The following is a 56,258-nucleotide window of genomic DNA, read 5'->3' on the forward strand; positions in this document are numbered from 1 at the left end:
ATAACGCGGTGTACCTGATACACCGCGTCGTCTGCATCGCCAGCAAGCCGGCTCCTACAGTGATTTGTGGTGTTGCAAAGATATATTCCACCGCGACAAATTGACCCGATAGACAAAAGGCTGACCTGCAACCGTGCCTTTTGCGTCGCGCTCTGAGAAAATGCCCGCACTTTTTTTCCGGATGCCGACATGACTGCCCTGAAGAACGACCGTTTCCTTCGCGCCCTGCTCAAGCAACCCGTAGACGTCACCCCCGTGTGGATGATGCGTCAGGCCGGTCGCTACCTGCCTGAATACCGCGCCAGCCGTGCCAAGGCCGGCGATTTCATGAGCCTGTGCATGAACCCGGCGTTCGCTTGCGAAGTCACGATGCAGCCGCTCGACCGCTACCCCCAACTGGACGCGGCGATCCTCTTCTCCGACATCCTGACCATCCCCGATGCCATGGGTCAGGGCCTGTATTTCGAAACCGGCGAAGGCCCGCGCTTCAAGAAAGTCGTCAGCACCCTGGCCGACATCGAAGCCCTGCCGATCCCTGATCCGCACAAAGACCTGGGCTACGTGATGGACGCGGTCAGTACCATTCGCCGTGAACTGAACGGCCGTGTGCCGTTGATCGGCTTTGCCGGCAGCCCATGGACGCTGGCCACCTACATGGTCGAAGGCGGCTCGTCGAAAGACTACCGCAAGACCAAAACCATGCTCTACGACAACCCGCAAGCCTTGCACCTGTTGCTGGACAAGCTCGCGCAGACGGTCACCAGCTACCTCAACGGCCAGATCATGGCCGGTGCGCAAGCGGTACAGATTTTCGACAGCTGGGGCGGCAGCCTGTCGGCAGCGGCTTACCAGGAATTCTCCCTGGCCTACATGAAGAAAATCGTCAGCGGCCTGATCCGCGAACACGAAGGTCGCAAGGTGCCGGTGATCCTGTTCACCAAGAACGGTGGCCTGTGGCTGGAAAGCATCGCCGATGCCGGCGCTGATGCGCTGGGCCTGGACTGGACTTGCGACATCGGCAGTGCCCGTTCCCGCGTTGGCGACAAGGTCGCGCTGCAAGGCAACATGGATCCAACCGTGCTCTACGCCAAACCGGATGCTATTCGCACTGAAGTCGGGCGCATCCTGGCCAGCTACGGCAAAGGCAGCGGCCACGTGTTCAACCTCGGTCACGGCATCACGCCGGAAGTCGACCCGGAACACGCCGGCGCGTTCCTGCGCGCGGTGCATGAGTTGTCGGCGCAATACCACGAATAACGGTCAAAACCGCTGTCCAGAAGCCTGTCCCGCCTCGTGCCGCACAGGCTTTTTTATGCACTGCAGAAACACTATCGGATAAAGCGTTTCTGTCTGTATGAGTATTTTCCCTTCGTGTCAGATATTTGAATTAGCAGACTATTCCTGCCCGACTCAACGATTCCTCCTACATAGAAATTTTCCTCATCCACGTAAGGTTCCAGACCCCTGTTCGGTATGACGCGGAACAGCCACGAAGCAAACATCGCTGCCCACAAGGCGCCCTGTTTTCGATAAGCAGTCTGGAACACATCATGAAAATAACCTTTGATAAAAGAAGTGCGCTCACCGCCTGCACCTCGTCGATGATCCTGTTATCGGCCATGCTGGCCTCGCAAATCGTTTCCGCCCATGGCTTTCTGGAAGTGCCGCCTTCGCGCGCGTTGGCTTGCCAGAAAGGCTTGAACACCCACTGCGGTGGCGCGCAGTACGAGCCGCAAAGTGTCGGTGAAACCTTCAAGGGCTTCCCGGCCGGTGTCGGCGGTGCTCCTTTGCAGGGGCCGGTCGACGGCAAGATTGCCAGCGGCGGCCACTCGCTGTTCTCCGCTATGGACGCACAGTCCGCCACCCGTTGGCACCTGACGGAAATCAAGGATCGCAACATCGATTTCCAATGGCGATACACCGCAGTCCACCCGGCCACCAAGCACGAATATTTCATTAGCCGCAACGGCTGGAACCCGAACGAGGCGCTCAAGCGCGCGACCTTCGAAAGCACACCGTTCTGCACCATCGACGGCGGCAACCAGAAGCCGGAGTCGGGTGCCAAGCACAACTGCACAATCCCGGCTGACAAGTCCGGTCACCACGTAATCCTGGCCATCTGGACCGTCGGTGATACCGACGCTGCGTTCTACAACGCGGCTGATGTCAACATCCTCGCCGAACCTGAATTGCCAGGCGGCTGGTCCTCGGTGGGCAGCATTGCACCCGCGACCGCATTGCTGGCAGGGGACAAGGTCAAGGCCCGCGCCTTCACGGCCAACGGCGAAAACCCGGACTACAGCGCAGAAATCAGCATCGCCAATGCTGAACAAGGCTCGCCGCCAAACTGGTCCTTCAATCTCGCCGAAAAAATCAACCAGACCCACACCCTCGTTCGCGCCGGTATCCGTGACGAGAGCGGCAACGTTGTCCCGGTCAAAGGCACCAACAGCCTCTATGCCCAGAAAGAAAGCGGCATCGTGCGTTACGAAGTGCAATTGGACATGAAGGAAGACGCCGCGGCGCGCATGTCGGTGGCCGCTCAGCAAGCCGAGTACGTGCTGGACAAAGGCCAAGCCAAGGTCGAGTTCAGCATGATTTCCAACCGGGCGATGAACGTCGAGGCGACCTTGTTCGACCAGAACAACAAACCGGTCGGCACCACCTCGGCACAGGTCACCAGTGGTTCCACGTGGTTGTCCCTGGATGTGCGCAGCAACCCGGGCGCCCATACCCTGACGCTGGTTGGTACGACGCTGGATGGCCGCACCACTCGCCAGGACACCCAGACGACCCAACTGACCGGTGACGGCGCGGGCGTCGACTACGACTTCGTATTCCCTGAAGGGCTGGGCGACTACACCGCGGGTACCAAAGTACTGCAACCGAAGACCAACGAAGTCTTCGAGTGCAAGCCTTTCCCGGAGTCCGGCTACTGCAAGCAGTACAGCCCGACTGCCAACGGTTTCGAGCCGGGTGTCGGTGCTCACTGGCACATGGCGTGGGACAAGTTGTAAGTCCCCTTCGTAGCACTTCAGGTGATCGCTGTCCGGTCGCCTGAAGCTCTATTCCTCTGATGTTGATCGAGTTGAAAATGACGGTTTCGGGTTATTCCAGACAGCGCGTGCTGCTGCATTGGTTGTCGGCGGCGGTGATCCTGTGGACCTTGCTGTCGGGATTTTATGTGGCCGGTTTCAAGGTGTCTGCGCACATCAAGGAGACGGTTGCCTTCTTCAATGTTTCGCTAACGACTGTGTTCATGCCCTTTTATGTATGGCGGTTGTTTCTGTTTTTCACTCATACCCGTTTTTCGGGGATGAGATCGTTGTCTCTATTTGAAGTGCTCGCGCTGTTCGTGCACACATCGATTTACCTCACCGTCGGTGCCGTTCTGGTGACCGGCGTGCTGATGATGGATCGCCCAATCAATGTATTCGGGGTTGTCGAGATCGCTCAACCGTTGAGCAATCCCCGACTGATCGAGTTGTTCGTCACGGTCCACACAGGGGCGTGTGTGGTGTTGTCGCTGCTGCTGGCGGCGCACGTCGGCGCCGTCGTCGTGCATGAGGCTTGCAACCACCGGGTGCTGCGACGGATGTCTTTGCGGTGCGGCAAGCCTGCTTCCGGGCGGTTTGAGTGAGCTCATGGTGAGGTTTTCGCGCCAACGTCTGACCGGACTTGCCTTGCTTCTGAGCAAGGCGAGCCTGCTGGTTGTGCCGTTGGTCTACGGAGCATTCCTGGGCTGGCAGGAGTGGCGTTATCGCGAGCAGCTGGTGTTACCCACACCGCTCGAAACGGCGCGAACCGCTCCCGTGCCCCGTCAAGCGCTCGACGCAACGGCGGTCGCAACGGTGCTTGGTTTGACGACGGGTACCCCATTGCGGCCGAGCGAGGAACCATTGACCTTGCAGGCAAGCTTCGTCGTCACCCACGGTTTGTCCCGGGTGCTACTGGCGGACTCGCAAGGCGCGCGCATCTACCAGGTCGGCGAGCGCTTGCCGGGCGGCAGCGTCTTGCGTCGCATCGAGGCCGATCATGCGGTGTTGTGGAGCAAGGGCCGGGAAGAACTATTGACGCTGCAGCCTCCCGATTCGGGTTTTCTGCAACGGCTCGACCCTCACGGCAAGCCCCGAGTGCCCAGCGTCTCTCAGCGTTTTTTTAGCCCGCATGCCGGGTCGACAGAGTGATCACGTACATGAATAGCTTTCTCGGTGCACAAGTACTGCGATCGGTGATTCTTTTCGTCGCCATGGCGGTAACGCTTTCCCACGGCACGCTTCAGGCCGAGCAAGAAAAATGGCAACTGGCAATGAACAACGCCGAGTTGCGTGACATCGTCGAAGAGATCTCCAACATTCTCGGAACCACTGTGGTGCTCGACCCAAAAGTCTCCGGTCGAGTCACGGTCATGTCCCGGCAGGCCCTCGATCGCGAAGGGGTGCGCCGGTTGTTCTATTCGGTGCTCGACGCCCATCACTTTACGGTGATCGACGAGGGCGACCGCATCCTCATCACGCCCGTTGCCGAGGCCAGGACCCGGGCCGGCCAGGGCACGCTGAAAACCACCACGGCGTCGCAGTTCGTCACTGAAGTCATCGGCTTGAACACCAGCAGCGCCTCGGATATTGCCGGGCTGGTGCGGCCGTTGGTGTCAGCCAATGGCTATGTCGGCCCCTCGGTGTCGGCCAATGCATTGGTGCTGACTGACACGGCCGCCAATGTGAAACGCATTGCGCGGGTGATCCGCGAACTGGACGCGGGGCAAAACAACCGGCATGCGGTGGTTCAGCTCCAGCATGCCCACGCCGGCGATGTCGCACCGGTGATCGAAGCGTCGATGGGCAAGCGCAATGCCGAATCAGCGATACAGGTACTGGCCGATACCCGGACCAATCGCCTGATCTTCATTGGCCCGCCCGTCGTACGCCAACGCTTGATCGAGTTGGCCCGAGGGCTGGATACACCGGCCACCACGACCCTCGACAATGCCCGAGTGATTCGCCTGCGTCACAGCGATGCCAGGCAGTTGGCCGAGATCCTCGAGTCGATGGGGCAGGGCAGAAGACCGACGCCTGCCGTGGGTGGCAACAAGGACACCTCTGGCAGTGCGTCCTTCATGATCAAGGCTGACGAAAGCCAGAACGCACTGGTGCTTATCGCCGAACCGGCGCAGGTGCGCACCATCGAAAACATCGTGCGCCAACTGGACCAGCCGCGGGCCCAGGTGCTGATCCATGCCGCCATCGTCGAAATCTCCGGCGACATCGCCGAGGCGGTCGGTGTGCAGTGGAACCTCAACACGGGCGACGCCAAGGGCTTTATCAACTTTCCCGGAACCGACATCCCGATTGTCGGCGGGCTGAAGTTCGACGAACAACGCTCGGCACCGGAAGGGGCGATCCTGCAACTGGGCAGCGACCGCTTCGGGGCGCTGGTTTCGGCGCTGGCCAGCAACACCCACAGCAACCTGTTGTCCACGCCGAGCCTGTTGACCCTGGACAATCAGGAGGCGGAAATCATCGTTGGCCAGAACGTGCCGTTCAAGACCGGTTCCTACGCGACCAACAGCAACGGCGCGGAAAACCCGTTCACCACCGTCGAGCGCAGGGACGTCGGCATCAGCCTGAAGATCAAACCGTACATCAACGAAGGCTCGACGCTGCGCCTGGAGGTCGAGCAGGAAGTGTCGGACATCGCGCCGTCGGTGTCTGGCATTGATTCCTCCGACCTGATCACCAACAAGCGTGCGCTGAAAAGCACCATCCTCGCCGATGACGGCGAAATCATCGTGATCGGCGGCTTGATCCGCGACAGTGTGCGCACGCAGAAAAGCGGTGTGCCGCTGCTGCGTGACATTCCCTACCTCGGCGCGATGTTTCGCTGGAGCCGCGACACCCAGACCAAAAGCAACCTGATGGTGTTCTTGCGCCCGACCATCGTGCGCAGCAAGGAAGACCTGTCCCAGGTCAGCCAGCAGCGTTACAACGCGCTGCGTGACCTGAGCAAATCAGGGGCGGGGGAAAACAACTCGCTGTTGCTGCCATCCGAGGCACGCGGTTTGTTCGAGCCGACCAGCGACGCGCCCGTGTTCGATTTGCGCGGCAAGGCGCAGTGAAGCCATGAGCGGTCAGTGCGAGCAGTTGCCCTTCGGTTTCGCCCGGCGCTTTGGTGTGTTGCTGGCGCGTGAAGGCGACACTCTGCGCCTTGTCATGCGTGCCGATGCGCCGTTCAGCGCGTTGGCCGAGGCACGCCGGGTGTGCGGCCCTGCACTGCCATTGGTGATCGTCGACGCCGATGAGTACGCCGCACGCCTGGCCACGGCTTATCGCGAAGGGCAAAGCGCAGTCGAGCAGGTTGCCCAAGGGCTGGACGAAGAACTGGACTTGCTCAGCCTGGTCAATCAGGTGCCGCAAACCGCCGACCTGCTGGAGCAACAGGGCGACGCACCGATCATCCGCCTGATCAACGCGCTGCTTGGCGAAGCGGTGCGCGAGCACGCCTCCGACGTGCATCTGGAAACCTTCGAGCAGTACCTGTCGGTGCGGATGCGGGTCGATGGCCAACTGCGTGAAATGCTCAGGCCCAAACGCGAGCTGGCGACGTTGCTGGTGTCGCGGATCAAGGTCATGGCGCGCCTGGACATTGCGGAAAAGCGTGTGCCCCAGGATGGCCGGATGGCCCTGCGCCTGGCCGGCCATGAGGTGGATGTACGGGTCTCGACGTTGCCGTCGGCTCACGGTGAACGGGTGGTGCTGCGCTTGCTTGATAAACAGGCTGGACGTTTGGACTTGCAGCGGTTGGGCATGCCGGACGATACCCTCGCGGACCTGCGCCAGTTGCTCGGCAAACCCCACGGCATCCTGCTGGTCACCGGGCCGACCGGCTCCGGTAAAACCACCAGCCTGTACGCCGCACTCAGCAGCCTGAATGACCAGACCCGCAATATCCTGACCGTCGAAGACCCGATTGAATATCACCTGCCCGGTGTGGGCCAGATGCCGGTCAATCCGAAAGTCGACATGACCTTCGCCCGCGGCCTTCGGGCCATTTTGCGCCAGGACCCGGACGTGGTGATGGTCGGCGAGATCCGCGATCGCGAAACCGCCGAGATCGCCGTCCAGGCTTCATTGACCGGGCATCTGGTGCTCTCGACCTTGCACACCAACAGCGCGGCCGGTGCGGTCACGCGGCTGGTCGACATGGGTGTCGATGCCTACCTGCTGGCGTCCTCGCTGGTGGGCATTCTGGCGCAGCGTCTGCTGCGCACCTTGTGTTCGCATTGCAAGGTTTCGTACGTGGCCGACGCGGTCACCTGTCAGCGCCTGAGGCTCGACACCGCTACGCCGTACACGCTGTTCAAGGCCTCGGGCTGTGCGCAGTGCCAGCACGGTTTTCGCGGGCGCATCGGCATCTACGAACTCATCGGCGTGACACCCGCCATCGCCGCATTGATTCATCAGGGCGCCAGTGAGCGAGCCCTCGTCGACGAAGCACGCAAGGTCTCGCGCAGCTTGTTTCAGGACGGTCGCCAGCGGGTGCTCGACGGGCTGACCAGCCTCGACGAATTGCTCCGTGTGACCCAGGAGGACTGACCGGTGCCGACCTTCGATTATCGCGCCCACGATGCCCAAGGCAGCGCCTGCAAGGGGCGACTGGAAGCCGACGGTCCTCGTCATGCGCGGCAACTGTTGCGTGAGCGCGGCTTGTGGCCGCGAGCACTGAACGAAGTGAACGTCCGTCATCGCCGGGGCAAGCCACCCCGTGGCGGGCGTTTGAGTGCGGCGGATCTGGCCCTGCTGACGTTGCAACTGTCAACGCTGGTCCAGGCCGGTTTACCGCTGGAAGAAGCGCTGGAAGCGGTGACCAGACAAAGCGCCAAACGCAAGGTCGCAGGCTTGTTGTCGGCGGTCAGGAGCCGTGTCATGGAAGGCCACGCACTGGCCTCGGCACTTGGGCAATTTCCCAGGGCCTTCCCCGAACTGTTCCGCGCCACCGTGGCGGCCGGCGAGCGCTCGGGGCATCTGGGGCATGTGCTCGAACAACTGGCGGCATACACCCAGGCCCGCCAGGCGTCCCGGCAAAAGATCCAGATGGCCCTGGTGTACCCGGTGATCCTGATGGCGGCCAGCGTGGCCATCGTCGGTTTTCTGCTCGGATATGTGGTGCCCGACGTGGTGAAGATTTTCGTCGACAGTGGCCAACCGTTGCCCTGGCTGACTCAGGCGCTGATCGCGGTGAGCGACGGCCTGCGCCAGCATTTTCTGCTGTTGATGTGCACGCTGGCAATGGTGTTCGGCCTGTGGCGCTGGAGTTGGCACCAGCCGACGTGGCGGCTGCGCTGGCACCGGTGGCTGCTGAAGGCGCCGGTCATCGGTGAAGTGCTGCGCGCCATGGAGGCCGCACGGTTTGCCAGCACCTTGGCGATCCTTGGCAAAAGCGCGGTGCCGCTGGTGGATGCGCTGGAAATTGCAGCAGCGGTCATCGGCAACCTGGCTATTCGCGCGCGGATGGCCGATGTCGCCCGTTCCGTGCGTGAAGGCGGGACCCTGACCCGTGGCCTGGAATTGAGTGGCGACATCCCGCCGATGATGCTGCACATGATCGCCAGCGGTGAACGGGCAGGCGAACTCGACCGCATGCTCGGCCGCGCTGCCGAACAACAGGAAAGCAGCCTCGCCGCGCGCATTGCGCTGGTGGTGAGCCTGTTCGAACCCGCGATGCTGGTGCTGATGGGTGGCGTCGTGCTGCTGATCGTCATGGCCATCCTGCTCCCGATTCTCAGCCTCAACCAATTGGTGAATTGATCCATGCAACCTGCCTCTGAAAAAACCTTGCGCCGGCAACGCGGCTTCACGCTGATCGAAATCATGGTGGTGGTGGTCATCATCGGCGTGCTGGGGGCCATCGTGGTGCCGCAGTTCATGAGCCGTCCCGATCAGGCGAAGGTCACCGCCGCCAGAATCGATTTGCAGGCCGTCGCCACTGCACTGGAAATGTATCGCCTCGACAACGCCCATTACCCGTCGACCCAGCAAGGCCTGGAAGCGCTGGTCAAGCGTCCTTCCGGGTTGCCGGCGGCGCGTAACTGGAACCCTCAGGGTTACCTCAAGAGCATGCCGGTCGACCCGTGGAGCACGCCCTATCAGTACCTCAATCCGGGGGTGAAAGCGCCCAGCGTTGGTTATGACCTGTACTCGCTGGGCGCCGATGGCGTGGTGGGCGGCGAGGGCTTTGCCGCCGACATCGGCAACTGGGGCGACTGAGTGAAGAGGCGGGACTGCCGAGGGTTTACCTTGCTGGAGTTGATGGTCGTGATAGTCCTGGTCGGCGTGCTGCTCGGCATGGTGAGCCTTGCATCAGGCGCCAACCCGGCGCGACAGGTTCGGCAGGACGCTGACGCCATGGTGCAGGTGATTGATCAATTGCGGCAGCATGCGGTGTTCGAAGGCCAGGAGTATGGGCTGCGGCTGAGCGCCGAAGGCTACCGCGTCATGCGCCTGGGTATTCGCGGCTGGGAGTCGGTGGCGGCACTGTCGCGTTGGCCGCAGGGTGTGCGTCCGCGCTTGCGGGAGCAGGGCTATGCGATCAGCCTGGGGGCCGACGAAGGCCCACCGCAGTTGCTGATGCTCAGCAACGATGAAACCAGTGCCTTCACCCTGACCTTCGAGTCCAGCAACAGGATTTGGCTGAGTCTGTCCGGCGATGGCATCGGTGCGGTGGTGATTGATGGCTAGCCGACGATCCCGATCGGCCATGGGCGGCTTCACGCTCCTGGAAATCATGGTGGCCCTGGCGGTCTTCGCGACCCTGGCCGCTGCCGTGCTGTCGGCCAGTCAATTCGTGATCAAGCAGCGCGGCGCCGTTGAGGCACGGCTGTTCGCCGCGTGGCTGGCGGACAACCGCCTGAACGAATTGCGCCTGCAATCGGGGTTGCAGGCAGGCCAGCAACAACAAGTGGTGTCGATGGATCAACGCGATTGGGTGCTGCATCAACAGATCAGTGTCACCGGCGATCCGCGGTTGCTTCAGGTCGACATCCAGGTCAGCCCGGTGAACAGTGCCCATGCCTTGCATCGGGCCAGTGGTTGGATACCTGCCGATCATGAATAGGCAGTGCGGTTTCACCTTGCTGGAGCTGGTCATTGCTTTGGCGATTTTCGCGGTATTGGGGCTGGCCAGTTGGAGTCTGTTCGATAGCGTGCTGCGGGTGCAGCAAGGCGCGACGGCGCATGAGCGCGAATTGAGGATCCTGCAACGGGCCATGGCGGTGATCGAGCGCGACCTGCTGCACATCACCACACAGCCGATCATGCTTGCACCGCCGCTGTTGCAGTTCCAGCGCAGTCATTGGCGCAACCCTTTGGACCAGCCGCGCAGTGAGCACCAGGCGCTGACCTATCGACTTGACGATGGCGTGCTGTGGCGTGAAAGCCATGGCGAAGACACGCAGCTCGTGCAACGGCAAAAACTGCTCGAAGGTGTTCATGAGTTGAGTTGGCGCCTGTACGACCGACAGTCTGGTTGGGTGGCCGATTGGGCATCCGGGCAGGACACCAAGGCACCCATGGCGCTGTCGCTGCAAATCTCGGTCGGACGTTTCGAATCGATTCGTCGAGTGTTGCCGTTGCCGGGGGCATGGCCGTGAGTGGTCGTCAACGCGGCATCGCCTTGATCAGTGTGTTGCTGGTCATGAGCCTGGCGCTGCTGATCACCGCAGGGCTGTTGCGCAGCCATCACCTGTCGTTGCAAAGCAGTGGGCAACAACTGCAGCAGATTCAGTTGCGCCAACTCGCCTCAGGCGGGGAAACCTGGGCGTTGTGGTTGTTACGGGACGCGCTACAGGACTCGAAGAAACCCGTCGAGCGAATGCAAGGCTGGACGGCCATGGCGCCGAGCTTGGAGATTGACGATGCGCAGATCCGTGTCGACATCGACGACCTCGCGGGGCGCTTCAATCTCAATGTCTTGTTGCGTCAGGGGCAGGTCGATCAAGTCACGCTCAACCGATGGGCGCGGTTTCTGCAGCTGCTGGATCTTCCTCCCGTGCAATTGAGTCAGGTCGGAGCGCTTCGCGAGTTGAGCCAACTGCGCTTGCTGCCAGGTGTTGACGCTCACCTGTTGCAGCGGCTGGAACCCTGGGTGGCGATGCTGCCGACCGATACAGCCTTGAACATCAACACCGCACCGGCCCTGCTGCTGCGCACGCTAGGTGAAGTGGACGCCACGACCGCCGACGCTTTGGCACGTCAGGCGATCACGACACCTTGGACGAGCGTCCAGGCGTTTACGCAGGACCCATTGCTCGCCGGACGGGGTTTGAGCAGTCATGGGCTCGGCACCCAAAGCCGCTGGTATCGGATCACTGTTCGGGTCAGCCGGGACGGGCGCGAACTGCGCCTTTCCACGGATGTCGGGCATGACCCCGAGACTCAAAAAATGACGGTCCTGCAACGACGTTTTCTTCCCATGACCCGCCCCGAGAGCTCGCAATGAATACCTGGCTTTACCTGACCGCGGAAGGTCAGGACGCGCCTTCGACCCTCTGGCCGTGCGTGCTGTGGTCCGCTACCGGTGAACGCCAGCCGATGCCGTTGAATGAAGCGGCTGCGGCAGTGCAGGGGCGGGCGGTCGATGTGCTGCTGCCCATTGAAACGTGCAGTTGGGTGCGCAGCGCGCCCTGGCCGACCCGGCGCAAACCCGAGGCCCAGGCCCTGGCGTTTGCCGTGGAAGAGCAATTGAGTGAAGCGCTGGAGGGTGTGCATCTGAGCGTTGGCGCACGTGACCGGGATGGCTGCTATCCGGTCTTGGTCATCGGCCGCGAACGATTGGCCGCCGTGCTCGATGTGCTACGCGAGGCAAACGTCGAGATACGTGCCGTGCTCGTCGATGCCGATGTCTTGTTTGGCGATCAGCCGGGCGGTGCCTGGTGGTTCGGTCGCTGGTTGCTCGGCGGTGGTCAGTCTGCACGGCTGGCGTTGTCGCCAGACGATCTGATGCTGCTTGCCCCGCGATTGCCCAAGGACCTGCCATGCCTGGACGACCGTGAGGATCGGGCCACCCTCGATCAACGCCTGACCCAGCGTCGGACCCAGGCTATCAACCTGCTGCAAGGCACGTTCGCCCCGCGTGGCAAGCGCCTGCCCTGGCGTGGCGGCGCACTGGCGATGTTGATGTTGGCACTACTGGCGTGGGGCGCCAGCGAGACGCGAATCCGCTTCCTCGATAGCGAGGTGGTAAATCTCACCCGCAAAAACGAACAGCAGTTCAAAACGCTTTACCCCGATCAGGGCCGCATCGTCGATATGGCTGCACAACTCAAGGCCCTGCAAAACCAACCCGTCGAGGCGCAAAACACGCGGATTGCGGGGTTGGTTCAATTGGTTGAACAGGTGATCGGCGCCAGCCCGGTCGAGGTCCAGCGCATCGAGTATCGGGCCGGCGAAGGCTGGAAAATCCAGCTGACGGCCAGCAGCTTCGCCGAGCTTGAGCAATTGCGTGAACGTGGGCGGCAACAAGGCATGCCCGTGCGGCTTGATAGTGCAAACAAAGTCGCTGACCGGGTGCACGCCACCCTCAGCGTGGAGGACGAGGCATGAAACAGGCATGGCGGCGCCTTTCCGGGCGCGAACAACGACTGTTGCAGATGTTGGGATTTTTTCTGTTGGCCGTTGTGGCGTTCAGTCTGATCTGGCAACCGGCCCGACAGCGGCTGGAAACCGTCGAGCGGCAGTATCAACAGCAGGTCGCGCTCGCCGTGCAATTGCAGCGGGCTTCACCGCGCAGCCATGTCACCGTCGACACCCATCAACCGCTGTCACTGCGCATCAGCGACAGCGCCGCGACGGCGGGGCTGGACATTCGTCAGATGGAAAGCGACAGCGAGTGGCTGCGCGTGACCGTCAATGGCAACGCGCAACCGTTGATGCAGTGGCTCGACGGTATTGAGCGCAGCGGTGTCGCGCTGCAAAGCCTTACACTGGAAAAGCGCGACGACGCCCTGGAGGCGCGGTTGGTGCTCAGGTAGTCGAAGCGTGCTGTGGCAGCAGCGGCAACTTTGCCAGTTTCAACGCCGCCAGCAGTGCCACGACCAGCAACGCGCCGATGAACGCGCCAATCCCATTCCACCCGCCCATGTGCCAGAAAACGCCGCCCACCGTACCGGCGATGCTGCCGCCGGCGTAGTAGCTGAACAGGTACAGCGACGACGCTTGCCCCTTGGCTTTGGTGGCGCGACGGCCGATCCAGCTGCTGGCCACCGAATGGGCGCCGAAGAAGCCGAAGGTGAACACCAGCATGCCGATGATCACCAGCGCCAGCGGTGTAAACATCGTCAGGGCCAGGCCGCCAATCATCAGTGCAATGGTGCCCCAGAGCATTTTGCGACGACCGAGCTTGTCCGCCAGGGCGCCGATTTTCGCCGAACTGTAGATGCCCGACAGGTACACCACCGAGAGCATCCCGACGAAGGCCTGTTCCAGGTGATAAGGCTCGGCCAGCAAGCGATAGCCGATGTAGTTGAACAGCGTGACGAACGCGCCCATCAGCACAAAGGCTTCGAGAAACAACAGCGGCAGGCCGGCATCGCGAAAGTGCATGGTGAAGCCGTCGAGCAGGCTGCGCGGGTGCAGCGAGCGGGAGCGAAAGTTGCGCGATTCCGGCAGGATTTTCCAGAACACCGCGGCCGCGATCAGGGCCAGTCCACCGATCACCAGCATCGCCGTGTGCCAGCTGACGAAGTCGATCAACACCCCGGTAATCAACCGCCCGCTCATCCCGCCAATCGCGTTGCCACCGATGTACAGGCCCATCGCCAGGCCAATGTGCTGCGGGTGAATTTCTTCGCTCAGGTAGGTCATGGCAACCGCCGCCAAGCCACTCAATGACAACCCGACCAACGCGCGCATTGCCAGTACCGCGTGCCAGCTCGGCAGCATGGCGCTGGCGAGGGTGCACAGGGCGGCAGCGAAGAGCGCGGCGACCATCACCGGCTTGCGCCCGATGCGGTCAGAGATCGGGCCGGTGATCAGTAAACCGAGGGCGAGCATGCCGGTGGCCACAGACAGGACCAGGCTGCTTTGCGCGGCGTTGATCGCGTATTCGTGGGACAGCATCGGCATCATCGGTTGCACGCAGTAGAGCAGGGCGAAGGTCGCGAAGCCGCCGCAGAACAACGCCAACACCGTGCGCATGAACGCCGGCGTGCCTTTTTCAATGTAGATCTGCGCCAGCTCAGTGGCGATATCGGGCTGCGTGGCAGGGGCGATTTCGTGGGCGAGTGGAGCGACAGCAGTTTTCACGTTGGACCTCGGAGGACGCGGCCGGTCAGGCAATGAAAAAAGCATATAGCTGGCTAATGATTCAATCCAATATATTGTTCGACCTGTTTGATAGCTTTGACGACCTAATGGGGTTTTTATGGAATTGCGTCATCTGCGCTACTTCATTGCCGTCGCCGAAGAACTGCACTTCGGCCGCGCCGCACAGGTGTTGGGCATCTCCCAGCCACCGCTGAGCCAGCAAATCCAGGCGCTGGAACAGGAAGTCGGCGCCCGGCTGTTCGAACGTACCAATCGTCGGGTCGAGCTGAGTGAGGCCGGTCGGCTGTTCCTCGAAGAGGCGCGATTGGTGTTGGCGCAGGTCGACAAAGCCGCGGATGTCGCACGGCGGGCGCAACTGGGCGAGTTGGGCGAACTGAAAATCGGCTTCACTTCATCGGCGCCATTCAACTCGACCATTCCCCAGGCGATTTTCTCGTTTCGCCAGCGCTTCCCGGCGGTGCATTTGAACCTGCGGGAAATGAGCAGTACCCAGGTGGCCGATGCATTGGTGGACGAGTCGATCGAGGTCGGGATCATGCGCCCGCTCGGGTTGCCGGATTGTCTCAGCGTGGTCGAGCTAATGCGCGAGCCGCTGGTCGCGGTGCTCAGTTCCAAGCATCCCTTGGTGAACGGCAGTGAAGAGGGCTTGTTTCTGTCAGCCCTGGCCCTCGAACCGTTCGTGTTTTTCCCACGCAGCTACGGCAGCGGGCTGTACGCCCAGTTGCTCAGCCTGGCCCGCGACGCCGGTTTCAGCCCTCACTTCGCCCAGGAGGCTGGCGAGGCCATGACCATCATCGGGTTGGTGGCGGCGGGGCTTGGCGTTTCGGTGATGCCAGCGTCTTATCAGCGGATGCGCATTGACGGCGTGGTGTATCGACCGTTGCTCGACCCGGCGGCGGTGTCGGCGGTGTGGCTGGTGCAGCGCAAGGACCAGAAGTCGGCGATGGCGAAGGCGTTTGTTGAACTGCTGACGCGCAAGGTTGAGCCGTTGAAGGCGTGACTGTCTGCGATGGTTTGCTCTGACTACCGAACATCGAATGGTCAGAACTCGGTATTGAGCAGGTGTAGCTCAAGCGCTACACTTTGCGCATGACGGAGATCCTTCGAAGTTCTACATTTTCAGGCTGGCTAACAAAGCTGGCCGATAGCCGCGCCAGGATGCGTATTCAGGTGCGGATTGACCGCATGGCTGACGGGCATTTTGGAGATGTCAAAGCCATCGGAGAAGGATTGAGTGAAGCACGAATCGACTATGGTCCTGGGTATCGGATCTACTTCATGCAACAAGGCCGTCAGTTGATCGTTCTCCTGTGTGGTGGAGACAAAAGCAGCCAACCTCGCGACATCAAACAAGCCAGACTTATTGCGAAATCCTGGCAGGAGCAAAACCCATGACTGAACAATTCACTCGCTGGGACTCTGCCGAGTACCTCAAGACCGAAGAGGACATGGCTAACTATCTGGACGCTTGCATGGAGGAAGCGGGAGATGATCCAGCATTCATCGCCAAGGCTCTCGGGACTATTGCACGAGCTCGCGGCATGTCTCAGGTCGCCCGTGATGCGGGACTTTCTCGAGAAAACCTCTACCGCGCATTATCGGGTGAGGGGAATCCGGAGTTCGGCACCATTCTGAAAGTCATCAAGGCGTTGGGACTCAAGTTGCACGCCAGTACGTGAGGGATTGAATCAAGTACCAAGGCAATCAATTTGCGAATGGGTGCCCATAAGGCGCCTTTTTCATTTCAGTTGGCCACACAATTGGCATTGGTGAGCGTTTTTTTGAGTGGTTTTTGATTGATGGCATTTAGCCTTATCCGGCTCGGCCGATAACTGTTTCTGCATTCATAAAACTACGGAGAAACAGGATGTTCAAACAGTTAACCTTCACCACTTTGCTGGCACTGACCGCTCTGACTGGTGGTTGTGCTTCGGTAAAAATGGCGGACGAAAGCCAGGACGCTCAGGCCAAAACATTCCAGGTTGCCCGGGATAAAGCCCACATCTACGTGTATCGCAACGAAAGCATGGGCGCTGGCGTGAAAATGCCAGTGGCGCTGAACGGCAAGCCTGTAGGCCAGACCGTCGCCAAATCTTATCTGATGCTTTCGGTTCCAGCCGGTCAGCAGACCTTGGTTTCTTCGGCAGAAAACGATTCGGAACTGAAACTCACCGCAGAAGCGGGCAAAAATTACTTTGTCTGGCAGGAAGTGAAAGTGGGATTCATCAAGGCGCGTAACAGCCTGCAAGTCGTCGACGAGCAGACCGGTCGCGCCGGCGTCGCTGAAAGCAAACTGATTCAAGCATCCCTTGGTGAACGGCAGTGAAGAGGGCTTGTTCCTGTCAGCCCTCGCCCTCGAACCGTTCGTGTTTTTCCCACGCAGCTACGGCAGCGGGCTGTACGCCCAGTTGCTCAGCCTGGCCCGCGACGTCGGTTTCAGCCCTCACTTCGCCCAGGAGGCTGGCGAGGCCATGACCATCATCGGGTTGGTGGCGGCGGGGCTTGGCGTTTCGGTGATGCCAGCGTCTTATCAGCGGATGCGCATCGACGGCGTGGTGTATCGACCGTTGCTCGACCCGGCGGCCGTTTCGGCGGTGTGGCTGGTGCAGCGCAAGGACCAGAAGTCGGCGATGGCGAAGGCGTTTGTTGAACTGCTGACGCGCAAGGTCGAGCCGTTGACGCCGTGACGGCTACGCCGTCAATCGCGAGCAGGCTCACTCCCAAAGGACCTGCGGTGTGAACCCCTGTAGGAGCTGGCTTGCCAGCGAAGGCGCCCTCCCAAACACCGCCCAAACATCAGGCCAACTACGGCACCCGCACCAAATCCCCGCGCAACGCCACCCTCGCCACAAACACCCCGGCCCGGCACTCATAGGTGTTCAGGTCCTTGCGCGCATGCTGATCGTAGTAACTCACAATGTTGGTCACCGCATTCGCCCCGACCCGTTTGGCCTCTTCCTGCAACTCGATCAGCGTCGATTGCACTGCCCACTCACAGGCATCGAAATCGCTCTTGTTGGAAACATTGGTGGGCCAGTCACTGACCACGTTTGTGCGCAGCATCTGCTGGTTCGTGATCGGACCGTTGCCCGCCAGATAGAACTTCACGCTGCCATCCAGCCGCCCGGCAAGCAGGGCCTTGGACAGCACGGTTTCGAACGGCATGAACATCAGGTTGGTCGCCTGGCTGGCTGTGGGCAGCAGGCAACACAGAAGGGCGGCGGTCAGGGCTTTCACTTGCATGGTCGGGTCCTTGACGTGAAAGAACTGGGTAGCGGGAGTCCATTGCGAGTGTAGTCGGCGAAACGGTGCGCTGCGCTGAGGTCAACGTCCCTGTGGCGAGGGAGTCGAGTTGAAGTGATGTGGGCGACCTCATTGAGGCCGCCCGTTTTTTACTTAAGCCGGCACCTGCTTCTGCAAGCGCCGTCCAACGACATCCATCAAGTCGCAACCATCACGTAGTGACGTCACCAGCACTCGCGCCAGTTCACTGTGAACACCTTCGCTAAAAGCGAAATTTTCCAGCAGTTGAGTCGCTGTGCGTATGCGATAGGCCGCGGTTTCATGCAGCACGTCCAGTGGCGCTTCGGTGTCGATCACCAACGATGCGATGGTGCAGTCGATTCCAGTAATAGGCATGTATCGATCCATGACAAAAAACCTCCTTTTGCGAAAAGTGCGCGAGTTTCCTGTGGCCATCAGCGTTCATCCCTAAGGCGGATCCAGATTGTCCAGCGCTCGGTTGACCAATAACTCAAGCGCCAAGGGTTGATACGGTCTAAAACGTGGCCTTATGTCATACAGCCTTTACCAAGCGTAATGGAGCCCTCCAGGCCCATTAAAATCAAAGCTGTCTCAGCGCTTGAGCGGGAACAAAAGGCAGAGATACGTCGATACGAAGCGCTTCAAAAAGCCGAACGTGCTCGACAAGATGAACGCCTTCGCCTGTGTGATGAACGTGAAAAAGCCGAGCAACTAAAACCCCCTCCCATGCAGGCATTCACATTCGCCAAATCCACCAGCGTGGCTAAGGGACAGGCCTGTCATCCGAACGGCGCTGCCCCATTTGAGGGATTGGACAAATACGGCACCTACGCCGTGCTCAGCACCCGTGAGGCCATAGCTCCGGCGGGCACACCGCTCCAGCTGATTGGCGGCTCAGCTACCGCACTGACCCTGGCTGCGCGAGTGGGTGGTTCGGTGTCGTTGGGGCTGACCGGTGCGGCCCTCAGCGCAGGCGTTGTCGCCGGCGGTATTGTGGCCACCGTCGCCATGCTCTGGCCCAATCACTTTGCGTCTGACACGGCGTTTTACAGCTCCGAAGAATTCGCCAATCTGACCATGGCCAACATTGGTGTACGGGTCAACGTCAAGCACTTGCCTGAAGAGTCGGTCAGCGCGTTCGGGGTATACACCGGTCACAATTTCGCGTGGCGAAGTGTCCCGGTGATTGCCGCCACTGCGCGCGGTGATCAAGTTGTCGCCGATCTGGGCGACGGCGTAGAGTTGATCTGGACACCTGCCGTCGATGCCAACAGGGTGCTGGGCATTCCTGCGCTGGAAGGCGCTCCGCCATTACCTGCCGCGTTTGTCTTTCCCGTAGCCGAACAGGCCGAGCAACGTTATGAGCATCCGGCAAACCCCGCGGACTTCCGGGACGCCATTATCTGGTTCCCGGGTCAGCCGCAAATTTTGCCGGTCTATATCTCGCTCAACGTGCGTGGTGCGCCGGGAGTGGTTACAGGGGTTGGTCAGGATGTGTCTGGAATATGGCTCGATCATGCGCGCTCAGAACTTGGGGCACCGATCCCGACAAGCATTGCGGATCAGCTTAGGGGGCGGGAGTTTTCGAGTTTTAACGCATTCAGACGAGCGTTCTGGGTGTCTGTTTCGAGAGAGCCAAAACTTAGCTCGCAGTTTTCACCGAGAGACCTTGATCGTATGTGTGCAGGAAATGCTCCACGTGCCAGCGAGGTGGATATGGCAGGCATGAGACAGTCCCATGAGATACATCACGTTGAGTTGATTTCTGAAGGCGGAGAGGTCTACGACGTTGATAATCTGAGGGTCAACACCCCAAGAAATCACATTGAAGTACATCAGGACTAAGGTGCAAATATGAGCGATCCTTTTATTAAAAACAGCCTCTCTGACTACACCGAATATGAGTTCATTAAATTCTTGGAGGAGCTTTTTAGGGAGGATGTTGCACCGACAGGTGTCCGTGCAGACATCCTTTTATTTCATTTTAGGAAAGTCACAGAGCACCCTAGCGGTGCGGACTTGATCTATCACCCTGAGCTGGGGGCGGACACCTCTGCTGAGGGCATCACTAAGACAGTCAAAGAGTGGCGCGAAGCCAACGGCCTACCTGGCTTTAAACCACGTTTCTGATCACGTCACTGTTCAGTCAAGCGATAGACCAAGCGACAAGTATCCTGTGGCGAGTGTCGTATCAAGACCAGCGCTTGAAGATCAGCGACGTATTCACCCCGCCAAACGCAAAGTTGTTGTTCATCACGTACCGGTTGCTCATCTGCCGAAACTCGCCGCGCAGGTAGTCGAGTTTGCCGCAGTGCGGGTCGACTTCGTCGAGGTTGAAGGTGTGGGCGTAGAGGTCGCGGTTCATCATTTCGATGCTGAACCAGGACTCCAGCGCACCGCAGGCGCCGAGGGTGTGGCCGAGGAAACTCTTCTGCGAGCTGATCGGCATGTGTTCGCCAAACAGGCTGCTGGTGGCCAGGGTTTCGGCGATGTCGCCCTGTTCGGTGGCGGTGCCGTGGCCGTTGACGTAGCCGATGTCCGACGGTTTGAGCCCGGCGTCTTCCAGGGCCAGTTCCATGGCCCGGCGCATGGTGACTTGTTCGGGTCGAGTGGTGTGCTGGCCGTCGGCGTTGCTGCCGAAACCGACGATCTCGGCATGGATATGCGCGCCACGGGCCAGGGCGTGTTCCAGTTCTTCAAGCACCAGCATGCCGCCGCCTTCACCGATCACCAGGCCATCGCGTGCGGTGTCGTAAGGGCGCGGGCTGCGTTGCGGGGTGTCGTTTTTCAGGCTGGTGGCGTAGAGCGCGTCGAAGACCATGGCTTCGGTCGGGCACAGCTCTTCGGCACCGCCGGCAAGCATCAGCGGCAGGCGGCCGAACTTGATCGCCTCATAGGCATAGCCGATGCCCTGGCTGCCGCTGGTGCACGCGCTGGAGGTCGGGATCAATCGACCGGTGAGGCCGAAGAAGATGCTGATGTTCGCCGCCGTGGTGTGCGGCATCATGCGCACGTAGGAGTTGGCGTTCAGGCCCTCGGCCACGGAGTTGAGGAGCATGTTGCCGAACGCCTTGATCTCGTCGGTACTGCCGGTGGAGGAGCCGCAGGCGACGCCCATGCGCCCGTCCTTGATCGACTCGTCGCCTAGCAGGCCGGCGTCGGTCAAGGCTTGCTCGGCAGCACCTACGGCCAGCCTCGAGACCCGGCCCATGCTGCGCAGTTGTTTGCGGGTCCAGTGGCTCGGCACCTTGAAGTCATCGATGGGGCCGGCCAGGCGGGTATTGAGTTCGGTAAAGCGATCCCACTCGTCCATGCGGCGGATGCCGCTGCGGTTGGCCGCGAAGTTGCCGGCGATGGTCTCCCAGTCGCTGCCCAGGGAGGTGATGCCGGCCATGCCGGTGACGACGACGCGCTTCATCAGCACAGGCCTCCGTTGACGGCCAGAACCTGCCGGGTGATGTACGAAGCTTCCGCCGACATCAGGAAATTCACCGCGCCGGCCACCTCTTCAGGGGTGCCCATGCGCTGTGCGGGAATCATTTTCATCAGCTCTTCCACCGGCACGTTGTCGTCGAGCATGGCCGTGTCGATCAGGCCGGGTGCGACACAGTTGACCGTGATTTTGCGCTTGCCCAGTTCAATCGCCAATGCCTTGGCCGCGCCGATCAACCCGGCCTTGGAGGCGCTGTAGTTGACCTGGCCACGATTGCCGATCAAACCCGACACCGACGTGATGCAGACAATCCGCCCGGCGGCGCGACGGCGGATCATCGGCATCATCACCGGGTGCAGCACGTTGTAGAAACCGTCGAGGTTGGTGCGCATCACCACGTCCCAATCGTCCTCGCTCAGCGCCGGGAAAGCCCCATCGCGGGTCAGGCCGGCATTGAGCACTACGCCGTAGTAAGCGCCATGGCTCTCCACGTCGGCTTCGAGGGTCGCCTTGCAATGGGCGCGGTCGGACACGTCGAACTGCAGGATGCGCGCAGCCCGGCCCAAGGCCTCGACTTCAGCTTTGACAGCCTCGGTCTCGGCCAGGCCGCTGCGGCAATGCAGCACGATGTCATGGCCGGCCTGGGCCAGGCGCAGGGCGATGGCGCGGCCGATGCCACGGCTGGAGCCGGTGACCAGTACGGATTCAGTCATGCCTGGACTCCTTCGGGTTCATGCAGATATTGCGCGGCTTGCGGTGGACGGAACACGTTCAGGCGAGCGGTGGCGTGGATGCCGGGTGCATTGATGTGGCATTCGAACACGCCCATGCCGTTGTCGTCTTCCAGGGAGCGAAGGCCGTGGATGGTCAATTCGGTGCCAGCGGGAAAGCGGTCGACGTTGCATTCGAATTTGCGGCTGCCGAGCAGGAAGCCCAGTTCCACCGCATCACCGCGTTGTCGTGCCTGGCAGCCGGCGAAGGCCGCCACGCTCTGGGCCATCAGTTCGATCCCGACCCAGGCCGGGAGGCTGCCGTCGGCTTGATTGAACAGGCCATCGGGCTTGACGGTCAGGCGGGTGTGGATCTGCTCTTCATCGAACGCCAGGACCTGATCGATCAGGATCATGTCGCCGGCGTGGGGCAGCAATTGGGCAAGCGGCCAGTCAATCATGGGGCATCTCCGATAATCAGGCTGACGTTGTTGCCCCCGAAGGCGAAGGAATTGCTCATCAGGTAGCGCGGTGCAATGGACGCCAGGCGGGTGGTCGGGGTCACCCAATTCAGCGCCGGCAGTTGCGGATCGGGCTGGCCGTCCCAAATGTGTGGGGGCAGGGCGTGACCGGTGTTGTCCGCGCTGAGGCTCAGCCAGCAGAACGCCGCTTCCAGGGCGCCGGCGGCGCCAAGGGTGTGGCCGGTCATCGGTTTGGTCGACGAGCAAGGCACGCCGGCCGGGAACAACGTGGCCACGGCGTGGCTTTCCATCGCGTCGTTGTGCTGGGTGGCGGTGCCGTGCAGGTTCAGATAAGCGATCTGTTGCGGTTGCAGTTGCGCACGGCCCAAGGCCTTGCGCATGGCTTGCAGGGCGCCGCGGCCACTGGGCTCCGGCGCGGAAATATGGTGGGCATCGGAGCTGGCGCCACTGCCGAGCAGGGCAATCGTCTGGCCGCTGCCTGGGGTCTTGGTCATCAGGAACAGCACCGCCGCTTCGCCGATGTTGATGCCGTTGCGATTGACCGAGAACGGGTTGCAGCGCTGCCCGGACACCGCTTCCAGGGCATGGAAACCATTGAGGGTCAGCTTGCACAGCGTGTCGACGCCGCCGCACAGCACCGCATCGCAAACGCCCAGGTCCAGCAGGCGCTGGGCGCTCATCAAGGCCCGGGCGCTGGAGGTGCAGGCCGTGGAAATCACGTAGGCCGGCCCGCTCGTTTGCAGCCACTGGGCGAGAAAGTTCGCAGGCGCGCCCAGTTCCTGTTGCTGGTAGTCGTATTGCGCCGGGAACTGTTGCTCACGGATGTAATGGACCAGGCCCTGGCTGGCTTCGTCGATCCCCGAGGTGCTGGTGCCAAGCACGATGCCGATGCGGTCGCGGCCATAGGCCTGGATCGCTGCTTCGATTTGCGGCTGGATCTGCAGCGCGGCTTCCAGCAGCAATTGATTGTTGCGACTGTGTTGATCGGCCAGCGCGGCCGGGATCGCTGCCAGGTCGCCCTGGACGGCACCGACCGGCAACGAGCACTCCGGCACCCAGCCAGCGGTGTCGCGCATACCGGAGCAATCGCCGGCAAACAGGTTGTGCGCGACGGCCTGTTTACCGCGGCCCAACGCGCAGACCACGCCGAGGGCATTGAGGTAGGCGGTCATGGCGATTCACCGCTCAGGGGCGTGACTTGATAGGTCGGACCTTTGGGAAGCTTCACTTCAAAGCTCTGCGGTTGTGCATAGTGGATGTCCCAGCGCTCGGGCAGGGAGCGCAGGCTGCCGTGCTGCCAGGCGTCGGGGTAGTTGGCGGCCAGTTGATCCTTGGGGGTCAACGCAAACAGCAGCGCCGCGAACAGCTCCCGGGCCTGTGGATTGGGCGGCAGGAAACCATCGGACTCCCAGTTTTTACCGATCAGTTTCTGACGTGCCTGGGGAATACCCAGCAAGTCCATCATCGACCAGCGGATGCCCGTGTCTTCGCGCTGGATCACCAGCACCCAGTCCAGGCGTTGATCGTCTTGCAGGCGCTGGATGTGCAGTTGCAGTGGCAACGGCAGGTCTGGGCGTTGTTCGGGCAGCGGCGCCCGACCGGCGCAGGCGCTGAGCAGCAGCGTTGCAACAAGTAGCAGGATGCTCGCGATCCCTGTAGGAGCGGGCTTGCCCGCGAAAGCGTCAGCACCTCCCACATTGAGGGTGGCTGATCGACCGCCTTCGCGGGCAAGCCCGCTCTCACAGTTTTTGCGGCCCGGTTGACTGGCGATGAACATCACAGCGTTCCTTCAAAAGGCTTGCGCGCCACGTTGACCAGGGTTTCTTGCCGTTGACCAAAGGGCTTTGGCTTGCACAGACCCAGGCGTTCGAGCAGGCCGAAATCCTTGGCGCGACTCCACCACAGATACGGATAAGACAGTTTGTGCGCGGTAAATTCGAAGCCCTGCTGGCGAATCATGTGCAGCGGGAAGGATTTTCCCTGTCCGCAACCGGCGTCCAGCAGCACCGGGGCAACCGGCAATGCCTCACTGAACAGACCGCGCAAATCGTTGATCGCTGCGCGCAGCACATAGCGTTGCCACACCTGGCTGCGCAGGAACCACAAGCCAAAACGGGTCTCCTCGACGTAGTGGTCGCTCAGGTAACTCATGACGCATCCCTGGCGCAGAATTGCGAAATCACCTTCAACCGGCGCCGGGCTTCGCTGACGAACGGGTTGCGTTGGTCCCAGGCGTAACCGGCAAGGATGGCGCTGATCATGCCGCGGATTTCCGGCGAGCTGCCTTCATGGAAAATCACGTCCTGGAACGTCCCGGCGTACCAGCCTTCGACGTAGCAACGGAAGGTGTCGACGCCGCGCTTGAGCGGCTCGGCGAATTCGGTTTGCCAGTCGACGGCTTCGCCCTGCAACTGGCGGTGCAACACGCCGGCGGCCATGCTCGCCGAGCGCATGGCGATGGTCACGCCGGAGGAAAACACCGGGTCGAGGAATTCTGCAGCGTTACCCAGCAGCGCGAAACCCGGGCCATGCAGGGTTTTCACGTTGGCGGAGTAACCGCCAATGGTGCGGGCTGCGGTGTCCCAGCGTGCATTGTCCAGCACGCGGGCCAGGCTCGGCGTCTCGGCGATAAAACCGCGCAGGCACTCGTCGAGGTTCTCGCTGCGACCGGCGAAACGTTCTTCTGCGGCGACCACGCCGATCGAGCAACGTCCATTGCTGAACGGGATGGTCCAGAACCACACGTCGCGCTGGGTCGGATGAGTGGTCACGAGGATCTTGCTGCGGTCGAAGGCCGGGTGGTCGATGCGGTCTTCAATATGGGTGAACACGGCCTGGCGCACCGGGAAGTTTGACGGCGCTTCGAGGTCCAGCAAGCGCGGCAGTACGCGGCCGTAGCCACTGGCATCGAGCATGAAATCCGCTTCGATGCGGTACTCGCTGCCGTCTTCACGGCGCACGCCAAGCTGCGGCTTTTGCGTGGTGATGTCGACACTGGAGAGGGTCTCGCCATAGCGAATCTCCACGCCTTGCAGCGCGGCCTGATCGGCCAGCAGCTTGTCGAAGTCGGCGCGCTGCACCTGAAACGTCGTTGGCTTGCCGTGGCTGAACGTCTCACCGAAATCGAAGGCGCTGTATCGCTCGCCCCAGGCAAACGCGGCACCGGTTTTCAGCTGGAAGCCGGCGTCATTGACGGCGTCAAGCATGCCGGCTTCCTCGACGAAGTCCAGGCAATGGGACAACAGGCTTTCGCCGATGGAAAACCTTGGGAAATGCTGGCGCTCGATCACCAGCACATCGTGCCCCTTGCGTTTGAGCAATGCGGCGGCGATGGCGCCCGAGGGGCCGGCGCCGATGACCACGACCTGGCGACGTTCCATTTCAACGGTTGGCATGGGGGCTCCTTGGCGGGACAGCGGTTTTCAGGGGGATTCGGTGCAGGCCGGTCAGGGCTGGCAGCAGTGTAGCGATCAGGCCCATCAGCATCAGCGCAAAGTACAGCGGCTGGCCGATGAGTTGTTGTTGCAGCAGCAGGTTGAGGAACACGATCTCGCTCAAGCCGCGAATGTTCAGCAGCACGCTTTCGCGCCAGCGGCTGGCGCCCTTGAACGACGCACCGGCCCAGCCGAGGCCGAGCCAGTTGCCCAGCAGTTTGCTCAGCATCGGCAACAGCAGCAGTGCCGCCCATTGCGTCCAGCCGAGGCTGCCCGCCGCGCTGTGCACGTCGATCTGCACGATGCCGAACGTGAGGATCAGCGGGATGGCGATGTACGTCTGCAAGCGGCTCATCCAGATCGCCGGCAATGGCAGCACCAGCGGCGCTTTCAGCACGGCCATGATCAGCACGTAACCGATGCCGAAAATCAGCGCATTGAGCTTGTAGTGTTCGGCAACGACCAGCAGGGCGAAAAAAACCAGGCTGTACAGCCACGTCTGGCGCAGGCCAAGCAGGCGTAGCAATAACGGCAGGCAAGCGCCGGCCAAAGGCAGCAACAGGCTGTTCAGGTGCAGGCTGCCCTGGGCCAGGCCGAACAGCGTCCAGCAGGCGAGATCGATGACAATCGCGGTCTGCACCAGGCGTCGGGTGGCGGCGGGCGGGTAATCGATGTGCCGCAAGTACAGGTACAACACCGGGATCGCAGTGATGGCGAACAACAGGCCGACGGCCAGCGAACTGATCCACGGTTGCGCCGGCAGCAGCCAGACGGCCGTGGCCAGGCCACAGGCAAATGGAATGCAAAAGCTCGGCAGGGCGATTTTCAGGCTTTGGCGATCCAGTTGCAGGTCGATCACATCGCTGAGGATGTAGCCCAGCAGCAGCGCAAAGCTCAGGCTGTAGAGGTGCTTCAGCCAGTCCGGTGCCACCAGCAACGCACCGCTCAATTGCCATTGCGGTTCGATCCAGACATACATCAACAGCGGTAAGCCGAGGGTCGCCAGCAGCAACTGGCTGACGATGGGAATCAAGCCGAAATGCCGGCCAACCCGGGTCGCCACCGCGAACAAGGCCAGGGCCATCGCCCAGAACAGAACGACCATCACGCTGCACGCTCCACGGCCGTGGACGCATGCACCTGCCGACCGGCCCACGGTGCCAGCAGGAAGCTGAAGATCAGGCCCAGGCTCACCGACAATCCAAAGTTGCTCACCGCTGGCGTGCTCGACACCGCCAGCAGGCCGAACGACAGCCAGGTGGTCAGCGCCGCCAGCAGGGTGCCCAGCAGGCTTACGGCCGCGCCGCCGACCTGTTCGCGCATCAGGATCGCGTAATCGACGCTGATCGCCGTCACCAGCAACAGGCCGAACAGGCTGAACAGGGTCAGCGGCTGCCCCAGCCAACCCAGGCTGGCCAAGCTGCACAACGCCGCCAGCAACGGCAGGGAGACGATGCGCAACGCACCGCCAAGGCCGAATGGCAGGATCAGCACCAGCACGATCAGCACGCAGGAGGCGAGTTTCAGTTCGGCGGCACTGACCTGGGTGGCCGCAAAGACGTTGTTCAGCTCACCGAGCCGATCCACCAGGGTCACGCCAGGCAGGTCCTCGCCCTGGAGCCGCAGCAGGGCCGGGTTATTGATGCCTTGCAGGCTGACCATCGCCGCCACGCCGTCGTCGGTCGGCCCCAGCCACAAGGGTCGATAAGGTTCTGCCAACGGGCCGATCAGCGCCGCGTCGATGTCCACGGCCGGCAACCCTTGCAACTTCGTCAGCTCGGCGCGCAGTGCCTCGACCGGCACGCCGATATCGAGCAACGGCTGCCAGAACGACGGCAGAGTGTTCAATACTTCGCGCAACTGCTGCTGTTGTTTGATGGGGCTGACCAATTGATTGAGCGCCAGGTAACCCTGGAGTTTTTCCAGGGCGATCAACTGGTCCAGCCGTTCGTTCAGTGCGGTCTGGCGTTCGAGCAGTTGCTGCTGGTTGGCGGCGCGGATCAGGAAGAACTGGCTGGTGGGCTGATAGCCGGTGATCCGGGCAATGGTTTGCGCTTCGTCGGTCAGTTGCTGCGGCGCGCTGATCCACTGGCGCAGATCGTTTTTGCTCTGCAGATGGATCAACCCGCCCACACAAAAAGCGATTAGCAGGGCGAACAGAATCGGCGTGTTGACATGTTTGAGCAGCGCTTCACGACAGCCCAGCAAGAACTCTGAGACCCGCAAGGGCCACTGCGCCGGGCGCAGGTCTACACCCTTGAGCAAGGCTGGCAACAGGCACACGGCGGACAAATAGGCACCGAGCAAACCGGCGGCGGAGAACACCGCGATCTGGGTCAGTGCCGGGAAGGGCGTCCAGGCCAGGGCCAGGTAGCCGATGCCGCTGGTGATCAGGCTCAGGGTCAGGCCCGGCAAGGTCAGGCGCAGGGCCGGCCAGCTGTGCCAGGGTTTCAGGCTCCAGCTCTTGGACAGGTAGTGCAGCGGGTAATCGACCGCGACACCGATCAGGCTTGATCCGAGCACCAGCGTCATCACGTGCAGATGGCCGAACACGGCGACGCAGGCCACCGCACCGAAGAGCATCCCGACCAGCACCGGCACGAAGGCCAGCAGCACGCGCCAACGGCGAAAGGCCAACATCAGCAACAGCAAAATACCGAGGGTGGCACCGCCACCGACCCAGGTCATTTCCCGGGTGGCCTGCTGTTGTCCACTGGCCGCGTACAGCAGGCCGCTGGCCGCGAGCAATTGCACGTCGTGCCCGGCGGCTTTTTCGCGGCTGTGCTTGAGCAGGGCGGCTACTTGCAGTGGCAGGCTCATGTCGAAGGCATTGCCGGTGGTGCGTGCGCGCAGCAGCACCCAGCTCTTGCCATCGGCATCGGCAACCAGGGCGCCGCTGCCGATGTCCAGTTGCACCGAACCGCGTTGCGGCTGGCTGTTCTGGATGCGCCCGGTCAGGCCGAGCCAGTCGTCCTGACTCGGCACCAGGCTGTAACCGTTGAACGGGTCGAACAAGGCCTGCACCCGTTGCTGGATAAACGTGTCTGGGTGCTCGAGCAGCAATTGCCGGTCCTGCGCCGAAAGCATCGCCAGGCGACCTTGCAGCAATTGCGTGCGCAGCGCCGGCAGGTCGGCTTGCAGGGTCCACTGGACCTTTTCGAACAAGCCGCTGGCCTGCCATTGCTCACCGAGGGTTTGCGCCATGGTGACGGCCTGCTGGCGATCGGTGTGGCCGACCAGCACCAGCAGTTCGCGATTCAGCGGTTCCTGCATGCGCTGTTCGGCGCGCAGTTCCAGGGCGTCGGGTGCCGTGCCGGGCACCAGTTCCATCAGGTTGGCCGACAGCGGCGCACCGTCACGCCATTGCCAACCGGCGAGCGCCAGGACTGCCAGCAGCAGGATCAAAAACAGCCGCGGCAGCCACCGTTCACTCGGCAAAGTCATGTTGCTCCGTGTCGCTCAACGGTTGGGCGCTGGAGCTGTCCTGCATGCGCAACAGGGTGCTGTCGCCTTGGGTTTCGAGCAGTTCGATGCTGTGCACCAGCTCTGCGCCGGTAATGTTGATCTGGGTGAATACTTGCTTGAGCAGCATCGAGCGTGGCACCAGCGTGAGCTTCCAGTTTTGTGCGTCACCGCTCAGGGATAACTCGAAATCCCGTTGCAGGCCGCTGCTGTCGCCTTGCAGCACGGCCAGGAACAAACGGTTCTGCTCGGCACCGGCCGCCTTGCCCGGGAGCATTTGCCAGGCACTGCCGTCACGCCGGGCAATGCCTTGGGCGGTGATGCGGTAGTCCTGTTGCAACGGCGTTTTCAGCAGCCACAGCAAACCGTGGTTCTTGGCCAGCACGAAGGTGCCTTTGCTGGTCAGCGGCTGGGGCAGGGCGCGCAGGTGTTTTTCCTGGATGAAGCTGCCGTGGATGACGTCGGGTTTAGCCAGTTGATCGCTCAACTGTTGCAGATCGAAGGCATGGGCCAGCCCTGGAATGCCCAGTAGCAAGCAGACCACTGTAGGAGCGAGCTTGCTCGCGAAAAACCTGAGGACGTCGCGGGCTGTCAGGTGCCCAGCGTCATCGTTGACGATCATCGCGAGCAGGCTCGCTCCTGCAGTTGAACGGGTGGGGTAGGACGTCATGGCAGGGCCCTCGCCACGGCATCGGTGAACACCTTCGGCGAAGCCAGCAGCATCTCGCGGCTGGCGATGTCGACCGCGACCTGTACCGACATGGCCCGGGTCAGGCGCTCACCGGTTTGCAGGTCGCTGATCAGGTAGTTGATCTTCAAGCGGTTCTCCCACTCCACCAGGTTGGCGCGCACCTTGAGCTTCTGGCCGAACACGGCGCCGCGCACGTAACGCAATTGCAGGTCGATCACCGGCCAGGCGTAGCCGGATTCGTTCATCGCCGTGTAGTTGTGGCCGATCCTGTCCAGCAGCGCGCAGCGGGCGACTTCCAGGTATTTGACGTAATGGCCGTGCCAGACCACGTGCATGCTGTCGACGTCGAAGAACGGTACGACGATTTCCGTGTCGGCGTGGAGAAATCCCTTGCTACGCATGCAGCCTCCAGTGTTGTCCGGCGATGCGTTGCAGGCACAGGCGCAGTTCAGCTTCCAGCGCGCGATCCTCGATGACCGGCGGGAAGTCCCGGGCCAGGTCTTCATGCATGGCCGCCAATGCGGGCGGTAGGGGGCGTGCGTCTTGGGCCTGGCCGCGTAGCCAGACGCCCTGATTGGCGGCCAGCAGCGTGGCGGCGGCCACCTGTTCGGTCAGTTCCAGCACGCGGATCGCATCCCGGGCGGCAATGGTGCCCATGCTGACTTTGTCCTGGTTGTGGCATTCGGTGGAGCGCGAAAACACGCTGGCCGGCAGGGTGTTTTTCAGCGCTTCGGCGGTCCAGGCGCTGGTGCCGATCTGCACGGCCTTGAAGCCGTGATTGAGCATGGCGCGGTCCGCCGTGGCGCCGGACAGGTTGCTCGGCAAACCATGGTTGTAGCGCTCGTCTACCAGCAACGCGAGTTGCCGGTCCAGCAGGTCGGCGACATTGGCCACCAGGTTTTTCAGGCTGTCCATGGCAAAGGCGATGTGCCCGCCATAGAAGTGCCCGCCGTGCAGCACGCGCTCGGCTTCGGCGTCGATGATCGGGTTGTCGTTGGCGCTGTTGAGCTCGATCTCGATGAACGAGCGCAGCCAGCTCAGGCTGTCGGCCAGCACGCCGAGAACGTGGGGCGCGCAACGCAGGGAATAGCGATCTTGCAGGCGATGCAGCGGCGCGGTTGGCGCATCGATGGCCAGGTCCTTGCGCAACCACGCCGCGACTTGCATCTGCCCCGGATGGGGTTTGGCGGCGAACAGGCGCTCGTCGAAATGCTCCGGGTTACCTTGCAGCGCGACCACGTTCAGCGCGGTGATACGCGTGGCCAGTTGCAGCAGGTAATCGGCGCGGGCGTAGGCCAGGCAAGCCAGACCGGTCATCACCGCCGTGCCGTTCATCAGCGCCAGGGCTTCTTTGGGGCGCAACACCAGCGGCTGCCAGCCGAGTTCGCGGTGCACGTCGGCGGCTTGCCAGCGTTCGCCGCGAAACAACACTTCGCGCTCGCCCGACAACGTGGCGGCCACGTACGACAGCGGCGTCAGGTCGCCGCTTGCACCCACCGAACCTTCCTCCGGGATCAGCGGCAGGATGTCGTGTTCAAGGAACGCCTGCAGGCGCTCCAGCAACTCCACGCGCACGCCGGAAACGCCGTGGCACAACGACTGCAAACGCGCCGCCAACACCGCACGGGTGGCCTGGGCGTCGAGCAGCTTGCCCAGCCCGCAGCCGTGGAAGGTGTACAGGTGACGGGGCAGCGCCTCGACGTGATGCAGTGGCACGGCGACCACGCACGAGTCGCCATAACCGGTGGTCACGCCGTAGATCACGCCTTCCTTGTCCAGCAATGAGTCGAGAAAACGCGCGCCTTTGGCGATGCGCTCGCGGAATGCAGGATCGCTTTGCAGCTGCGTCGGCACCTTGCGGTTGGCCAGGGCCAGCACGTCTTCAATGCGCAAAGGGCGTTCGCCGAAAGTCACCGGCTCAAGCGTTGGCGTCGTCATCGGTCTTCCAGAAAGGGTAAAAGTTGAACCATTGTCGGGGCGCTTCGAGGCAATAGTGACTCAGGCGCTCGGCGTAGCGGGAGGTCCACTGATGAATGACCTGCTCGCGGTCGCTGCGTTTCCAGGTGATGGACTCAGCGAACGGCTCAATGGTCAGTCGATAGTGGCCGTCGGGTTGCTTCAGGCACATCAGCAAATTGATCGGGCATTTGAGCAGGCCGGCCAGTAGCCACGGCCCCTGCGGGAATCGGGCCGGATAACCGAGGAAATCCACGGTCACGCTGCGCCCGCCATGCAGTGGCACGCGGTCGCCGGCAATCGCCAGCCACTCGCCGCGTTCCAGGCGTTCGCTCAGTTGCAGCATGATCGCCGGGTCCAGTTCGCTGACCTGGATCAGGCGCAAATTGGTCGCGCCGGCTTCGCCCAGCAAGCGGTTGAACTGCTCGGCGTGCTTGGTGTGCACCAGCACGTTCATCGTGACTTTCTCGCCGATTTCCGCCAGGGCGCGGCACACTTCCAGATTGCCCAGGTGTGCGCCCACCAGCATCTGCCCACGTCTGCCGTGCAATTGATTGCGCAGCAGGGCCGGGTCGATGATCTCGATTTGTTCGATGCGCAGCTTGCCGTTCCACACGTCGAGTTTGTCGAGCATGGAATCGGCGAAGGCCATGAACTGGCCGAACACACGCCAGTGGTTCGGAAGCAACTCGCTGCGACCGCTCCAGTCGGCCAGGCGTTGCTGGTATTGCCAGGCACTGCGCCGGGCGCTGCGGCCGAACAGAAAAAAGTACAGGACGATGCCGTACAGCAAGGGGCTCAGCAGCCGGCGCCCCAGCACCTTGGCGCCGAACGCGGTGAGCTTCATCAGCCAAAAACTGCCGCGTTCCTCGCGGTCGGCCCAGTGTTGCTTGTCGGCGTTCATGCCCGCCACCGTCGCCAAAGGATCACCGGCGCCCGCAGCAACATGCCGAAGAACAACCGTGTGTGCATGCTGGAGATCAGTACGTTGTCGTGGAACATCCGAAAGTGCGAGACGCCGTCCAGTGGGTAGTGGACTTTGGTTTGCAACCATTGCATCGGCAGGTTGCGCCAGGCCAGGCGCACCAGGATGTCCGAGTCGAAGTCCATGCGCTTGCCGATTTTTACGGACTCGATCAACGCCAGCACCGGCGGCAGCGGGTACATGCGAAAGCCGCACATGGAGTCGCGAATCTGCAAGGACAGGGTGTTGACCCAGACCATGACGTGGGTCAGGTAGCGCGCATACAAACGGCCTTTCGGCACGCTGGCGTCGTATTGCGGATAGCCGCAAATCACCGCCTGAGGGTAGCGACGCGAGTGCTCGATGAAGCGCTTGACGTCCTGCAAGTCGTGCTGGCCATCGGCATCGACCTGCAAGGCGTGGCTGAACCCCAGGCGCGACGCTTCGCGCAAACCGGTCATGACCGCGCCGCCCTTGCCCTGGTTTTCGGCGAGGCGAATCAGGTAAACCATCTCCCGTTGGGCCAGGCGATCCAGGACTCGGGCGCAGCGCGGGCTGCTGGCGTCGTCGACGAGGATGCAAGGCAAATGGCTGGCGATCAGCGCATCGACCACGGTGGTGATGGCGCTTTCGTGGTTGTACACCGGGACGATGGCGCAGGGGCTATGCATGTTGGTCCACCTCTTTGAGACCGAGGTGACTGTTTCGCGAGCAGGCTCGCTCCCACACTGGATTTGTGAACGCCGCGCGCCCCCTGTAGGAGCGAGCCTGCTCGCGATTGAGTGCGCAGCACTCACCAAACTCACGCATTTGCCGCCTCCAGCAAAATTCGCCCGCTGGAGCAGGTGGCGGTTTCATTGCGATAGGCGAAATACAATTTGCCGCGCAGCGGATCGAAGCGCAGGTGCAACTGGATTTCATCGCCGGGGCGCACCAATTGCTGGAATTTGAGGACTTCCATGCCGGCGAATTTTTCCGGCAGGTTCATCAATTGCTGGCCCAGGCTCAACGCCCAGTCCACTTGCACCACGCCAGGCAATACCGGCGCCGTGGGGAAGTGACCACTGAAATAGGCCAGGTCCGGTGGCACGGCCAGTTGCAGGCTCCACTCGCCGTCAGTCTCGGTTTGCTCCAGGACTTGCGGCGCCTTGGGGCGCGGTGCCAGCAGCAACGCGTCGACATCGGCTTGGGACAATTTGCCTTGCGGGTTCAACGGCAGTTGGCGCAACAGGCGCCAGCGCCGTGGCAGGGCCAGTGCCTCACAGTGCTGGCTCAGATGCTGGCGCAACTGTTCGGTGACCGCGCGCCGGCCCTGATTACGCAGGGCATGCAGGCCGGTTTCGCTCAGTACCAGCAGCGCACCGAGCGAGGCACGGCCTTCCTGGACGACGCCCAAGCGCGCCTCGGCGACCCAGTCATGGGCGGTCAGGGCGTGTTCGAGCATCGGCAGCGAGATGCGTTTTTCTTCCAGCTTGACGATGCGGTCGAGTCGGCCGAGCAGCTCGAAGCGGCCATCGCTGGCGATGCGCACGGCATCGGCGGTGTGTTCGACATGGCCGGCCGGCAAGTACGGCGAGGCGATAAGCAGCGCGCCATCGCTGTCCTGACTGATGGCGATGTCGGCGAACGGTTGCCAGCGTTCAGGACCCTGGCGCCAGGCGATACCACCGGTTTCCGAACTGCCAAAAATCTCCGTGGGCCATTGTCCCAAACGTCGCTGCAAGCTCTGCGCGGCCTCGGCCGGCAGCGCGCCGCCGGAGGAAAATACCCGGCGCACGGCACTCAGGAACGGCCAGTCGAGGTTGTCGCCCATGCGCTTGAGCAGCGCCGGGCTGGCCACCCAGGCAAAAGCCGGGTGCTCACGGCTGGCGCGTTGCAGGTCCTCGGGGAACGCCAGTTGCATGCGCACGAACGGACGCCCGGCGCACAGCGGCCACAACACCCGGAACAGCAAGCCATAGATGTGCTGGGTGGCAACGCTGCCGATGATGCACGCCGGGCCAAGGTCCGCGCCCCACAATTGTTCCAGGGCTTCGACTTCATTGGCCAGTTGGCGCAGGGTCTTGTCGATGCGCTTGGGTTCGCCGCTGGATCCCGATGTGCACAGGCTCAGGTGACAGTTATCCAGATCCAGGGTCGCGGCATCGAGTGGCGACTGTTGGATATTGCCCGGATGCAGGTCGCCGGGTTGATCGCTCAACCACAAGTCGACTGCAGCGGACCAGCGTTGGCGAGTCTGCGGTTGCAGATCGGCGGGCAGCAGTACGCTGACGCCGGCGCGCCAGGCGCCGAACAGGGCAATCGCCAGGTCGGCGGCGTCCTCAAGGTGCACGGCGATCTGCCGCACGCCCTGGGATTGCAGGCTGGCGGCCAGGCGCAAGGCCTGCTCGCTCCAGCATGCGTGATCCAGCGCCGCATCGGCCGTAATGGCGCGCCCCGGCTGAGCCTTGAGCAATAGGTGCTCAAGTTTTATCCAATTCATGGGCGGCCTCGTACCCTTTGTCGTATCAGCCATTCAATGGCAAACATCAGGCCTATCAATCCGTAGGAAATCAGGCCGGTGTACAACGTCCACCAGCTCAGCGGCGCCCAAAGGGTCAGGGCGGCCGCGCACGAACCGTTGCAAAGAAAAAACACACTCCAGGCGATGGTCACCTGGCGGGTATAACGAATGCCCTCGGCCGGCAGGTGCGGCTCGCTCACCCTGGCCAGCCGCTCAACGATCGGCGGGCCGAAGATCAGGCTCGAAGTGAACAGTGCCAGCATGAAGCCACTGATCAGTACCGGGTACCAGCGCAGCAGTGCCGGGCTGTCGAACAACGCCAGCAACAGGCAAAACACAATGGCCACCATGGCCATCCACAGGCTGCCCGGCCGTCGTCTGCCGGTCAGCGCCCTGCCCAACCACAGCCCGCCCAGGAGCAGGCCGAACTGCCAGGGCGCGAAATGCTCCATGCCGAAATACACCGCAAACGGGTACAGCAGGCCCGCCAGCAGCAGGCCAAGGCCGATCACGCGACTCATGCGGCCGGTTGCACCAGACGGTACACCGCCTCTACCACGTCGCTGACGGTACGCACCGATTTGAATTCTTCGGCGGCGATTTTCTTGCCAGTCTGGCGCTTGATGTGATCGATCAGGTCGACGGCGTCGATGCTGTCGATTTCCAGGTCCTGATACAGGTTGGACTCTAGGCTCACGCGCTCGGGCGCAAGTTCGAAAAGCTCGACCAAGGCATCGCGCAGGGTGTTGAAAATGTCGTCACGAGTTTGCATGGTCCGGTCTCAAGCTGCCTGTTTTGCAGTGACGAACGCCGCAAGGCTCGCCACGTTACTGAAGTGATTGCGTGTGTCCTTGGCATCGGCGTCGATCTTGATGCCGTACTTTTTCTGAATCGCCAGGCCCAGTTCCAGGGCGTCTACCGAGTCCAGGCCCAGGCCATCGCCGAACAACGTCTGGGTGTCGTCGATGTCGTCGACACTGATGTCTTCGAGACCGAGGGCGTCGATGATAAGCATTTTGATATCACGGTGCAGATCGCTCATCTTCGGCGAGCTCCTTAATAAAGTAAGAGTGCAAATAATCGTTGAGCTTGCGCGAGGCCTGCGGAGGCGGCCCCTGCGCGGCGAAGGTCTGTGGGTCTATATCGGCCCCGACCCGGAAACTGAAGTGCACACGCCGCTTGGGAATGCGATACCAGGGTTCGGCCTTGGTCAACGTGGTCGGGCTGACCTTGATGATCACCGGGGTGAGGATTTTCGCACCGCGCAGGGCGATTGCCGCACCGCCCCGATGAAAGGCTGGCGCCTGGCCTGGCTGGGTGCGCGTGCCCTCGGGGAAAATGATCAGGGTCTGGCCGCTTTTCAGTGCTTCGGCGGCGGCATCGAGCATGTCCATGCTGCCGTCGTTGCTGATGTACTCGGTGCGGCGCAGTGGGCCGCGGGTAAAGGGGTTTTCCCACAGGCTTTGCTTGACCACGCAGTTGGACTGGCGCACCAGGCCGATCAAAAACACCACATCGATCAGCGAGGGGTGGTTGGCGATGATCATTTGCCCGGGGCGACCCAGCTTTTCCGCCCCCTGGATGTCGTAGGTCAACACACCGGTACGGGCCATGAACCGCACGAACAGCCAGAAACAGCGGCTGACGGTTTGTCGCGCGCGCAAACGGTGAGTCTGTGCATCGCCCGGCACGCAGCCCAGCAGCGGGAAAACCACCACGCGCAGGAACAGACCGCCCAGCCCGAACAGGGTGAAGCTTGCGGCGGTGGCCAGCAGGCGCCAGTAATAGGCGTCGCGGTTTTTTTCGATCATGGGTTGCGTTGCCAGGTCCATACACGATTTTTCCAGGCATGTTGGCAGGTGGTTTGCTGACCTAGCAGTGCCGCAAGCAGATTCAAGGCATGGGGCCAGCGGGCTTTGGACAACGCCGGCGAAGGGCTGTTCAAGGTCAGCCGCCAGTCGGTACCGGGGGTGATCAGCAGGCCGACGGCATAAGGGAAGGGCACGTCATCGATCCACGCGCTATAGGCCTCGGGCGGTCGCTCTTCGGTGATCACCAGCAATACCGCCGACGCACCTTCGTTGAGCAACGCCGCGGCCTCCAGCATGCCGTGCTCTAAACCGTCGCCGGCAGCGGCGAGTGCTGTCATTTCGCTGGTTTCGCCGCGCATGATCGACCACAGTCCAATGATCGCGTTATGCACCGACAGGCTGAACTGGGTCGGTGACAGTGGCTGTTCGGTCGCCAAGTCACTGAGAATCTCGAAGGTGCGCGGTGTTTCGCCATGACGGGAAATAAACACCAGCGGCAAGTCTTCTCGACCCTCGGCCAGGGGCCAGCCGACACTGAACGCCATTCGCGCCAGGCGGCTGAGCCGCCGGCGCTGCATGGCCGGCAAAAACGAAACATCGGGAGCGACATCGCTGTCCGCCAGCACTACCGGCTGTCGGCTCCAGGCTTGCCAATCCTCCACGCTTTCGAGCCCCGGGGCCCACGCGCGCCATTGGGCGATGTTGAAGTTGATCACAGGCATTCATCCCGCCCCTGCGGGCTTGTTGACGCGGTGAGTGACCAAGAGCCACGACTCACCTTGCGTGGCGCCTGGCGCCGAGTGGTGCGCATTATCCCGGTGCGGTGGACGGGTAGCAAATACTGGTTACATTTTGCTCAGTGGGATGAAGGGCCGTTCGCGCCGATGGTTTCGTTGTTTGGCCATTATCCAGAGCGTTGTTGCGCCGTCTGCCGGCTTTTGCGGCAGGCAACGCACGAGTTTGCAGTTTATTCGGCGCGAGAAGACGACTGACTGTGTAGTCCCTTTGCTAGTGAGGTAGCGTAGCCGTGCCGAGGACCACTACACTCGGTCATTCTTTGATACACGGAGGTTTTGACATGCGGCGCGTGGTGTTCAATCAGAAAGGTGGCGTTGGCAAGTCCAGCATTGCCTGCAATCTGGCGGCGGTCAGTGCCAGCGAGGGCTTTCGCACCCTGCTGGTGGATCTCGATGCCCAGGCCAACTCCACCCAGTACCTGACAGGGCTCACCGGTAGCGACATCCCGATGGGTATCGCCGATTTCTTCAAGCAGACCTTGTCTTCCGGGCCGTTCGCCAAAAAAAATCAGGTCGATATCTACGAAACCCCGTTCGACAACCTCCACGTCATTACCGCCACCGCCGAGTTGGCCGACTTGCAGCCCAAGCTCGAGGCCAAGCACAAGATCAACAAGCTGCGTAAGTTGCTGGAAGAACTGAGCGAAGATTACGACCGGATTTACCTCGATACCCCGCCGGCGTTGAACTTCTATGCGGTTTCAGCGCTGATTGCCGCCGATCGTGTGCTGATTCCTTTCGATTGCGACAGTTTTTCCCGCCAGGCGCTGTATGGCCTGATGGCCGAAATCGAAGAATTGAAGGAAGACCACAACGAGGGCCTCGAAGTCGAAGGCATCGTCGTCAACCAGTTCCAGGCCCGCGCCAGCCTGCCGCAGCAAATCCTCGACGAATTGATCGCCGAAGGCCTGCCGGTGCTGCCGGTATACCTGGCCAGTTCGGTACGCATGCGCGAATCCCACCAGGCCAATACACCGCTGATCCATCTCGACCCGCGGCACAAACTGACGCAGCAGTTTGTCGAGCTGCACAACCTGCTGGAAAACGCCTGACACACCAAACCACTGCAGGAGCGAGCCTGCTCGCGATGGCAGTGTTTCACTCAACAGAGATGTTGAATGTGATGCCCTCATCGCGAGCAGGCTCGCTCCTACAATGAGATTTGTCTGACTTCAGATGCCTTGGCTGCGCAACCAGGCCATCAGTTGCGGCAGCGGGAAAGCTCCGCTCTGGCGGGCGATTTCCCGGCCGTTCTTGAACAGGATCAAGCTCGGAATCGAGCGAATTCCCAACTGCGCCGACAACTGCTGGTTCGCCTCACTGTCCAGCTTGGCCAGCCGACACTTCCCCGCCAATTGCCCGGCCGCCTGCTCGAACACCGGCGCAAACGACTTGCACGGCCCGCACCAGTCGGCCCAAACGTCCACCAGTAATGGCAGATCGCCCTTAATCTGGCTGGCGTAATCGCCCTGCGTTAATTCAAATGGCTTGTCCGGCAGGACTTCGGACTTGCAGCGCCCGCACTTCGGGTGTTCGTTGAGACGCTCGGCCGGGATGCGGTTGAGACCGTTGCAGTGGGGGCAGGGGATGAGGAGTGGGTCGGTCATCGTCGGGCTCCAAAAATGTTCGTAATCAATGTCGCTGAGTTGGAGGCAGTTGCGGGGTTTATCAAGTCAGTGGCAATTGATGTCGTTTCAGCAACGATTGATCAACTCACGACGAACAACTGATCTCCAGATGCTTGCCCCACTCCGGTGGCCGTTCCGCGTAGCTCTGCATCCCCGGTTGTTCCTCGAACGGCTTGCTCAGCACCGCGTGTAGTCGACGGACCTGCGAGTAATCGCCGTGTTCTGCCGCATCGATAGCCTTCTGCGCAAGGTAGTTGCGCAGGATGTACAGCGGGTTGACCGCGTGCATGCGCTGTCGGCGCTGTTCCTGATCCAGCGTGCCTTCGCGGGCCACCCGATCGACATAGCGCTGTCCCCAGGCATCGAAACCCTTGAGGTCGACGAAGTCATCGCGCAAGCGGGCGATGGCCTGCTCTGGCGCTTCATCACCCAAACGGCGGAAAAACAGGCTGTAATCGACGGCACTGTTTTGCATCAATTGCAGCAGGTTCTCCAGCAGTGTCTGATCGTCATCTTCGGCCGTGGTCAGGCCGAGGCGACGGCGCATCAGGTCCAGGTAATGGGCCTGGTACAACGGCAGATAGAGGCCGAGGGTTTCGCGCAAAGCCTCGACGCTGATGAACGGCGTCAGGGCCTGGGCCAGTGCGCTGAGGTTCCACTGGCCAATCGGCACCTGGTTGCTGAAGGAGTAGCGGCCCTGGTCGTCGGAGTGGTTGCAGATGAAATTGGCGTCGAAGTCGTCGAGGAAGGCGAACGGGCCAAAGTCGAACGTGATGCCGAGGATCGACATGTTGTCGGTGTTCATCACCCCATGGCAGAAGCCATAGGCTTGCCATTTGGCGATCAGTTCAGCATTACGCTCGACGATTTCGCGGAACATCGCCAGGTACGGTTCCGGTTGCTCCAGGCACTCGGGGAAGTGCATGGCCAACACATGCTCGCCGAGGACTTTCTGCTGCTCGGGACGCTTGGTGTAGTAGAAATATTCGAAATGCCCGAAACGCACATGGCTCGGCGCCAAGCGCAGGACCATGGCGGCGCGCTCCTGCTTTTCTCGCCACACCGGGGTATCGGAGCCGATCACGCATAGAGCGCGGGTGGTCGGGATGTTCAGCGCGTGCAGGGCTTCGGAGGCGAGGAATTCGCGGATCGACGAACGCAACACCGCACGACCATCGCCCATGCGTGAAAACGGCGTCTGGCCGGCGCCCTTGAGGTGCAGGTCCCAGTGCTCACCGGCCTGGTTGTAGACCTCGCCGAGCAACAGGCCGCGGCCGTCACCGAGTTGCGGGTTGTAAGAGCCGAACTGATGCCCGGAATAGACCATCGCCCTGGGGATCGCGTCAGCCCAGAGCTTGTGGCCGCCGAACAGTTCGGCGAACTCCGGGGTTTCGGCCACCGCCGGGTCGAGGTCGAGCAGTGCCATGGCGGCGAGGCTGGCGACTACGAGGCGCGGGTTGTCGATGGGCTCGGGCAGCACATGGGCGGAAAACGCATCGCCCAAGCGGTCGAAGCGGTTATCGAAGGTCAGTTCGTCGAGGGCTTTCAAGGGCCGGCTCCAGCAGAATGTCCGAGCATTCTGCTGGGGAAAGGCCGGTTAGTCGAGCTTGGCGGCAGGCGGTTCTTGCGCTGGTTTTTGGCCATCGACCAGCGGCGCCGTTTTGGGTTCCGGCTCGATCGGCACCATCTTGTATTCCTGGCCTTGCAGGTTCTTGAGGTAAACCTCCATCTGCCGGAACGAGATGTTGATGTTCTGCTTCTTGAACTCGCGGTTGATGAAGCGGTTGACCTCATCGAGCACCGGGTTGCGGTCGCCGAGGTCGCGCACGTGCATGCGCAACTCGTGGTCGAGGGTGCTTTCGCCGAAGTTCAGGAAGTACACGTGCGGCTCCGGGTCCTTAAGGACGCGCGGGTTATCCCGTGCAGCCTTGAGCAGCAGTTCTTTGACCAGGTCCAGGTCCGAGCCGTAGTCGACCCCGAGCTTGAGGGTCACCCGGGTGATGGTGTCGGTCAGCGACCAGTTGATCAGTTGCCCGGTGATGAACGTCTTGTTCGGGACAATGATGTCCTTGCGGTCGAAGTCGGTGATGGTCGTCGCGCGGATGCGGATCTTGCTTACCGTACCCGACAGGTTGCCGATGGTGATGGTGTCGCCGATCCGCACCGGGCGTTCGAACAGGATCATGATGCCGGAGATGAAGTTGGCGAAGATCTCCTGCATGCCGAAACCCAGGCCGACCGACAGCGCCGCCACCAGCCATTGCAACTTGTCCCAGCTCACGCCGAGGGTCGACAGCGTCGAGACGAAACCGACGCCGGCGATCACGTACGACAGCAGCGTGGTGGTCGCGTAGGCGCTGCCCTGGGCCAGGTTGAGCTTGGACAGCACGAAGACTTCGAGCAGGCCCGGCAGGTTGCGCGCCAGGGCGAAGGTGATACCGATGATGATCAGTGCGCCGAGCACGTCGCCGATGCTGATCGGCACCATGCTCATGTTAGCGCCGGTGCCGCTGGTGTATTCGTAGAGGGTGACGTTGTCCAGGTACGAGAACACCGTGATCAGGTCGGCCCAGACCCAATACAACGCAGCGATGAAGCCGCCGAGCAGCGCCAGGCGGATCAGGCGCAGGGACTGTTCGTTGACCTTTTCGATGTCCAGGGCCGGTTCTTCGATCACTGCTTCGCCATCGCCGGCCTCTTTCGCCGCCAGGCGCTTGGCCAGTGCGCGTTGGTAGGCCAGGCGCCGGGCAGCGACGCTGAGGCCGCGCACGAACGTGGCTTCGATCACCAGCCAGAACATCAGCAGGTACAGGGTGTTGATCAAACGGTCGCTGAGTTTCAGCGCGGTGTAGTAGTAACCGAAGCACACCGCCACGAACAGCGCGACCGGCAGGGCGGTGAACAGGATCCCCACGACCTTGCGGAACAGCGAGGCGTTTTCGTGGGTCGGGCTGCTGATGAGCAAGCGGCTGAGCAGCAGGGTCATCAAGGCGTAGCAGGTCAGCACCACCGGCATGCCGATCACGTCATCGGCCAGCGCTGCCGGTTGCAGCTCGGCAACGGCCACCACGGTGACCAGTGCCATCACCACGATCCCGAGGCGGCGCACCCAGCGACGGAGGAATTCCACCTGGGCCTTTTCCCAGCGGAAATGCAGCTCCGCCACGCCACCCGGCGCGAGGATGCGGTACGCGGTGTAGAACACCAGCCAGGCCCCGGCCATTTGCAGCAGCGCCGCGCCCATGTTGGCGTTCTGCCCGCGCGCGTCGATTTGCAGGGCCAGCCCGCACAAGGCCAGGCCCAGTGACACCGGCATCGCCAGCAGGATGTTGATCAGGATCGCCTGTGGTGTGTGCCACTGGCTATCGCGTTTGAAGTGACCGATGTCCTGGTGCACTTTGTTCAGGCGCGCATACAGGGCCTTGCGACGCCACAGCAGCGCGCCGATCAGCAGCGCCAGCGGCAGGAACAACAGCGGGCGTTGAGTCAGGCCGTCGGTCAGTTCGCTCAGGCTGGAAAGGACCGGCAGTGAGTCGAGTTGGCGCTGCAGGCGCTCCGGCACGCTGCGAATCCACTCCACATCCAGCGGTTTGTTGCTGGGAATCCAGAACATCTGCTCATCGAGCGTCGCCCGCAGGCTTTGCGCGGTGCTGAGCAGTTGTTTTTGGTTCAGTTGCAGGGTGATCGACTCATTGAGCACCGCGCTCAGTTCGCGGTTCAGTCGCTCCAGCAGGTCGGTGCGGGTGGTGGCCAGTTCCATGAGGCTTTTACGCAACTGCGGCGTGACTTGCTCGGGAGGCTGGGTCGACAGCAGGTTATCGACGTAGGTGGTCGGATTGCTCAGCAACTCCCGTTGCTGGCTGACTTCGAACTGGTACAGGCGAATGTCGGCAATCTGGTCGGCCAGGTTGCGGTCGAGTCGCAGCCGCGGCAGGGCCTGTTTCTGTTTATAAAGAATCTTCGAGAGCAGCAGGCTGCCCTTAAGCACGTTGATTTGCTCGTCCAGTGCCGAATCGCTCTGGGTCAGGCTGTCCAGCTGTTGCTTGGTCTGCAGGTTCTGCTGGGTGACTTCGTTCAGGCGGTCGGTGCTTTTGAGCAGATAGTCGGAAAGCTTCAGGTTGGCCGCGCTTTCGGTGGCGAGCAGGCTGCTACCGCCGGCCTTCTGCGCCTCGATGGATTGCTGGGTGACGGTTTCCTGGGAGAGTGCCAGACGTTTCTGGTTGATCAGGGTTTGCAGTTCCTGGATTTCCTGGTCCAGGCGGTCGGAACGTTCCGACAACAGGTCATGCTGGCTGTTGCCGAGGTCTTGCAACTGGGTGTTGCCGGCCAGTTCCTGACGGCGCAGCGGGATCAGCGCGTTCAGGGCTGCCAGCTCGGCATTGAGCTGGTCACGTTGTTCGGCGCTCAGGGTCTTGCCGCCGTCCTTGCCGGTCTTGAGGATGTTGTTGATCTGCTGGATGCGCGTCTGGCTGCTGGAAATCTCCGCCTGGGCGCGCTCGGGGCGGGTCTGGGCGGTGATGATCAGGCTGTTGGCATCGGCCAGGGCTTTTTGCAGATCGCTTTGTTGGGTGGAGCGATCGGTCAGGATTTGTTCCAGTTGCTGGATCGGTTCCTTGGTGAAGCGTTGCGCCACCGGGACCACGGCGCTGGCCTTGAGGCGGGCCAGTTCGCGCTGGTTCTCGATGGTCTGTTTGGGGGCGGTGGCCAGCTGCTGTTTGAGATCGCTCAGCTTCTGCTCGTAGTCACGCCGGTTGTTGAGCTGTGTCAGCGTGCCCTGCAAGACCGATTGCAGGGCCTTTTGATCGGCCTCCGGCAGTTTGCGGTCGGCGATTTTATCCAGACTCGCTTGCACGGCTTCGCGCGATGGCGGTTCGGCGGCTTGTAACGAACCGACGGAGAGGCTCAGGCCCAGAAGGGCCATGACAAAAAAGGTGCGCAGGCTTGACATAGAGACCGATCAAAAAGCGAAACGAAGTAGGGAGTTTAGAGGAAGAGCCCGGGACCCGGGCGACTTCCTTCGGGGAATCTGACGCCCACTTTGCCGATCTTGTTCCCGTCCATGACCGCGACGGTCCAATGGGTGTTGTTCCACTCCACCTGGTCACCCACGATCGGTGCACCCCCCACCTTCTGGGCAATGAAGGCGCCCAGGGTCATGTTCGGATCGATGCCCTCGGCGGGCAGGCCATAAAGCGCTGCAACCGCCTTGAGCTGGGCGTCTCCTTCGAGTACGAAGTCGCCAAAGAAGCGCAGATCGAGGCCCCGTTGCGGCGCCTGGCTGAACAGTTTTCCGAGGGCTGGCAGGTTGTGTTCGTGGCCGATAACACACAGTAAATCATCGACTTCCAGCACTGTACTACCCGACGGATGGAGCAATTGCTGACCGCGAAACAGGGCGGCAATACGGGTGCCCTCGGGCATTTTCAGCTCACGCAGGGGCGAACCGATGCACCATTTCTCCGCGCCGAGGCGATAAACGAACAGCTCCCACTCGCTGGTGACATGCACTTCCAGGGCCGAACGGGAGATCGGTGCAGGCTCCGGCGGTACGGTGACCTTCAGCAATTTGGCGACCCACGGCAGGCTGGTGCCTTGTACCAAAAGGGACACCAACACGATGAAGAACGCGAGGTTGAAGTACAACTGGGCGTTGGGCAGGCCGGCCATCAGCGGGAACACCGCCAGAATGATCGGGACGGCGCCGCGCAGGCCAACCCAGGAGATGAACGCCTTCTCGCGACCGTGGAACGCTTTGAACGGCAACAGGCCAACCACCACGGAAAGCGGGCGGGCAAATAGAATCATCCACAGGGCCAGGGCCAGTGCCGGCAGGGCAATTGGCAGCAAGTCGTGGGGCGTTACCAGCAGCCCCAGCACCAGGAACATGCCGATTTGTGCCAGCCAGGCCATGCCGTCGAGCATGTGCAAAATGCCGTGACGGCTGCGCACCGGACGGTTGCCGATCACCAGGCCGCACAAGTACACGGCCAGGAAGCCGCTGCCGTGCAAGGCGTTAGTCAAGGCAAACACCACCAGCCCGCCGGCGATGACCAGGATCGGATACAGGCCGGTGGCCAGGTTGATGCGATTGACCAGTTGCAGCATCAGCCAGCCGCCACCCAGGCCAATGACGCCACCGATACCGAACTCGCGGAGCAAATGGGTCAGCAGGCTCCAGTGCAGGCCGGTCTGGCCGCTGGCGAGCATGTCGATCAGGGTGACAGTGAGGAACACCGCCATCGGGTCGTTGCTGCCGGATTCGATTTCCAGGCTGGCGGTGACCCGTTCGTTCAAGCCTTTGCCGCCCAGCAGCGAAAACACCGCCGCGGCGTCGGTGGAGCCGACGATGGCGCCGATCAGCAGGCCTTGGATCAGGTTCAGGTTGAACAACCATGCGGCCGCCATGCCGGTCAGCCCGGTGGTAATCAATACGCCGACGGTCGCCAGTGACAGCGCCGGCCATAATGCCACGCGGAAACTCGAGACCCGTGTTCGCAAGCCGCCATCGAGCAGGATCACCGCCAGCGCGAGGTTGCCGACCAGGTAAGCCGTGGGGTAGTTGTCGAAGATAATGCCGCCGCCATCGACGCCGGCCGCCATGCCGACGGCCAGGATGATCACCAGGATCGGGATGCCGAGGCGGGACGAAAGGGAACTGACCAGAATGCTCGCACCTACCAGCAACGCGCCGATCAGAAACAGGCTGTTGATGGTGATTGCATTCAAAGGCAGTACTCCAGAAAGCTGAAAGGCGGGCACAAACTGACCATGCAGTCTGCGTGCCAGCGATTCTAACCTGTTGAATTACGATGCTGTCAAAAAGCTTTTTTAATCACCGAAGCCCCCCCTGTAGGAGCGAGCTTGCTCGCGATGGACGTAAACGATAACGCGTGCTTGCTGATTCAACGCCTCTTCATTGAGCCCATCGCGAGCACGCTCGCTTCTACAACAGAAGTGGGCGACGAAGTGCAGGAACCAGATCGGCCAATCACAGTCTTTAAAACTCGCAGAGAGGTCACCCGTCAGCAAAATCAAGGCTTTGCGCCTGTATAACCCTGGCATCCACGGTGACTTTTCTTTATCGTACGCGCCCTTTGAAAATGCCTGGAAAATCAAAATGTTGGAAGCATCCCTAAGCCAATTGGAACAACTGGTAAGTGACCTGGTGCAACAGAACCAGAGCCTGACCGCAGAACTGGCCCAGGCCAAAGATGAAAACGAAAGCCTGCAACTGAGCCTGATGGAACACGAAGAGAAGCAAGGCGCCACGGCGGCTCGCATCCAGGCCTTGGTTGAGCGCGTCAGCGCAGGCCCTGTCAGCGCATGAGTTACAACGGCGCAGGGGTAAAAGTCGTCTCGATCCTGGGGGAGGACTATTCGATCAAGGCACCGGCCGGGGAAGAGCAGACCCTGCTCGACGCCGCGATGATGTTGAAGGCAGCCCTGGCCGACACCAAGAGAAAGTACCCGACGCTGATCGGTGACCGACTGCTGGTGCTGGCGGCGATGAATCTGTGCTCCCAGCAGATCGAAATGCAGAAGCAACACACGCTCGAACTCGACCGTTACCAAGAGCAAGTCAGCGCCACGGTTGAAGTGATCTCCAAGACGATCAATCAGGCCTGATCGGCTTTGCGCACAACCAAAGAATAGATTGTCGGTTGGCTTGTATACAACCGGCACGGCTGTTGCAGTGTTTCAGCCTCTTATTCTTTGGGGGTGCTCCATGCAGTTCTGGCGACGCAGTATTCAATGGCAATTGATCCTGAGTATGGGCAGCGCCTTGCTGGTCAGTATTCTGATCGTGGTCGGCATTTATACCCTGGTGGTCAATCGTCTCGCCCAGAACTATCTGGTCGAGCAGGCCTTGCCGTCGAGCATCGAAGCGATGCGCAACGACATCGAGCGCATCCTCGTCCAACCTCTTACCGCCGCCAAGGACATCGCCAGCAACAGCATGGTGCGCGACTGGCTGGCCACCGGCGAAGACGGTGCGCAGACCAACAACTTCGCTACTTATCTGGAAGGCATCCGCGCCGAGCACAAGGCTTTTACTGCGCTGATTATCGGCACAGCGTCGAACCACTACATCACCGAAAAAGGCCTGGATCGCACCCTCAGTCGCGCGAATCCAAAAGACGCCTGGTTCTACTCGTTTCTCGATAGCAACCAGCCACGTACCCTCAATATCGACAATGACACCGCCACCGGAGAATTGGCGCTTTTCATCGATATCAAGGTCGAGCAGGCCGGCAAGGTCGTGGGTGTTGCCGGCCTGGGGCTGAGCGTGAAGGAGCTGTCGGAGCTGATTCACAACTTCAGCTTCGGAGAGCGTGGCAAGGTCTATCTCGTGCGTTCCGACGGTTTGATCCAAGTCCATCCCGAAGCGCAATTCAGCGGTAAACGCACCCTGAGCGAGCAGATTGGTGCCACGGCGGCACAAGCGGTGATGAGTCAAAAAGCTGCCACCACCAGTGGCTTCCAGCGCGACGGCGAAGACTTCCTTGCGTTGAGCCTGCCCTTGCGCGATCTCGGCTGGACCCTGGTGGCCGAAGTGCCGCAGTCGCAGATCTACGCCGAGGCCCGCCGCGCCATGTGGATGAGCAGCGGCATCGGCCTGGCGGTGGCGCTGGTGTGCCTGTTGCTGGTGGTGTTGCTGGCCCGTGGGCTGGTGCGGCCGATTCGTCAGGTAACAGCGGCGCTGGTGGCCATCGGTAGCGGTGGTGGAGATTTGACCCACCGCCTGGATGCCAGCCGCGCTGATGAGCTGGGTGATCTGGCGCGAGGTTTCAATCGCTTCCTTGATAGCCAGCGCGACATGATCGGCGAAGTGCTGACCACCAGCGAACGGCTGCGTACTGCCGTCGGCCAGGTCGCACGGGTGGTGGATAACACCGCTGAGCGCTCCGGGCGCCAACAGGAAATGACCGACATGGTCGCCACCGCCGTCCACGAAATGGGCCTGACTGTTCAGGACATTGCGCAGAATGCCGGCAACGCAGCCTTCGCTTCACAAACAGCGCGTGATGAAGCGCTGCAGGCGCGGGAAGTGGTGGGCGGATCGATCCGGCACATTGAGAGCATGTCCGAGGAAATCGGCATCGCGGCCACGGCGGTGGGGGAACTGGCCCATCAAGTGGCGTCCATCGACCAGGTGCTGGCGGTGATTCGCGGGATTTCCGAGCAGACCAACCTGCTGGCACTCAACGCCGCTATCGAGGCGGCGCGGGCCGGGGACATGGGCCGTGGATTCGCCGTGGTCGCCGATGAAGTGCGAACCCTGGCGCGACGTACGCAGTCGTCCACCGATGAAATCCAGCAGATGATCGGCAACCTCAAGCAGGGTGCGCAAAACGCAGTGTCGTCGATGCATTCCGGGCAAGCGGCGACGGGCACGGGTGTGGAGTCGAGCCAGCGTACCGGGGCTTCTTTGACCGCGATTACCGGGCAGGTTGAACGCATCAGCGACATGAACCATCAGGTGGCGACGGCGACGGAAGAGCAGTCGGCGGTGACCGAAGAGATCAACCGAAACGTGCAGGGGATTTCCGATCTGGCCCGGGCGACGGCGGGGGAGGTCAGGGCGTGTCGTGAGGATTGCCAGACGTTGCAGCGCTTGGCCGATGATTTGGCGCGGCAGGTGGGCGGGTTCAAGCTGAAGTGATGTGGCGCCTGGGCTGACGCCTTCGCTGGCAAGCCAGCTCCCACAGGTTTTGCGTCGAACACGTTATTTGTGAACGACCCAACCCGTGTAGGAGCTGGCTTGCCAGCGAATGGGTTTCAGCTACACCCAAAAAACGGGATCAAAACCACTCATCCTGCATCCCCAGGCACACATCATCCCGTGCCTCAAGAATCGTCAGCTCATGATGACAACCCGGCACTTCCCAGGTCAGGAAATACCGCGCCGCCTGCAATTTACCGTTATAGAAACTGATATCCGCCGCGTTCCCCTCGACCAACCCTTCTTCGGCGCGAATCGCCTGTTCCAGCCAGCGCCAGCCGATCACCGTGTGCCCGAACACCTTCAGGTACAGCGCCGAGTTCGCCAGGCTGCTGTTGACCTTGCCCTGGGCCAGGTCGGTCAGCAGGCCGATGGTCACGGTTTGCAGGCGCGCCACCAGTTTCTCCAGCGGTTCGCGTAGTGCAGTCAGCGAATCAAACGCCTGTGCGCGCTCTGCTGTATCGGCAATCAGCCGGATCAGTTGCTTAAGTCCCGCACCACCGTTTTGCGCCAGTTTGCGCCCCAGCAAGTCCAGCGACTGAATGCCGTGGGTGCCTTCGTGGATCGGATTCAGGCGGTTGTCGCGGTAGTACTGCTCCACCGGGTATTCACGGGTGTAGCCGTGGCCGCCGAGGATCTGGATCGCCAGTTCGTTGGCCTTCAGGCAGAACTGCGACGGCCAGGATTTGACGATTGGCGTCAGCAAGTCCAGCAGCTCATGGGCCTGCTTGCGCTCGGCTTCAGTCTCAAGGGTGGTGGTGTCATCGAACAGCCGCGCCGCGTACAGGCCGAGGTCGAACGAACCTTCGACGTAAGCTTTTTGCGTCAACAGCATGCGTTTGACGTCGGCGTGATTGATGATCGCCACCGGCGCGGTGTTGGGGTCCTTGCTGTCCGGGACGCGGCCCTGCGGGCGTTCGCGAGCGTACTCCAGCGAATACAGATAACCGGCATAGCCGAGCATCACCGCGCCCATGCCGACGCCGATCCGCGCCTCGTTCATCATCTGGAACATGTAGCTCAAGCCCTGATGCGGCTTGCCCACCAGATAGCCGACGCACTCGCCGTTATCGCCGAAGTTCAGCGCGGTTGAGGTCGTGCCACGCCAGCCCATCTTGTGGAACAGCCCGGCCAGCAACACGTCATTGCGTTGGCCGAGGCTGCCGTCATCGTTGACCAGGAACTTGGGCACGATGAACAGCGAAATCCCCTTCACCCCGGCCGGTGCATCCGGCAGCTTGGCCAGCACCATGTGCACGATGTTTTCCGACAGCGGGTGATCGCCGCCGGAGATGAAGATCTTGTTGCCCTTGAGGCGATAAGTGCCGTCGGACGCCGGTTCTGCACGGGTACGAATATCCGACAGCGACGAGCCCGCGTGAGGTTCGGTCAGGGCCATGGTGCCGAAGAAACGGCCGTCGATCATCGGTTGCAGGAAGCGACGCTTCTGTTCCTCGGTGCCGAAGCTTTCGATCAGGTTAGCCGCGCCCATGGTCAGGAACGGATAAGACGTCGTCGCCGCGTTCGCCGACTGGAAGTGCGAAAAGCATGCTTGCGAAAGCAAGGTAGGCAGCTGCATGCCGCCCGCCTCGAAACTGCGCGCAGCGTTGAGGAAACCGGCTTCGAGGAAGGCATCTACCGCGGGTTTCACTTCCGGAATCAGGATCGCTTGACCGTTCTCATAGCGCGGTTCGTTCTCGTCACCCTTGCGGTTGTGCGGGGCGAAGAACTTCTCGGCGATGCTGCGGGCGGTGCCAATGGCCGCATCGAAGGTTTCGCGGTTGTGCTCGGCGAAACGCTCACGCTGGGTCAGGCCCTCGGCATCAAGGACTTCATACAGCTCGAAAGCCAGATTGCGGGAACTGAGCAACGTCTCGGACATGGCGGCCTACCTTTTGTTGGGATGGGCCGAGTCTAAGCGTGGGAATAAAGGCTGAACAGGATGATTGATGGGCGTGATGGTGGGGCAGAGCAACCGCTTGTTGGCGCCCTGGTGCAACTGTAGGAGCGAGCCTGCTCGCGATAACGGCGGCACATCCAATACGGGTGTGACTGACAGACCGCTATCGCGAGCAGGCTCGCTCCTACAGAAATATTGCAAACCAGGCTGCCATTGCGGCGGCCCGGTCTTGTTTCGGTTTAGCCGATCGTCATCAAACTCGCATTACCACCCGCTGCAGCGGTGTTAACACTCAGCGCCCGCTCGATCACCAAACGCTCCAGCGCAATGTTGGTCTCGCCTTGCGACAGGCCCTGCACACCGACGATGGCGCCGGCACGCTTGGCAACCTGCTGGCACACCGCACGCAGTTGGTCGGAATGGCCGTGATGCAGGACGGCATCAAACACCACATCGTCCTTGTTCCAATCGGAAACCAGCTTGATGCGCGCCTGAATGTCCTTCGGCAGGCGTGCGAACAAGGCCTTGCTCAAGTCCGTTTCCGGCCACACCGCCGAACCGCCGACAGCCAGCACTGCTGCCAATTGAGTCAGCAGGTCACCTTCGACTTCCGCCAGGCACAGCACGTGTTCCCGTGGCAGGATCGCATAGCTGTTGCGCTCGCCGGTCGGGCCGGCCAGGACGCGGGTGATGCCGCTTTGCGATTGACCGGCGAACTGCTCGCACAGGGTGCTCAGGTCGGCGAATTTGTTGCTGTCGGCCCAGGTTTTCAGGGCAGTCAGTGGCTTGCTCATGGCGTCGCGCAGACGAACGTCCGGTGCAACGGCCGCATCACCGCGAGCAAAGGATTGTTCGATCGCATCCGCAGGACGGGTCGACAGCAGGCGGTACAGGTACAACGGGCCACCGGCTTTCGGACCGGTACCCGACAAGCCTTCGCCGCCGAACGGTTGCACGCCGACCACGGCACCGACGATGTTACGGTTGACGTAGACGTTACCGGCATTGACGTTGTCGATCACCTTGGCGATGGTCTCGTCGATGCGGGTATGCACGCCCAGGGTCAGGCCGTAGCCGGATGCGTTGATCTGGCCGATCAGTTGATCGATGTCCTTGCGCTTGTAGCGGACCACGTGCAGCACCGGGCCGAAGATCTCCCGCTGCAACTCGTCGAAGCTTTCCAGCTCGATCAGTGTCGGCATCACGAAGGTGCCGCGTTTGACTTCTTCGGCATCGGCGATGGCGACTTGGTACACGCTGCGACCTTTGTCGCGCATGGCCTGGATGTGCTTCTCGATGCCAGCCTTGGCTTCGGCGTCGATCACCGGGCCGATGTCCACGGACAGGCGCTCAGGGTTGCCGAGACGGCTTTCAGCCATCGCACCTTTAAGCATTTCGATGACGCGATCGGCGGAATCTTCCTGCAAGCACAGTACACGCAGGGCCGAGCAACGCTGGCCGGCGCTGTCGAACGCCGACGAAACTACGTCGATCACCACTTGTTCAGTCAATGCCGAAGAGTCGACGATCATCGCGTTCTGGCCACCGGTTTCGGCGATCAGCGGGATAGGACGACCCTGGCTGTCGAGGCGACCGGCAATGTTGCGTTGCAGCAAGCGCGCGACCTCGGTGGAGCCGGTGAACATCACGCCTTTGACGCGTTCGTCACCGACCAGACCAGCACCGACGGTTTCACCGCGACCCGGCAACAGTTGCAGCACGCCTTCCGGAATCCCTGCTTCGAGCAGCAGGCGCACAGCTTGCGCCGCAACCAGTGGGGTTTGTTCCGCAGGCTTGGCCAATACCGGGTTACCGGCAGCCAGCGCCGCAGCCACTTGACCACTGAAGATCGCCAGCGGGAAGTTCCACGGGCTGATGCAGACAACCGGGCCCAGCGGACGGTGGGCGTCGTTGGTGAAATCGTTGCGGGCCTGCACCGCGTAATAACGCAGGAAGTCCACGGCTTCGCGCACTTCGGCGATGGCGTTGGCGAAGGTCTTGCCGGCTTCGCGAGCCAACAGGCCCATCAGCGGCTGGATCTCTGCTTCCATCAGATCGGCGGCACGTTCCAGAATCGCGGCGCGTTCGGCGGGCGGCGTGGCCTGCCAGATCGGTGCAGCGTTGAGCGCGCACTGGATCGCGTTGTCGACGTCTTCGACGGTGGCTTCCTGTACATGGCCAACCACGTCGCGCAGGTCGGACGGGTTCAAGACCGGTGCCGGCGCTTCATTGCTGGAGGCGCAACCGAGCATCGGCGCGGCTTTCCAATGGTTGTGCGCGGTGGCGAGCAGGGCGCAGGACAGCGATGCCAGTCGATGTTCGTTGGCCATGTCGATGCCGCTGGAGTTGGCGCGTTCGCAGCCGTACAGGTCACGCGGCAGCGGGATGCGCGGGTGCGGCAGACCGAAGCCACCTTCCACGGTTGCCATCTGCTCGATGCTGGCTACGGGGTCGGCTACCAGTTCCTGGATCGAAATCGACTGGTCGGCGATGCGGTTGACGAACGAGGTGTTCGCGCCGTTTTCCAGCAGGCGACGCACCAGGTACGCCAGCAGGGTTTCGTGGGTGCCGACCGGCGCGTACACGCGGCACGGACGGTTCAGCTTGCCTTCGGAGACTTTACCTACAACCTGTTCGTACAGCGGTTCACCCATGCCGTGCAGGCACTGGAACTCGTACTGGCCCGGGTAGTAGTTCTGACCGGCAATGTGGTAAATGGCCGACAGGGTGTGGGCGTTGTGCGTGGCGAACTGCGGGTAGATGACTTCCGGCACCGACAGCAGTTTGCGAGCGCAAGCGATGTAGGAAACGTCGGTGTACACCTTGCGGGTGTACACCGGGTAGCCTTCCAGGCCTTCGACCTGGGCGCGCTTGATTTCGCTGTCCCAATACGCGCCTTTCACCAGGCGGATCATCAGGCGATGACGGCTGCGACGAGCCAGGTCGATCACGTAGTCGATGACGTACGGGCAACGCTTCTGGTACGCCTGGATCACGAAGCCGATGCCGTTCCAGCCGGTCAGCTGCGGCTCGAAGCACAGGCGCTCAAGCAGGTCCAGCGACAGCTCGAGGCGGTCGGCTTCTTCGGCGTCGATGTTCAGGCCAATGTCGTATTGCTTGGCCAGCAAGGTCAGCGACAGCAGGCGCGGATACAACTCGTCCATCACGCGCTCGTACTGCGCACGGCTGTAACGCGGGTGCAGGGCGGACAACTTGATCGAGATGCCCGGGCCTTCATAAATCCCACGGCCGTGGGAGGCTTTGCCGATCGAGTGGATGGCTTGTTCGTACGAGGCCAGGTACTTCTGCGCGTCGTGCTCGGTCAGTGCCGCTTCGCCGAGCATGTCGTAGGAATAGCGGAAACCCTTGGCTTCGAACTTGCTGGCGTTGGCCAAGGCTTCGGCGATGGTTTCGCCGGTCACGAACTGCTCACCCATCAGGCGCATGGCCATGTCGACGCCCTTGCGGATCATCGGCTCGCCACTCTTGCCGATGATGCGGCTCAGGGACGAGGTCAGGCCGGCTTCGTTGTGGGTCGACACCAGTTTGCCGGTCAGCAACAAGCCCCATGTGGCGGCGTTGACGAACAGCGACGGGCTGTTGCCCAGGTGCGGCTGCCAGTTGCCGGTGCTGATCTTGTCGCGGATCAGTGCATCGCGGGTGCCTTTGTCCGGGATACGCAGCAGCGCTTCGGCCAGGCACATCAGCGCCACGCCTTCCTGGGACGACAGGGAGAATTCCTGCAACAGGCCCTGAACAATGCCTGCGCGGCCGCCAGCGCTCTTCTGGTTGCGCAGTTTTTCGGCAATCGAGGCCGCGAGCTTGTTGGTGGCTTCGGCCATCGGGACCGGCAGGCGCGCCTGCTCGATCAACATCGGCACGACTTCCGGCTCAGGGCGGCGGTAGGCGGCGGTGATCGAAGCGCGCAGGACCGATTGCGGCAGGATGCTTTCGGCGAATTCGAGGAAGCACTGGTGGGTGTGATCCAGAGGCGCATCGACGCTGTCGTCGGAATCCTTGGTCAAACCGCTCAGCTCGGTCAGGGTTGCACCACCCTCGAGTTTTTCCAGGTAATTGAAGATTGCCTGTTTGATCAGCCAGTGTGGCGTGCGATCAATCGAGGTTGCGGCGGCCTTGAGGCGTTCGCGGGTCGGGTCGTCAAGTTTGACCCCAAGGGTGGTGGTAGCCATGTTTTTATCCTCATGTTTGCCACGACTGCGTGGCATCAGCTGGCGGCAAGATTAGCCGTGCGACTGTTGAGGTGCAACCGGGTGCAACCCTTTTTTTGCCGGAATAATCCGCAACTCGTCAGGAATTAAATTCTGGTACGCCAGTGCTGCATTTGCTTGGTGCTTTTTAGCGCAGTTGCCGTGGGTTCTTGCTCCGAAAGGGAGCAAAAAACAGCACTCGATTGATATTTCTCACTGGGTGCAACTTATTCTCAAGAAACTGGTTGCACCTTATTTGCTTTGTTGAATAGCATTCGCGCCCAAGGTGCAACCCTGGCAAAACCAGGGTGCTCCGGCTGATGGCTTTCCTGGGGAAACATCAGTCATAAATGCGCGGGATCCAGGATCGTCTGTAAACGTATGCGTTTGCGAGCGGTTCACCCACCGCCGCTACATAAAAACAAAGCCAGGGCGTAACTCAATGAGCGTAAGCAATCCAACCCTGATCACGTTCGTGATCTACATCGCAGCAATGGTGCTGATCGGCTTGATGGCCTATCGCTCCACCAACAATCTTTCCGACTACATCCTGGGCGGCCGTAGCCTGGGCAGTGTCGTGACCGCACTGTCCGCCGGTGCCTCCGACATGAGTGGCTGGTTGTTGATGGGCTTGCCCGGTGCCATCTACATGTCCGGCCTGTCCGAAAGCTGGATCGCCATCGGCCTGATCATCGGTGCCTATCTGAACTGGCTGTTTGTCGCTGGCCGTCTGCGCGTGCAGACCGAGCACAACGGCGATGCGCTGACCCTGCCGGACTACTTCGCCAGCCGTTTCGAAGACAAAAGCGGCCTGCTGCGGATCATCTCTGCGGTGGTGATCCTGGTGTTCTTCACCATTTACTGCGCATCCGGCATCGTGGCCGGTGCCCGTCTGTTCGAAAGCACCTTCGGCATGTCCTACGAGACGGCGCTGTGGGCCGGTGCAGCGGCGACGATTGCCTACACCTTCATC

At 61.6% G+C, this 56,258-nt stretch carries 53 protein-coding genes and 3 pseudogenes (1 of these 56 running past the window's edge); 27 read left to right on the forward strand and 29 right to left on the reverse strand.

The window, feature by feature from the left end; all coding sequences use genetic code 11:
- Window positions 1-189: 189 nt before the first annotated feature.
- From hemE to gspM, 14 genes are all read left to right on the forward strand, one after another.
- The gene (gene hemE / locus J1D76_RS23685; RefSeq protein ID WP_421140756.1) at window positions 190-1,257 is read left to right on the forward strand and encodes a uroporphyrinogen decarboxylase; all 1,068 of its coding nucleotides are present in this window, start codon (window positions 190-192) and stop codon (window positions 1,255-1,257) included.
- 293 nt (window positions 1,258-1,550) lie between these two features.
- Entirely contained in the window at window positions 1,551-3,017 is a 1,467-nt protein-coding gene (gene gbpA, locus J1D76_RS23690) for an N-acetylglucosamine-binding protein GbpA (protein WP_421140757.1), read from the forward strand.
- Between the two features lie 59 nt (window positions 3,018-3,076).
- Entirely contained in the window at window positions 3,077-3,640 is a 564-nt protein-coding gene (locus J1D76_RS23695) for a cytochrome b (protein WP_421140758.1), read from the forward strand.
- A gap of 4 nt (window positions 3,641-3,644) precedes the next feature.
- A complete protein-coding gene (locus tag J1D76_RS23700; RefSeq protein ID WP_421140759.1) occupies window positions 3,645-4,187 on the forward strand; it encodes a hypothetical protein in 543 nt (180 codons plus the stop codon).
- Window positions 4,188-4,195: 8 nt separating this feature from the next.
- The gene (gene gspD / locus J1D76_RS23705) at window positions 4,196-6,115 is read left to right on the forward strand and encodes a type II secretion system secretin GspD (protein WP_421140760.1); all 1,920 of its coding nucleotides are present in this window, start codon (window positions 4,196-4,198) and stop codon (window positions 6,113-6,115) included.
- A 4-nt stretch (window positions 6,116-6,119) separates the two neighbouring features.
- Window positions 6,120-7,592, forward strand: coding sequence for a type II secretion system ATPase GspE (gene gspE / locus J1D76_RS23710; RefSeq protein ID WP_421140761.1), 1,473 nt, complete (start codon window positions 6,120-6,122; stop codon window positions 7,590-7,592).
- Between the two features lie 3 nt (window positions 7,593-7,595).
- Window positions 7,596-8,804 (forward strand): type II secretion system inner membrane protein GspF, encoded by a 1,209-nt coding sequence (gene gspF / locus J1D76_RS23715; protein WP_421140762.1) that lies wholly within the window; start codon window positions 7,596-7,598, stop codon window positions 8,802-8,804.
- Between the two features lie 3 nt (window positions 8,805-8,807).
- Window positions 8,808-9,263, forward strand: a complete 456-nt coding sequence (gene gspG / locus J1D76_RS23720; RefSeq protein WP_421140763.1) for a type II secretion system major pseudopilin GspG — start codon at window positions 8,808-8,810, stop codon at window positions 9,261-9,263.
- Window positions 9,264-9,734: a type II secretion system minor pseudopilin GspH gene (gspH, locus tag J1D76_RS23725; RefSeq protein WP_421140764.1), complete on the forward strand. Its 471-nt coding sequence runs from the start codon at window positions 9,264-9,266 to the stop codon at window positions 9,732-9,734.
- Window positions 9,727-10,110 carry a type II secretion system minor pseudopilin GspI gene (gspI, locus tag J1D76_RS23730; RefSeq protein WP_421140765.1) on the forward strand — a complete coding sequence of 128 codons (384 nt, stop codon included), beginning with the start codon at window positions 9,727-9,729 and terminating at the stop codon, window positions 10,108-10,110. Before gspH ends, gspI begins: the two co-directional genes overlap by 8 nt.
- Entirely contained in the window at window positions 10,103-10,645 is a 543-nt protein-coding gene (locus J1D76_RS23735; RefSeq protein ID WP_421140766.1) for a type II secretion system protein GspJ, read from the forward strand. The genes gspI and J1D76_RS23735 overlap by 8 nt, the downstream gene beginning before the upstream one ends.
- Entirely contained in the window at window positions 10,642-11,493 is an 852-nt protein-coding gene (locus tag J1D76_RS23740) for a general secretion pathway protein GspK (RefSeq protein WP_421140767.1), read from the forward strand. Before J1D76_RS23735 ends, J1D76_RS23740 begins: the two co-directional genes overlap by 4 nt.
- A complete protein-coding gene (gene gspL / locus J1D76_RS23745) occupies window positions 11,490-12,596 on the forward strand; it encodes a type II secretion system protein GspL (protein ID WP_421140768.1) in 1,107 nt (368 codons plus the stop codon). The genes J1D76_RS23740 and gspL overlap by 4 nt, the downstream gene beginning before the upstream one ends.
- A complete protein-coding gene (gene gspM / locus J1D76_RS23750) occupies window positions 12,593-13,024 on the forward strand; it encodes a type II secretion system protein GspM (RefSeq protein WP_421140769.1) in 432 nt (143 codons plus the stop codon). The genes gspL and gspM overlap by 4 nt, the downstream gene beginning before the upstream one ends.
- Here the strand turns inward: gspM and J1D76_RS23755 are convergent.
- Window positions 13,013-14,297: pseudogene (locus J1D76_RS23755) on the reverse strand (MFS transporter); the annotation flags it as partial. The gene gspM and the pseudogene J1D76_RS23755 sit on opposite strands and share 12 nt — an antisense overlap.
- Before the next feature lie 118 nt (window positions 14,298-14,415).
- Between J1D76_RS23755 and J1D76_RS23760 the strand changes: the two are divergent.
- From J1D76_RS23760 to J1D76_RS23780, 5 genes and pseudogenes are all read left to right on the forward strand, one after another.
- Window positions 14,416-15,318, forward strand: a complete 903-nt coding sequence (locus tag J1D76_RS23760) for a LysR substrate-binding domain-containing protein (RefSeq protein ID WP_421140770.1) — start codon at window positions 14,416-14,418, stop codon at window positions 15,316-15,318.
- Between the two features lie 89 nt (window positions 15,319-15,407).
- A complete protein-coding gene (locus J1D76_RS23765) occupies window positions 15,408-15,713 on the forward strand; it encodes a type II toxin-antitoxin system RelE/ParE family toxin (protein ID WP_421140771.1) in 306 nt (101 codons plus the stop codon).
- Complete coding sequence (locus tag J1D76_RS23770) at window positions 15,710-15,997, forward strand: addiction module antidote protein (protein WP_421140772.1); 288 nt, start codon at window positions 15,710-15,712, stop codon at window positions 15,995-15,997. Before J1D76_RS23765 ends, J1D76_RS23770 begins: the two co-directional genes overlap by 4 nt.
- Before the next feature lie 188 nt (window positions 15,998-16,185).
- Complete coding sequence (locus J1D76_RS23775; protein ID WP_421140773.1) at window positions 16,186-16,644, forward strand: DUF2846 domain-containing protein; 459 nt, start codon at window positions 16,186-16,188, stop codon at window positions 16,642-16,644.
- Window positions 16,619-17,005: pseudogene (locus J1D76_RS23780) on the forward strand (LysR family substrate-binding domain-containing protein); the annotation flags it as partial. The gene J1D76_RS23775 and the pseudogene J1D76_RS23780, both read left to right, overlap by 26 nt.
- Before the next feature lie 118 nt (window positions 17,006-17,123).
- Here J1D76_RS23780 and J1D76_RS23785 read toward each other — a convergent pair.
- Together J1D76_RS23785 and J1D76_RS23790 are read right to left on the reverse strand one after the other, a co-directional pair.
- The gene (locus J1D76_RS23785; RefSeq protein ID WP_421140774.1) at window positions 17,124-17,561 is read right to left on the reverse strand and encodes an excinuclease; all 438 of its coding nucleotides are present in this window, start codon (window positions 17,559-17,561) and stop codon (window positions 17,124-17,126) included.
- 153 nt (window positions 17,562-17,714) lie between these two features.
- On the reverse strand, window positions 17,715-17,969 hold the full coding sequence (locus J1D76_RS23790) for a hypothetical protein (RefSeq protein ID WP_421140775.1): 255 nt from the start codon (window positions 17,967-17,969) through the stop codon (window positions 17,715-17,717).
- A 168-nt stretch (window positions 17,970-18,137) separates the two neighbouring features.
- Here J1D76_RS23790 and J1D76_RS23795 point away from each other — a divergent pair, with 168 nt between their 5' ends.
- Entirely contained in the window at window positions 18,138-19,427 is a 1,290-nt protein-coding gene (locus J1D76_RS23795; protein WP_421140776.1) for an S-type pyocin domain-containing protein, read from the forward strand.
- 9 nt (window positions 19,428-19,436) lie between these two features.
- Entirely contained in the window at window positions 19,437-19,712 is a 276-nt protein-coding gene (locus tag J1D76_RS23800) for a bacteriocin immunity protein (RefSeq protein ID WP_421140777.1), read from the forward strand.
- 61 nt (window positions 19,713-19,773) lie between these two features.
- Here the strand turns inward: J1D76_RS23800 and J1D76_RS23805 are convergent, their stop codons facing one another.
- From J1D76_RS23805 to J1D76_RS23900, 20 genes are all read right to left on the reverse strand, one after another.
- Window positions 19,774-21,000: a beta-ketoacyl-ACP synthase gene (locus tag J1D76_RS23805; RefSeq protein WP_421140778.1), complete on the reverse strand. Its 1,227-nt coding sequence runs from the start codon at window positions 20,998-21,000 to the stop codon at window positions 19,774-19,776.
- Complete coding sequence (gene fabG, locus J1D76_RS23810) at window positions 21,000-21,728, reverse strand: 3-oxoacyl-ACP reductase FabG (RefSeq protein WP_421140779.1); 729 nt, start codon at window positions 21,726-21,728, stop codon at window positions 21,000-21,002. Before fabG ends, J1D76_RS23805 begins: the two co-directional genes overlap by 1 nt.
- Window positions 21,725-22,186 (reverse strand): hotdog family protein, encoded by a 462-nt coding sequence (locus tag J1D76_RS23815; RefSeq protein WP_421140780.1) that lies wholly within the window; start codon window positions 22,184-22,186, stop codon window positions 21,725-21,727. Before J1D76_RS23815 ends, fabG begins: the two co-directional genes overlap by 4 nt.
- Window positions 22,183-23,379 (reverse strand): beta-ketoacyl-[acyl-carrier-protein] synthase family protein, encoded by a 1,197-nt coding sequence (locus tag J1D76_RS23820; protein ID WP_421140781.1) that lies wholly within the window; start codon window positions 23,377-23,379, stop codon window positions 22,183-22,185. Before J1D76_RS23820 ends, J1D76_RS23815 begins: the two co-directional genes overlap by 4 nt.
- Entirely contained in the window at window positions 23,376-23,984 is a 609-nt protein-coding gene (locus J1D76_RS23825) for a hypothetical protein (RefSeq protein ID WP_421140782.1), read from the reverse strand. Before J1D76_RS23825 ends, J1D76_RS23820 begins: the two co-directional genes overlap by 4 nt.
- Window positions 23,984-24,358, reverse strand: coding sequence for a hypothetical protein (locus J1D76_RS23830; protein WP_421140783.1), 375 nt, complete (start codon window positions 24,356-24,358; stop codon window positions 23,984-23,986). The genes J1D76_RS23825 and J1D76_RS23830 overlap by 1 nt, the downstream gene beginning before the upstream one ends.
- On the reverse strand, window positions 24,355-25,602 hold the full coding sequence (locus J1D76_RS23835; RefSeq protein WP_421140784.1) for an NAD(P)/FAD-dependent oxidoreductase: 1,248 nt from the start codon (window positions 25,600-25,602) through the stop codon (window positions 24,355-24,357). The genes J1D76_RS23830 and J1D76_RS23835 overlap by 4 nt, the downstream gene beginning before the upstream one ends.
- A complete protein-coding gene (locus J1D76_RS23840; RefSeq protein WP_421140808.1) occupies window positions 25,589-26,746 on the reverse strand; it encodes a sodium:proton antiporter in 1,158 nt (385 codons plus the stop codon). The genes J1D76_RS23835 and J1D76_RS23840 overlap by 14 nt, the downstream gene beginning before the upstream one ends.
- Window positions 26,746-29,085, reverse strand: coding sequence for an MMPL family transporter (locus tag J1D76_RS23845; RefSeq protein ID WP_421140785.1), 2,340 nt, complete (start codon window positions 29,083-29,085; stop codon window positions 26,746-26,748). The genes J1D76_RS23840 and J1D76_RS23845 overlap by 1 nt, the downstream gene beginning before the upstream one ends.
- Window positions 29,069-29,773, reverse strand: a complete 705-nt coding sequence (locus tag J1D76_RS23850) for an outer membrane lipoprotein carrier protein LolA (RefSeq protein ID WP_421140786.1) — start codon at window positions 29,771-29,773, stop codon at window positions 29,069-29,071. The genes J1D76_RS23845 and J1D76_RS23850 overlap by 17 nt, the downstream gene beginning before the upstream one ends.
- Window positions 29,770-30,195 (reverse strand): acyl-CoA thioesterase, encoded by a 426-nt coding sequence (locus tag J1D76_RS23855; protein WP_421140787.1) that lies wholly within the window; start codon window positions 30,193-30,195, stop codon window positions 29,770-29,772. The genes J1D76_RS23850 and J1D76_RS23855 overlap by 4 nt, the downstream gene beginning before the upstream one ends.
- Window positions 30,188-31,732 carry an HAL/PAL/TAL family ammonia-lyase gene (locus J1D76_RS23860; protein WP_421140788.1) on the reverse strand — a complete coding sequence of 515 codons (1,545 nt, stop codon included), beginning with the start codon at window positions 31,730-31,732 and terminating at the stop codon, window positions 30,188-30,190. The genes J1D76_RS23855 and J1D76_RS23860 overlap by 8 nt, the downstream gene beginning before the upstream one ends.
- Window positions 31,713-32,654 carry a glycosyl transferase gene (locus J1D76_RS23865; protein WP_421140789.1) on the reverse strand — a complete coding sequence of 314 codons (942 nt, stop codon included), beginning with the start codon at window positions 32,652-32,654 and terminating at the stop codon, window positions 31,713-31,715. Before J1D76_RS23865 ends, J1D76_RS23860 begins: the two co-directional genes overlap by 20 nt.
- Complete coding sequence (locus tag J1D76_RS23870; protein ID WP_421140790.1) at window positions 32,651-33,385, reverse strand: glycosyltransferase family 2 protein; 735 nt, start codon at window positions 33,383-33,385, stop codon at window positions 32,651-32,653. The genes J1D76_RS23865 and J1D76_RS23870 overlap by 4 nt, the downstream gene beginning before the upstream one ends.
- A 131-nt stretch (window positions 33,386-33,516) precedes the next feature.
- Window positions 33,517-35,196, reverse strand: a complete 1,680-nt coding sequence (locus J1D76_RS23875; protein ID WP_421140791.1) for an AMP-binding protein — start codon at window positions 35,194-35,196, stop codon at window positions 33,517-33,519.
- On the reverse strand, window positions 35,193-35,738 hold the full coding sequence (locus tag J1D76_RS23880; protein WP_421140792.1) for a hypothetical protein: 546 nt from the start codon (window positions 35,736-35,738) through the stop codon (window positions 35,193-35,195). The genes J1D76_RS23875 and J1D76_RS23880 overlap by 4 nt, the downstream gene beginning before the upstream one ends.
- Window positions 35,735-35,989 (reverse strand): acyl carrier protein, encoded by a 255-nt coding sequence (locus J1D76_RS23885; RefSeq protein WP_403103174.1) that lies wholly within the window; start codon window positions 35,987-35,989, stop codon window positions 35,735-35,737. The genes J1D76_RS23880 and J1D76_RS23885 overlap by 4 nt, the downstream gene beginning before the upstream one ends.
- A 9-nt stretch (window positions 35,990-35,998) precedes the next feature.
- A complete protein-coding gene (locus J1D76_RS23890; RefSeq protein WP_421140793.1) occupies window positions 35,999-36,259 on the reverse strand; it encodes a phosphopantetheine-binding protein in 261 nt (86 codons plus the stop codon).
- The gene (locus J1D76_RS23895; protein WP_421140794.1) at window positions 36,240-37,049 is read right to left on the reverse strand and encodes a lysophospholipid acyltransferase family protein; all 810 of its coding nucleotides are present in this window, start codon (window positions 37,047-37,049) and stop codon (window positions 36,240-36,242) included. Before J1D76_RS23895 ends, J1D76_RS23890 begins: the two co-directional genes overlap by 20 nt.
- Window positions 37,025-37,750, reverse strand: coding sequence for a beta-ketoacyl synthase chain length factor (locus J1D76_RS23900; protein ID WP_421140795.1), 726 nt, complete (start codon window positions 37,748-37,750; stop codon window positions 37,025-37,027). The genes J1D76_RS23895 and J1D76_RS23900 overlap by 25 nt, the downstream gene beginning before the upstream one ends.
- A 356-nt stretch (window positions 37,751-38,106) precedes the next feature.
- Between J1D76_RS23900 and J1D76_RS23905 the strand changes: the two genes are divergently transcribed.
- A complete protein-coding gene (locus J1D76_RS23905; RefSeq protein ID WP_421140796.1) occupies window positions 38,107-38,877 on the forward strand; it encodes a ParA family protein in 771 nt (256 codons plus the stop codon).
- A 120-nt stretch (window positions 38,878-38,997) separates the two neighbouring features.
- Here J1D76_RS23905 and trxC read toward each other — a convergent pair whose 3' ends face one another.
- The 4 genes from trxC to J1D76_RS23925 all read right to left on the reverse strand — a co-directional run bounded on the left by trxC (window position 38,998) and on the right by J1D76_RS23925 (window position 46,179).
- Entirely contained in the window at window positions 38,998-39,432 is a 435-nt protein-coding gene (trxC, locus tag J1D76_RS23910; protein WP_421140797.1) for a thioredoxin TrxC, read from the reverse strand.
- Between the two features lie 106 nt (window positions 39,433-39,538).
- A complete protein-coding gene (selO, locus tag J1D76_RS23915) occupies window positions 39,539-41,002 on the reverse strand; it encodes a protein adenylyltransferase SelO (protein WP_421140798.1) in 1,464 nt (487 codons plus the stop codon).
- Between the two features lie 48 nt (window positions 41,003-41,050).
- Window positions 41,051-44,401 (reverse strand): mechanosensitive channel MscK, encoded by a 3,351-nt coding sequence (gene mscK, locus J1D76_RS23920; RefSeq protein ID WP_421140799.1) that lies wholly within the window; start codon window positions 44,399-44,401, stop codon window positions 41,051-41,053.
- Window positions 44,402-44,436: 35 nt separating this feature from the next.
- Entirely contained in the window at window positions 44,437-46,179 is a 1,743-nt protein-coding gene (locus tag J1D76_RS23925; RefSeq protein WP_421140800.1) for a potassium/proton antiporter, read from the reverse strand.
- Between the two features lie 391 nt (window positions 46,180-46,570).
- Here J1D76_RS23925 and J1D76_RS23930 point away from each other — a divergent pair, with 391 nt between their 5' ends.
- From J1D76_RS23930 to J1D76_RS23945, 4 genes and pseudogenes are all read left to right on the forward strand, one after another.
- Complete coding sequence (locus tag J1D76_RS23930) at window positions 46,571-46,780, forward strand: hypothetical protein (RefSeq protein WP_110662666.1); 210 nt, start codon at window positions 46,571-46,573, stop codon at window positions 46,778-46,780.
- A complete protein-coding gene (locus tag J1D76_RS23935; RefSeq protein ID WP_421140801.1) occupies window positions 46,777-47,079 on the forward strand; it encodes a cell division protein ZapA in 303 nt (100 codons plus the stop codon). The genes J1D76_RS23930 and J1D76_RS23935 overlap by 4 nt, the downstream gene beginning before the upstream one ends.
- A 145-nt stretch (window positions 47,080-47,224) precedes the next feature.
- Window positions 47,225-48,253, forward strand: a pseudogene (locus J1D76_RS23940) (cache domain-containing protein); the annotation flags it as partial.
- Between the two features lie 132 nt (window positions 48,254-48,385).
- Entirely contained in the window at window positions 48,386-49,117 is a 732-nt protein-coding gene (locus J1D76_RS23945) for a methyl-accepting chemotaxis protein (protein WP_421140809.1), read from the forward strand.
- A 139-nt stretch (window positions 49,118-49,256) separates the two neighbouring features.
- On the opposite strand, the gene J1D76_RS23950 is transcribed toward J1D76_RS23945, so the two are convergent.
- Both J1D76_RS23950 and putA read right to left on the reverse strand, forming a co-directional pair.
- Complete coding sequence (locus J1D76_RS23950) at window positions 49,257-51,059, reverse strand: acyl-CoA dehydrogenase (RefSeq protein ID WP_421140802.1); 1,803 nt, start codon at window positions 51,057-51,059, stop codon at window positions 49,257-49,259.
- Window positions 51,060-51,316: 257 nt separating this feature from the next.
- Window positions 51,317-55,267 carry a trifunctional transcriptional regulator/proline dehydrogenase/L-glutamate gamma-semialdehyde dehydrogenase gene (gene putA, locus J1D76_RS23955; RefSeq protein WP_421140803.1) on the reverse strand — a complete coding sequence of 1,317 codons (3,951 nt, stop codon included), beginning with the start codon at window positions 55,265-55,267 and terminating at the stop codon, window positions 51,317-51,319.
- A gap of 460 nt (window positions 55,268-55,727) precedes the next feature.
- Between putA and putP the strand changes: the two genes are divergently transcribed.
- On the forward strand, window positions 55,728-56,258 hold the start of the coding sequence (gene putP / locus J1D76_RS23960) for a sodium/proline symporter PutP (RefSeq protein WP_421140804.1). It continues 954 nt past the right edge of the window; the window shows 531 of its 1,485 coding nt (coding positions 1-531); the start codon lies at window positions 55,728-55,730; its stop codon lies beyond the right edge, outside the window.

It is taken from the genome of Pseudomonas sp. NFX15 (assembly GCF_049132105.1).
In the GTDB taxonomy this organism is placed as follows: Bacteria; Pseudomonadota; Gammaproteobacteria; order Pseudomonadales; family Pseudomonadaceae; genus Aquipseudomonas.

What these genes read in the sequence shown, in the direction of transcription:
- J1D76_RS23840 (WP_421140808.1), bottom strand. Translation starts at nt 26,746, where the DNA reads ATGGTCGTTCTGTTCTGGGCGATGGCCCTGGCCTTGTTCGCGGTGGCG.
- gspE (WP_421140761.1), top strand. Translation starts at nt 6,120, where the DNA reads ATGAGCGGTCAGTGCGAGCAGTTGCCCTTCGGTTTCGCCCGGCGCTTT.
- gspM (WP_421140769.1), top strand. Translation starts at nt 12,593, where the DNA reads ATGAAACAGGCATGGCGGCGCCTTTCCGGGCGCGAACAACGACTGTTG.
- mscK (WP_421140799.1), bottom strand. Translation starts at nt 44,401, where the DNA reads ATGTCAAGCCTGCGCACCTTTTTTGTCATGGCCCTTCTGGGCCTGAGC.
- J1D76_RS23825 (WP_421140782.1), bottom strand. Translation starts at nt 23,984, where the DNA reads ATGTTCATCGCCAGTCAACCGGGCCGCAAAAACTGTGAGAGCGGGCTT.
- gspL (WP_421140768.1), top strand. Translation starts at nt 11,490, where the DNA reads ATGAATACCTGGCTTTACCTGACCGCGGAAGGTCAGGACGCGCCTTCG.
- J1D76_RS23950 (WP_421140802.1), bottom strand. Translation starts at nt 51,059, where the DNA reads ATGTCCGAGACGTTGCTCAGTTCCCGCAATCTGGCTTTCGAGCTGTAT.
- J1D76_RS23790 (WP_421140775.1), bottom strand. Translation starts at nt 17,969, where the DNA reads ATGGATCGATACATGCCTATTACTGGAATCGACTGCACCATCGCATCG.
- J1D76_RS23860 (WP_421140788.1), bottom strand. Translation starts at nt 31,732, where the DNA reads ATGACGACGCCAACGCTTGAGCCGGTGACTTTCGGCGAACGCCCTTTG.
- putA (WP_421140803.1), bottom strand. Translation starts at nt 55,267, where the DNA reads ATGGCTACCACCACCCTTGGGGTCAAACTTGACGACCCGACCCGCGAA.
- J1D76_RS23930 (WP_110662666.1), top strand. Translation starts at nt 46,571, where the DNA reads ATGTTGGAAGCATCCCTAAGCCAATTGGAACAACTGGTAAGTGACCTG.
- J1D76_RS23735 (WP_421140766.1), top strand. Translation starts at nt 10,103, where the DNA reads ATGAATAGGCAGTGCGGTTTCACCTTGCTGGAGCTGGTCATTGCTTTG.
- J1D76_RS23935 (WP_421140801.1), top strand. Translation starts at nt 46,777, where the DNA reads ATGAGTTACAACGGCGCAGGGGTAAAAGTCGTCTCGATCCTGGGGGAG.
- J1D76_RS23815 (WP_421140780.1), bottom strand. Translation starts at nt 22,186, where the DNA reads ATGATTGACTGGCCGCTTGCCCAATTGCTGCCCCACGCCGGCGACATG.
- J1D76_RS23890 (WP_421140793.1), bottom strand. Translation starts at nt 36,259, where the DNA reads ATGAGCGATCTGCACCGTGATATCAAAATGCTTATCATCGACGCCCTC.
- J1D76_RS23765 (WP_421140771.1), top strand. Translation starts at nt 15,408, where the DNA reads ATGACGGAGATCCTTCGAAGTTCTACATTTTCAGGCTGGCTAACAAAG.
- J1D76_RS23850 (WP_421140786.1), bottom strand. Translation starts at nt 29,773, where the DNA reads ATGACGTCCTACCCCACCCGTTCAACTGCAGGAGCGAGCCTGCTCGCG.
- gbpA (WP_421140757.1), top strand. Translation starts at nt 1,551, where the DNA reads ATGAAAATAACCTTTGATAAAAGAAGTGCGCTCACCGCCTGCACCTCG.
- J1D76_RS23885 (WP_403103174.1), bottom strand. Translation starts at nt 35,989, where the DNA reads ATGCAAACTCGTGACGACATTTTCAACACCCTGCGCGATGCCTTGGTC.
- hemE (WP_421140756.1), top strand. Translation starts at nt 190, where the DNA reads ATGACTGCCCTGAAGAACGACCGTTTCCTTCGCGCCCTGCTCAAGCAA.
- J1D76_RS23775 (WP_421140773.1), top strand. Translation starts at nt 16,186, where the DNA reads ATGTTCAAACAGTTAACCTTCACCACTTTGCTGGCACTGACCGCTCTG.
- J1D76_RS23865 (WP_421140789.1), bottom strand. Translation starts at nt 32,654, where the DNA reads ATGAACGCCGACAAGCAACACTGGGCCGACCGCGAGGAACGCGGCAGT.
- J1D76_RS23820 (WP_421140781.1), bottom strand. Translation starts at nt 23,379, where the DNA reads ATGACCGCCTACCTCAATGCCCTCGGCGTGGTCTGCGCGTTGGGCCGC.
- J1D76_RS23805 (WP_421140778.1), bottom strand. Translation starts at nt 21,000, where the DNA reads ATGAAGCGCGTCGTCGTCACCGGCATGGCCGGCATCACCTCCCTGGGC.
- J1D76_RS23905 (WP_421140796.1), top strand. Translation starts at nt 38,107, where the DNA reads ATGCGGCGCGTGGTGTTCAATCAGAAAGGTGGCGTTGGCAAGTCCAGC.
- J1D76_RS23845 (WP_421140785.1), bottom strand. Translation starts at nt 29,085, where the DNA reads ATGACTTTGCCGAGTGAACGGTGGCTGCCGCGGCTGTTTTTGATCCTG.
- J1D76_RS23695 (WP_421140758.1), top strand. Translation starts at nt 3,077, where the DNA reads ATGTTGATCGAGTTGAAAATGACGGTTTCGGGTTATTCCAGACAGCGC.
- J1D76_RS23830 (WP_421140783.1), bottom strand. Translation starts at nt 24,358, where the DNA reads ATGAGTTACCTGAGCGACCACTACGTCGAGGAGACCCGTTTTGGCTTG.
- J1D76_RS23785 (WP_421140774.1), bottom strand. Translation starts at nt 17,561, where the DNA reads ATGCAAGTGAAAGCCCTGACCGCCGCCCTTCTGTGTTGCCTGCTGCCC.
- J1D76_RS23870 (WP_421140790.1), bottom strand. Translation starts at nt 33,385, where the DNA reads ATGCATAGCCCCTGCGCCATCGTCCCGGTGTACAACCACGAAAGCGCC.
- J1D76_RS23835 (WP_421140784.1), bottom strand. Translation starts at nt 25,602, where the DNA reads ATGCCAACCGTTGAAATGGAACGTCGCCAGGTCGTGGTCATCGGCGCC.
- fabG (WP_421140779.1), bottom strand. Translation starts at nt 21,728, where the DNA reads ATGACTGAATCCGTACTGGTCACCGGCTCCAGCCGTGGCATCGGCCGC.
- J1D76_RS23855 (WP_421140787.1), bottom strand. Translation starts at nt 30,195, where the DNA reads ATGCGTAGCAAGGGATTTCTCCACGCCGACACGGAAATCGTCGTACCG.
- J1D76_RS23875 (WP_421140791.1), bottom strand. Translation starts at nt 35,196, where the DNA reads ATGAATTGGATAAAACTTGAGCACCTATTGCTCAAGGCTCAGCCGGGG.
- trxC (WP_421140797.1), bottom strand. Translation starts at nt 39,432, where the DNA reads ATGACCGACCCACTCCTCATCCCCTGCCCCCACTGCAACGGTCTCAAC.
- J1D76_RS23700 (WP_421140759.1), top strand. Translation starts at nt 3,645, where the DNA reads ATGGTGAGGTTTTCGCGCCAACGTCTGACCGGACTTGCCTTGCTTCTG.
- gspD (WP_421140760.1), top strand. Translation starts at nt 4,196, where the DNA reads ATGAATAGCTTTCTCGGTGCACAAGTACTGCGATCGGTGATTCTTTTC.
- gspG (WP_421140763.1), top strand. Translation starts at nt 8,808, where the DNA reads ATGCAACCTGCCTCTGAAAAAACCTTGCGCCGGCAACGCGGCTTCACG.
- J1D76_RS23880 (WP_421140792.1), bottom strand. Translation starts at nt 35,738, where the DNA reads ATGAGTCGCGTGATCGGCCTTGGCCTGCTGCTGGCGGGCCTGCTGTAC.
- J1D76_RS23800 (WP_421140777.1), top strand. Translation starts at nt 19,437, where the DNA reads ATGAGCGATCCTTTTATTAAAAACAGCCTCTCTGACTACACCGAATAT.
- J1D76_RS23895 (WP_421140794.1), bottom strand. Translation starts at nt 37,049, where the DNA reads ATGGACCTGGCAACGCAACCCATGATCGAAAAAAACCGCGACGCCTAT.
- J1D76_RS23795 (WP_421140776.1), top strand. Translation starts at nt 18,138, where the DNA reads ATGGAGCCCTCCAGGCCCATTAAAATCAAAGCTGTCTCAGCGCTTGAG.
- gspI (WP_421140765.1), top strand. Translation starts at nt 9,727, where the DNA reads ATGGCTAGCCGACGATCCCGATCGGCCATGGGCGGCTTCACGCTCCTG.
- J1D76_RS23770 (WP_421140772.1), top strand. Translation starts at nt 15,710, where the DNA reads ATGACTGAACAATTCACTCGCTGGGACTCTGCCGAGTACCTCAAGACC.
- J1D76_RS23945 (WP_421140809.1), top strand. Translation starts at nt 48,386, where the DNA reads ATGGTCGCCACCGCCGTCCACGAAATGGGCCTGACTGTTCAGGACATT.
- J1D76_RS23760 (WP_421140770.1), top strand. Translation starts at nt 14,416, where the DNA reads ATGGAATTGCGTCATCTGCGCTACTTCATTGCCGTCGCCGAAGAACTG.
- J1D76_RS23900 (WP_421140795.1), bottom strand. Translation starts at nt 37,750, where the DNA reads ATGCCTGTGATCAACTTCAACATCGCCCAATGGCGCGCGTGGGCCCCG.